A 57,671-nucleotide genomic window follows, 5' to 3' on the forward strand; every position below is an offset into this window, starting at 1 on the left:
TAATATTTGTAGTGGGTAAATCCCCTATGGATCTTATGGAGCCTATTTTTGTGTAGAAAAAAAGTCCCATATGACCTATAATGAAAAGCGATCAAACAACTCATTAGAAAGAATCCTATGGAACAATTACATTTTATCACAAAACTGCTCGATATCAAAGACCCTAATATCCAGATTCTAGACATCATCAATATGAATACCTACAAAGAAATCATCGCTAAACTGGACTACGACGCCCCATCTTGCCCTGATTGCGGAAGTCAAATGAAGAAATATGACTTTCAAAAACATTCTAAGATTCCTTACCTCGAAACGACTGGTATGCCTACCAGAATTCTTCTGAAAAAGCGTCGATTCAAGTGCTATCATTGCTCGAAAATGATGGTCGCCGAAACCTCTCTCGTCAAGAAGAATCATCAAATTCCTCGTATTATCAACCAAAAGATTGCTCAAAAGTTAATTGAAAAGACTTCTATGACTGATATTGCACATCAGCTATCCATTTCAACTTCAACTGTCATTCGTAAGCTCAATGACTTTCACTTTAAGCATGATTTTTCTTGTCTTCCAGAGATTATGTCTTGGGACGAGTATGCCTTTACCAAGGGAAAGATGAGTTTTATCGCACAAGATTTTGATCAGCTCAATATCATTACTGTTCTTGAGGGAAGAACACAAGCTATCATCCGCAATCACTTTCTTCGCTACGATAGAGCAGTCCGATGTCGAGTGAAAATCATTACTATGGATATGTTTAGTCCTTACTATGCCTTAGCTAAACAGCTTTTTCCATGTGCTAAAATCGTTCTAGATCGTTTTCACATTGTTCAACATCTTAGCCGAGCTATGAGTCGGGTTCGTGTCCAAATCATGAATCAATTTGATCGAAAATCTCATAAATACAAGGCCATCAAGCGCTATTGGAAACTCATCCAACAAGATAGTCGTAAACTCAGCGATAAACGATTTTATCGCCCTACTTTTCGCATGCACTTAACGAATAAAGAAATTCTAGACAAGCTTTTGAGCTATTCCGAAGACTTGAAACACCACTATAATCTCTATCAGCTCTTGCTTTTTCACTTTCAGAATAAAGAGCCTGACAAATTTTTCGGACTTATTGAGGAAAATCTAAAGCAGGTTCATCCTCTTTTTCAGACTGTCTTGAAAACCTTCCTCAAGGTTAAAGAAAAGATTGTCAACGCCCTTCAATTACCTTATTCCAACGCCAAATTGGAAGCAACCAATAATCTCATTAAACTCATCAAACGAAATGCTTTTGGTTTTAGGAACTTTGATAACTTTAAGAAACGAATTTTCATCGCTCTGAATATAAAAATGGAGAGGACAATCGTTGTCCTCTCCAGATGTTAGCTTTTTATTCAACCCACTACAGTTGACAAAGAGCCTGATTGTCTTCCCATTCGTGATAAGCAGCGTAGAGCTGGCTTTTGTTCCACTGATAAATCTTCGCAACTTCCTTAATGGCTTGATTTTTCTTGATTCCTTGTTGGATTCGTTCTTGGATTTCTAAGAACAAGTCCTCTTCATCCTTATCTTCTACTTCTTGACTAGCACCCTCCACAATGAAAAGGCATTCGCCTTTAAGAGGTGTTTCAGAAATACTTTCTAGTAGCTCTGAAATCTTTCCTCGTTGGTATTCTTCATAGATTTTAGTCAATTCCCTGACCAAAACCACCGAGCGATCACCGTAGACTTCTAGCATATTTTCTAGCGTATCCGCCACACGGTGAGGTGATTCATAGAAAATCTGGGTCTCTGGATAAGCTTTTTTCGCTTCGAAAAACTGCTTTTGCTGGCCCGATTTTCGTGGTAAGAAACCATAAAAAATGTGAGGTTGTGGTGCTAAGCCACTGGCAATCAAGGCAGAAATCCCTGCACTAGCTCCTGGAACTGTGACAACTGCGATGTCTTCTTCTATGGCAGCCTTGACCAAATCATGCCCCGGGTCAGAAATACTAGGCATCCCTGCATCAGATACTTGGGCAAGATTTTGACCTTGTTTCAACAAACCAATCAAATCAGGAATTTTTTCCTTGGCATTATGTTCGTGAAAACTGATTTGCTTGGTTGAAATCTCAAAATGCTTGAGCAAAAGTCCCGTATTACGAGTATCTTCTGCTGCGATCCCGTCAACCTCTTTCAAGGTCTGAATAGCGCGAAAAGTCATATCATCTAGATTACCGATTGGCGTTGCGACTAGATAAAGCTTGCCGTAGGGAGTTTGTCCCTTAAAACTCTTTTGAATCTGCATACTTACTCCCTAAATAACAACTCATCACAAAACATACATTCTGCATCTTGCTCCCGACGTTGGCCATAAAAGTCACGACAAACATGAAAACCATCCTCATAAATGCGACGGACATTTTCTCTTACATGTTTCGTTTTGGCTGGAGCTGTCTCCTCAACCTCTCCCAAACGTTCTCTCAGTTTATCATTTTCTAAACGAAGAGCTGTATTTTCCTCTACCAAACTCTTGAGATTTTTCTTGATAGCTTCGACGTCTGCCAAGGTTACCAACAATTGCTGTGAAAAGTCATCTAAAGCATCAAATAATTCTTTTTTATTCATTACAGCCCTTTCAATAATCTATCTTTACTTTAAATTTTTTTGTAAAACCAGGTATTCCAAAACGTTTTGAAAGCTAACATTGGCCCGCCACATTTTACGAGTTTGGACGAGATTTTGCAAAATGTTCCGAGCTGAAACATTGAGAATCTCCTGGCCAGCTAATACCTCTAAAATTCTGAGCACCTGATCTTGCTTTTCTTTATCATCAGCCAAACTCGTTAATTTTGCAACTTGCAAGTAGGATTCTTTTTTATGGGCTAAAAGCCAAGAAAAGAGGCGTTCACTTTCATCTACTAGTGTCCAAAATCCTGCTTGATGGACAAGCTTATCAGCCTCTGCCTGCGATTGACTAAACTGAGCCAATAGCTTAGCTTTATTTTTTACTAAACCAACCTCTTCAAGCTGTGACATTAAAGTAGAGACTTGTTTCTTAAATTGGAAAATCTGTGTCCGACTTCGAATCGTTGGTAACATCTGTTCCTCATCATCGGTCAAAAAGAAAATATAAATCTCACTTTGTGGCTCTTCAATAACCTTCAAGAGTGAATTTGCAGCATTCACATGCATTTTTTCCGCTTGCTCGATAATAAAGACCTGACGTTGATTTTCAATACCAGACTGGGAAAATTGACCAACTAATTCTCGAATACGCTCCGTCTTAATGACTTGATTCAGAGGTTTAATTATGGTCACATCAGGAAACTCTTCCTGCTCAATCAATTTACAATTCCGACATTTTTCACAAGGAAAAATACCAGTTTTCTCACTACAAAAGAGACTTTTAGACAAAAAAAGGGCCATCTCTAAACTTCCAAAATTACCTGAAAAGAGGTAGGCGTGATTGAGCTGCCCTTGCTCCAAGATATGGACAAACCGTTCAAATTGTAGAGGTTGACAAGCCCTTAATTGCTCTTGCTTCATCTCCTTAATCCCATCCTATCAAAAAGTAGCTGTTGCGTATTTTCAATCACTTGATCAAGTGGTAAGCTAGCATCGATTTTTTCGATGCGATTTCCTTCTCTTTCAATAAGAGAAAGGTAACCTTGACGAACTTTTCGGTGTAGATCCAGACCTTCCATGTCCAAACGATTGACTTCCCGATTACTGTTGGCAGCAATACGTGCCAGTCCCTCTTCGACCTCAATATCAAAATAAAGAGTCAAATCAGGTTTCAGTCCATCTGTTGCAAACTGATTAAGCCAATCAATGGCATCGATATCTAAACCACGCCCAAAGCCCTGATAAGCAACAGAACTATCGATAAAGCGATCCATGATAACCAGTTTTCCAGCTGCAAGTGCTGGTAAGACCTTTTCCACCAAGTGTTGTCGACGACTAGCAATATAGAGGAGAAGCTCCGTCTTAGGATCCATTTCAGTATGACTAGGATCTAGGATAACTTCGCGAATTTTTTCTCCAATTAAGACCCCACCTGGTTCGCGCGTTGTTAAAACTTCTACTCCCCTATCCTCTAATACAGGGATTAGGGCTTCAAGAACGCTTGTTTTTCCTGCTCCCTCTGGTCCCTCAAGAGAGACTAAAAATCCTTTTGACATGTCTGACTCATTTCTATTTTTCTATCTTCTATTCTATCAAAAAAATGGGGATTTGTGAAAAGCTTTTTTCATTTCCTTCTTTGTAAGAAAAAAAGAGTGTGAGTTTTAACGCTCACCTCTTATTTGCCTAATTCTTGAGTTTTTTTGTAGGCTTGATTGACAGCATCCATAACGGTTCCTCTAAAAGCATGTTCTTCTAGACTTGATACACCAGCAATGGTTGAACCACCTGGACTGCAAACTTGGTCTTTCAAGACTCCAGGATGTTGCTGACTTTCTAGGACCATTTGACCTGCACCAACTACTGTTTTAGCCGCCATTTTCAATGCCGTTTCTCTTGGCAATCCTGTTTGAACTCCTGCATCTGCCAAAGCTTCGATAAATAGATAGACAAAGGCTGGTCCACAGCCTGCAAGTCCTGTTGCTGCATCTATTAAACCATCACTTATTTCAACCAACTGGCCAGCCTTGGCTAATAGTTGACAAAAAAGTTCACTGTCTTCGGGATGACAATTTGCAGACAAGGCATAGCTAATCACTCCTTGCCCAATAGCAACAGGTGTATTAGGCATGATGCGAATAATCCTATGGTGACTTGGAAGAAGACTAGCGAGTTTTTCCAAGGTCAAACCAGCTGCCATGGAAATCAAAAGAATACTTTCTCGTTTCTCAAGGATTGACTGATATTGAGTAAGCAGTTCTGAGAATTGAGCTGGCTTCACTCCTAGAAAAATCACATCTGCTTCTGCAAAGATTTCGTCATTACTAGAAGCCAGACCACCATAATTGGCAATAAAAGCATCCACCTTAGCTTGACTACGATTAGCGAGGAGAATCTGATAACTCATTTTTGCCTGCAAGACAGCCTTAGCCAAGCTGGAACCCATATTTCCCAAACCGATAAATCCAATCCTCATCTCTTACTCCCTTATCTGTCCATCACCAGTAACTACATATTTGTAGCTGGTCAATTCCTTTAAGCCCATTGGACCACGCGCATGTAATTTCTGAGTAGAAATCCCCATTTCACAACCCAGACCAAATTGGCCACCATCTGTGAAACGAGTCGAAGCATTGACATAAACCGCTGCCGAGTCCACTTGATTTGTAAAGTAAGCTATAGCATCAGCATTTTCAGTCACAATCGCATCCGAATGATGGGTGCTGTGGGCTTCGATATGCTCTACAGCTTCCTCAAGACTAGAAACTACTTTAACAGCTAAGACATAGTCTAAAAACTCAGTGTCAAAGTCTTGAGCCACTGCTGCTTGTCCAGAAATATATTGACTAGCTTTCTCATCTAGACGCAATTGAATCGATTCCAGTCCAGCTTCTTTTCGATCGGCAACCAGAACTTGCTCCAAGCGAGGAAGGAAGCTTGCCGCCTTGTCTTGATGAACAAGCAGCACTTCCATGGCATTACAGACTGAAGGACGACTAGTTTTAGCGTTATTGATAATAGACAGTGCCTTGTCTTCATTCGCATCTTTGTCAACGTAGACATGAACAATCCCTGTACCTGTTTCGATAACTGGCACAATAGCATTCTCAACGACAGCATTGATCAAACCGACACCTCCGCGAGGAATGAGAAGATCTAGATAACCCTTAGCCTTCATCATGGCATAACTACTTTCACGACTGGTATCTTCTACTAATTGAATGACGTCTGGATGAATGGTGGTAGTCTCCAAACCCTTCTTCAAGGCTGTAACAATAGCATGAGCTGTTTGGTAGGCATCCTTACCGCTACGAAGAACAACCGCATTTCCACTCTTGAGAGCAAGGGCAGCTGCATCAGAAGTCACATTAGGACGACTTTCATAGATAATGCCAATAACACCCATAGCCACACGCTTCTTAGTAATGACCAAACCATTTTCAAGCTGACTTCTTTCTAGGACTTCACCGATTGGATCTGGTAAAGCAACCACATCACGAATGCCTGTTGCCATCGCTTGGATACGACTTGCATCCAAATAAAGACGATCGAGCATAACATCTGATATTTTACCCTTTGCTGCTTCCATATCAAGGACATTAGCCGCTAAAATCTCCTCAGTAGCTGTCAATAAGTGATCGGCCATAGCTAGCAAGGCTTGGTTTTTTACTGTTTCACTAGCTGTGTTAATCGACTTTTTAACAGCCTGTACCTGTTCAAATTGTTCTTGTGTACTTACCATAGTTTACCTCTAAAATTCTGTAAAGAGTAGTTGGATTTCAGGAGTGATAGAAATCCAGTCATCACGATGAATCAGGACTCCCTTGGCTTTTTGAGAACGAAGGACATCTTTGAGCCCCGATGCACCTAGTTGCACTCTACCTTTTCCGAGTGATTTTCCAGTTTCCTTATCAAATACCGTTACAATATCACCATAAGAAAAATTGCTCTCAACATCTACAACCCCTGATAAAAGGAGACTCTTTCCATGTTGAGAGAGGGCTTCTGCCGCCCCTTTATCAACCCAAATTGCTCCCTGACTTTTGGCATAAAAGGCTAGCCATTGTTTCTGGGTACGAAGTCCCTTTTCTTGTGCAACAAAGAAAGAACCATCCTTGGTCTTCTCTGCCGCCTCTATCATAGCATCAGCTTTCAAGGATGAACAGATATAAACCGGCACTCCTGACTCTGTCGCAATGGTCGCTGCCTTTATCTTAGTCAGCATGCCCCCAGTTCCATTTGATGATCCTGCCCCACCAGCCATATCGATAATTTCTCGATTGATGGTCTCAATTCTCTCTAACCGCTTCGCACTTGAATCCGAGTTAGGATTACCAGTATAAAGACCGTCTACATCTGTTAAGAGGACCAAAAGATCTGCCTGCACCATTGCTGCAACCTGGGCACTAAGTGTATCATTATCTCCGACCTTGAGCTCATCAATAACGACACTGTCATTTTCATTGATAATAGGAATCGCGCCACGATTGAGAAGGACAGATAAAGCTTGATGGGCATTTTTATAACGTCGCTTATCGACAAAATCATCCTGAGTTAGCAAGATTTGCGCTGAAACAATCTGTCTTAAGAGCAAATTTGTTGTATATTCTTCCAGAAGCAATCCTTGACCAACCGCCGCTGAAGCTTGCTTATCCGCAATCTTGGTCGGTCGTTTTTTAAATCCTAAGGCTCCAAAACCTGCTGCAACAGCCCCAGAAGACACCAAAATCAGCTCATGACCTGCTTCATGCAGCATTGCAAGCTGTTGTGTGATAGCTTTTACTTTACTGCGAGATAAACTTCCATCTTTATGTGTCAGCGATGAAGTTCCCACTTTAAATACGATACGCTTGTACTTCATATTTTTCTCCAAATTTAATATTTAACCATTTTACCATGATTTTATGAAATTGTAAAAAAGGAACTCTCTCACTTTTGATCGCAAAAAAAGAACCTTGCATAGCAAGATTCTTTTAGTGTCTGACTTAAATAATTGTTCTTCTGGGAACTAAATCGAATTAAGCTTCGATTTCTGTAACCATACCTGAACCAACAGTACGTCCACCCTCACGGATAGAGAATGTAGTACCTTGTTCTACGGCGATTGGGTGGATCAACTCAACGTCGATTGTCACGTTATCACCTGGCATTACCATTTCAGTACCTGCTGGAAGTTCGATTGAACCTGTAACGTCAGTAGTACGGAAGTAGAATTGTGGACGGTAGTTGTTGAAGAATGGAGTGTGACGTCCACCTTCTTCTTTAGTAAGGATGTAAACTTCACCTTTGAATTTAGTGTGTGGGTTGATTGAACCTGGTTTAGCGATAACTTGTCCACGTTCGATTTCGTCACGTTGAACACCACGAAGAAGGACACCTACGTTATCTCCTGCAAGACCTTCGTCAAGTTGTTTACGGAACATTTCAACACCAGTAACAACTGCTTTTTTAGTTTCTTCTTTGATACCAACGATTTCGATTTCGTCGTTGACACGAACAGTACCACGGTCGATACGTCCTGAAGCAACTGTACCACGTCCAGTGATTGAGAATACGTCTTCGACTGGAAGAAGCAATGGTTTGTCAGTGTCACGTTCTGGTTCTGGAATGTACTCATCAACAGTGTTCATCAATTCCATGATGATATCTTCGTATTTAGAGTCACCTTCAAGAGCTTTAAGAGCTGAACCTTGGATAACTGGAAGATCGTCACCTGGGAAGTCGTATTCTGAAAGAAGGTCACGGATTTCCATTTCAACCAATTCAAGCAATTCTTCGTCGTCAACCAAGTCGATCTTGTTCATGAAGACGATAAGGTGTTTAACACCAACCTGACGTGAAAGAAGGATGTGCTCACGAGTTTGTGGCATTGGTCCGTCAGTTGAAGCTACTACAAGGATAGCTCCGTCCATTTGAGCGGCACCAGTGATCATGTTTTTAACGTAGTCCGCGTGTCCTGGAGCGTCGATGTGAGCGTAGTGACGTTTTTCAGTTTCATACTCAACGTGCGCAGTGTTGATTGTGATACCGCGTTCGCGTTCTTCTGGAGCAGCATCGATAGACGCATAGTCTTTAGGTTGGTTAACTGCTGAAGGCAAGCGACGTGCCAAAACAGTTGTGATAGCTGCAGTTAGGGTAGTTTTACCGTGGTCAACGTGTCCGATAGTACCAATGTTAACGTGTGGTTTACTACGATCGTATTTTTCTTTTGCCATTTGAGTAAAAGCCTCCAATAAAATATATTTTATAGATAGACAGTAGGCAATACAGTCTAACTTTCCTTACTATTTTATCAAATTTCAGCTAAATTGCAAGTGTTTTACAAAGTTTTTGTGAATTATTCTTATTCTTGCTCTACTTCCTCTACCAATTTATTTAAAATATCTATAAATAGGCTTATTTTAGCAAAAGGCGATAGACCATAATTCGATAACCCAAGTCTGAATTTCCTATTTTCAGCCCCGAAAGACTTCAATCATTCAGTTGTTTGTAAAAATTATGTATAGAAAAATTAAAGTTTCATCATAAGAGATTAGAGAGTTTTAAAACCAAAAAAAGTTTGATCAACTACAGAGCCAAAGATACAATGATCAAAAAAAGGTCGGGATTTTTTATCCCGACATCTTTATTCTGATAGATGTTTCTCAACTTCTTGTGCTTCCTTATGATTTTCATACAGTCGCGCTAAGAATTTAGCAATCTCTTTTAAAATGGAATAGGTTGGAACAGCAACAATCATCCCAATCACACCATAAATATTACTTGATAATAAAAGCAAGACTAAAATAGTAATCGGATGAACCTTCATAACCCCACCCACAATACGTGGATATAAAATATTTCCATCAACTTGCTGAATAATCAACATATAAATGACAGCAATAATCATTTTATGAGGATCTGTGAAGAGATTTGAAATAATCATTGGAATCAAGCCAATGCTTGGTCCTACATACGGAATCAAATTAGCCAATCCAGAAAAAATGGCGAAGACCAAGGCATATCTTAGACCAATCACACTATAACCGATAAAAGCTAAACATCCAATAATAACTGCATCTATAGACACTCCACTAATGTAACGAGAAATAGTTGTATTTAGGTTTGTCAATAAACCAGATATGTTCAATTTATCTCGTTTTAATATAGTTCTTTCTAGCATGGGTAAAAATTTATGTCCATCAAGTAGGAAGTAAATCAAGAACACTGGTGTCATGATGATAATCAATACAGTGCTTACGAGTGCAGAGAGAACACTGCCAACACTATTTGTCACACTGTTCAAGATATTTTGCAAAATATCAACATATGACAGATTCAGTTGCTGAATAGTTTGTTGAATATCTAGATTTTGCAGGGCTGGATGTTTTGATAACTCAATGACTAAATCTTGAAGACGACCATAAATGTTTTGACTCGAGTAGATTAGGCTACTCAACTGATTAATCAAAATCGGTAGCAGATAGACAAAACTAAGTACGATTGCACAAATTAAGGCACAAAGGGTTAACAAAATCCCAATGATGCGATTGATTTTGCATTCCTTCTCTAAAAAGATAACAATTGGGTTGGTTAGGTAATACAAAAATCCTCCCAATAAAAAAGGAATCATGATTGTATTTGCAACACTGACAAAGGGTGTAATAATAGCACCCATTTCTCTCCATAAGTAGAAAATAAGGGTTATTAATAATATCTCAGTGGTCCAGAAGAATAATTTATTTCTCCGAAACATAAGCCACCTCCTCTTTTTCCTATTTTACCATATTTCAAAAAAGATTGATAACCTACATTATAAAAACAAGAATATTTTTTGTCTTTATGATAGAATACAATTACTATGAAGAAATTATTTTTAACACTATTAACACTTATTTCGTTTGGTTCCGCTACTACGGTTTTTGCCCAGGATTTTGATGTAGCAGCAAAACATGCCATTGCTGTTGAAGCTAATAGCGGTAAGATATTATACGAAAAGGATGCTACTCAACCTGTTGAAATTGCTTCTATTAGCAAATTGCTTACCGTATATCTCGTTTACGAAGCCTTGGAACAGGGGAAAATCTCTCTTTCTACTCCTGTAGAAATTTCTGATTACCCCTACCAGTTGACAACTAATTCTGCGGCTAGTAATGTTCCCATGGAAGCTAGAAATTACACTGTCGAAGAGTTGCTAGAAGCAACTTTGGTATCTAGCGCTAACAGTGCTGCTATCGCTTTAGCTGAAAAAATTGCCGGTTCTGAGAAGGACTTTGTAGATATGATGAAGGCCAAACTAGAAGAATGGGGAATTCAAGATGCTACACTCGTCAATACAACCGGGCTCAACAATGAAACTCTTGGAAATAATATCTATCCAGGATCTAAAAAAGATGATGAAAACAAATTGAGCGCTTATGATGTTGCTGTCGTTGCTCGCAATCTCATCCTCAAGTATCCTCAAGTCTTAGAAATCACAAAGAAACCTTCTTCTACTTTTGCAGGGATGACCATTCATTCTACCAACTATATGTTAGAGGGAATGCCTGCCTATCGTGGTGGTGTTGATGGACTTAAAACTGGTACGACTGATAAAGCTGGAGCATCCTTTGTAGGTACGACTGTAGAAAAAGGAATGCGTATTATCACAGTTGTCTTAAACGCTGACAACCAAGATACCAATCCATATGCACGCTTTACAGCTACTTCTTCTATTTTAGATTACATCTCATCAAACTTTGCTCTTCAGACAATCGTCAAACAAGGGGAAAGTTACGAAGATAGTAAATCGCCTGTATTAGATGGGAAGGAAGATACAGTTACAGCTGTCGCCAAAGAAGATATCAAAATCGTACAACGTCTTGGTAGTCGTACACAATCAACTATTACCTACACAGCGGATACTACTGAACACACTGCTCCACTAGAGGCAGGAACTGTCGTTGGACATTTGACTTATGAAGACAAGGATCTAGTTGGTCAAGGATACATTACAACTGACAAACCTAGTTTTGAGATGGTCGCAGAAAAAAATGTCGAAAAAGCCTTCTTCTTAAAAGTTTGGTGGAATCGCTTCGTTCGTTTTGTTAACGAGAAGTTATAAAAAATCGAAAAATCGCGAAATTCGCGATTTTTTTCTTTATTCATTTTCAGCTACAGTCGAATGGTTATATCCATAAACAAAGTAAATAATAACTCCTATTAATAAAGCTAGTCCAAATGCCATCCATGTTTCAAGGGTATATTGAAGCATAAATGAAAGGCAGATTAGAATAGACAAGATTGGTAAAAAAGGTACCAGGGGAGTTTTAAATTCTCCCTCTTTGGGCATACCCTTATCTTTTCTCAATTTGATAATCCCGTAGGCTAGGAGAATAAGATAGGCTAAGGTGCAGATATTGAGAAAGGCTGCGATACTTGCTAGAGGGAAGATCCCCGCTGCAATCGCTGAAACAACACCTGTTAAAATGGTCGCATTCTTAGGGACACGACTGGTCTTAGTCACTTGTTTGAAACTCTGAGGCATGAGCCCATCACGTGCCAAACTATAAATCATTCGAGACAAGGCGTAAGTCATGGAAATACATACCGTAATCAAAGTAAAAATAGCAACGAGTGAAACATAATTAGCTGCCCAACTAATACCAATACTTCTAAGAGCAAAAGCCACTGCATCATCAACATTGAGCTTGCTATAATGAACGATACCTGTCAATATCAAGGTAACCAAGGCATACAGAATGGTTACAATGGTTAAGGATAAAACAATCCCACGTGGGATATTCTTTTGTGGACTTTGAATTTCATCAACTGCCATAGAAATGGATTCAAAACCTAAGAATCCAAAAAACATTAGTGAAGCACCTGCCATAATTCCAGTGCTTCCACCATAAATTTGACCAAAACCAAATGGTGCAAAATCTGACCAATTTTCAGGTTTAATGTACCAAATTCCAACTAGGATAAATAAGGCAAGGGCAGAAAATTTTAAAACAACAAGAATAGAATTAAAACGAAGAGCTGCTTTCGAATTTAAAAGTACAACGCCTGTAACAAGTAGAATTACTAAAATTGGTAAAAGATCAATGTAAGTACCATGTTCAGGATTAAAAGTTCCATTCAAGGCTTGTGGCAAGGAAATTCCATAATGGCTAAGCAAACCCTTAAAATAGGCCGCCCAACCTGAAGCGACACCAGAAACAGCTGTCATAAATTCCATGATAGTCAGCCAACCTGCAATCCAGGCTGGAAATTCTCCTAAAATTGCATATAAATAACTATATGCTCCACCCGTTGCAGGAACACGAGAAGCAAATTCTGCAAAAAATAGTGCAGATAAGGACACGCAGATAGCAGAAATTACAATCGATACCACAAGGGCAGGTCCTGCTAATGTTGCTGCAGCAGTTCCTGTAATCGTAAAAATACCTGTTCCCACCATAGCACCAATGCCCAAGAGAATTAAGTCCCATAGTTTTAAATGGCGATGCATTTCTGTTTTACCTAGACTAACGTCTTTGGTTCTAAAAATATTCATCATTCATCTCCCAATTTATAAGATTGTATTATTTTATCATATATAAGGATTTTTGTGAATATTTATTAGCATCTTTCATCAAAAAAACTGAGAGTGGGACAGAAATCGGTAATTCGTTAGAATACGATTTCGTCGTCCCACCTCCGCACAGTTGAGTAGGGCTGTAAAAGCTGATGAAATCAGCGTAGTAGAGCCCACTCAACCACTGCGTCTTGCTCAACAATCCAAAGACAATTGAGAGGCTAGGACTTTTGTCCCAGCCTCAGTTTCTGTTCATAAAGTTTATCCGACTGATCCTTCCATCTCATAGCTAATCAAGCGGTTGAGCTCAACTGCGTATTCCATTGGAAGTTCTTTGGTGAAGGGCTCGACAAATCCCATGACAATCATTTCAGTTGCTTCAGATTCTGACAGACCACGACTCATGAGATAATAGAGTTGTTCTTCTGAAATCTTAGATACTTTGGCTTCGTGTTCCAAAGCTACTTGTGAGTTGTGGATTTCATTAAACGGAATGGTATCTGATGCTGACAAGTCATCCATGATAATAGTGTCACACTCGATGTGAGAGACAGATTTCTTAGAGTTCTTGTTGAAGGTCACTTGTCCACGGTAGTCAACCTTTCCTCCGCCTTTAGCGATGGATTTAGACACAATGGACGAGCTTGTATGTGGAGCATTGTGGATCATCTTAGCACCAGTGTCTTGGTGTTGTCCAGCATTGGCAAAGGCAATCGAAAGCATGGTCCCACGCGCCCCTTCTCCATCCAGGTAAACAGATGGGTATTTCATGGTTGTTTTGGCACCTAAGTTTCCATCAATCCACTCAACAGTCGCATCTTTCAAGGCTTTTGCACGTTTGGTTACCAAGTTATAGACGTTATCAGACCAGTTTTGGATGGTTGTATAACGCATGTAAGCTCCATCCAAAGCAAAGATTTCTACAATGGCAGCATGCAAACTGTTACTTGAATAAGTTGGCGCAGTACATCCTTCTACATAGTGGACACTTGCTCCCTCATCAACGATAATCAAGGTACGTTCAAACTGACCAGTATTTTCGTTGTTGATACGGAAGTAAGTTTGAAGTGGAATATCTACCTTGACACCTTTTGGTACGTAAATAAAGGTTCCACCTGACCATACTGCTGAGTTGAGGGCTGCCAACTTGTTATCAGTCGGTGGCACCAACTTAGCAAAGTATTGTTTAAACAAGTCTGGGTACTCTTTGAGGGCAGAATCTGTATCAGTAAAGATAATACCTAACTTCTCAAATTCTTCCTTCATGTTGTGGTAAACCACTTCTGACTCATACTGGGCAGAAGCTCCAGCAAGATAAGCACGCTCAGCTTCAGGAATCCCAATACGTTCAAAGGTTTCTTTGATTTTTTCAGGAACTTCATCCCAAGAACGGGCTGGTTTATCAGATGGTTTTTGGTAGTAAATCAAGTCATCAAAATCAATCTCTGACAAGTCTGCTCCCCAGGTTTGCATTGGCATTTTTTTGAAGGTTTCATAAGATTTCAAACGGAATTCTAACATCCACTCAGGCTCTCCCTTAGCAGCTGATAGTTCACGAATGACATCTTCATTCAATCCTTTTCCTGTCGATAGGACAGGCTCTACATCGTCATGGAAACCAAATTTATATTCACCAAGGTCAATTGGTTTTGGTTCTACTCTTTCTTCAGCCATAATATCCTTTCTTTCATTCTTTATTTCTATGATTTATAAGACAAAGAAAGCTTGTCTTATTTATTATCTTGATTTTCAATTGTTTTCTTAAGGGCGTTCCAAGCTAGGGTTGCGCATTTGATTCGTTGAGGAAATTTGGCAACTCCTGACAAGAAAGCTGCATCTCCAAGTTGATCTTGACGCTCATCATTTTGACCTTGCACCATTTCAGAAAAGATGGTTGCAAGCTCTAGGATTTCTTGCTTGGTCTTTCCTAAGACTGCATCTGTCATCATACTAGCAGAGGCAGTTGAAATGGTACAACCAGAGTTTAGAAAAGCGATATCTTCCAAACGATCATCTGCATCAAACTTAACAGAAAGATTAATCACATCACCACAAGTTGGATTGTTAAGACTGATTTGTTCAGCATCTTCTAGCTTCCCTTGGTGATGGGGATTTTTCGAATGGTCCGCTACCACTGCCATATAAAGGCTATCTAGTTTAGAAAGTGCCATTGAAAAACTCCTTTGTCTTTTGTAAAGCATCGACTAACTTGTCGCAATCTGCCTTGGTATTGTAAATATAAAAACTTGCACGAGCTGTTGCTGGAACATCCATATATTGAAGCAAAGGTTGAGCGCAATGGTGACCGGCACGAACTGCGACTCCTTCATAATCCAGAGCAGTCGCAAGGTCATGAGGATGAAGATCACCAAGATTAAAGGCAATGACACCTGAACGTTGAGCCAAGTCCTGCGAACCATAAATGGTCAATCCTTCAATTTCCTGCAATTTTGGAAAGACATATGCAATCAGTTCTTGTTCATGGGCTTCAATGGCATCCATGCCAATGTTTTCAAGATAATCCACGGCTGCTGCAAGTCCAATAGCACCTGCCATATTGGGAGTTCCTGCCTCGAATTTCCAAGGTAACTCCTTCCAGCTAGCAGATTGCTCATAGACGAAATCAATCATCTCGCCACCAAATTCAACTGGTGACATTTGCTCCAGATATTTTTCTTTACCGTAAAGAACACCAATACCAGTCGGACCAGCCATCTTGTGACCTGAAAAGGCAAATAAGTCCACATCCAAGTCCTGCACATCAATCTTAATATGAGGTGTAGACTGAGCACCATCCACCACCATGATGGCTCCAACTTCGTGAGCCATTTGTGTGATTTCTTTGATAGGATTAACCACTCCAAGAACGTTTGATGCGTGAGCTAGTGAAACAAATTTAACCTTATCAGTCAATTTAGAACGCAAGTCATCCATATCCAGAGCTCCATCTTTGAGATAGACATAAACAAGCTCTGCCCCAGTCTTTCGGCAAGCTTCCTGCCATGGAATAATATTGGAATGGTGTTCCATGACTGAAATCAAGACCTGGTCACCTTCAGTCAAGATTTCCTCAGCGAAACGTGCCACCCAGTTGAGACTAGTCGTAGTTCCTCTAGTGAAGAGAACTTCCTTTGTAGAGTCTGCATTGATAAACTTCCGAATGGTTTCACGAGCGGCTTCATAAGATGCTGTCGCCCTTTCAGCCAAGGTATGAACCCCACGGTGAACATTGGCATTGTCCTGCTCATAGTAGTGATTAATCGCTTCAAGAACAGCTAGTGGTTTTTGTGTCGTCGCAGCATTATCCAAATAAACCAGAGGTTCGTCATTGACAATCTGGTCTAAAATCGGAAAATCCTTGCGAATCGCTTCTACATCTAACATAGGCTTCCCCTTAGCGTTTTGACAATTTTTCTTCAATTGTCGCAATCATTTCATCACGAACTTCCTTGACTGGAATCTCAACGATAACAGATCCAAGGAAACCTCGAACAACTAAACGTTCTGCAGTTGCCTTATCCAAGCCACGGCTCATGAGGTAGTACATGTCTTCTGGATCAACTTGTCCGATAGAAGCCGCGTGACCCGCAGTAACATCATTCTCATCAATCAAGAGAATTGGGTTGGCATCTGAACGCGCTTGGTCAGAAAGCATGAGAACACGGCTCTCTTGTTGGGCATCTGCTCCCTTAGCTCCTTTGATGATGTGACCGATACCATTGAAGGTCAAAGTTGCTTTTTCAAGGATAACCCCATGTTGAAGAATATTACCGATTGAGTTGCAACCATAGTTAGTCACTCGTGTATCAATCCCTTGTACCTGACGACCACTTGATAGAGCAACGACCTTAAGATCTGCATGGCTACCATTACCAATCAAGTCACTATCAAAGTCTGCAACGACGTTTCCTTCGTTCATGACACCGATAGCCCAGTCAATATTTGCATCGTTGCCCAATTTACCACGGCGGCTAATATAGGCTGTAACATTTTCGCCTAGACGGTCAATCGCTGCAAACTTCACTTGCGCGCCAGAATGAGCGATGACTTCTACTGTGATATTGGCAGTTGCCTTAGCACTACCCTCACCACGTGACTCTAAGCGTTCAAGGTAGCTAATCTTACTATTCTTACCCGCGATAATGAGGATATGCTTGTTAAATGGCACATCGCTATCGCTGTCTTGGTAGAAAATACCTTCGATTGGCTCTGTAATCTCAACATTATCAGGGATATAGAGAACAGCACCACTGTTAAAATATGCTGTATGGTAGGCTGCCAACTTATCATCATCGTATTTCACTGATGACATGAAAAATTCTTCTACGAGTTCTGGAATTTCTTCTAGAGCTGAGTGGAAGTCTGTAAAGACCACTCCTTGTTCAGCCAACTCAACTGGTGTTTGTTCAAAAACAGTTTGGGTTCCTACTTGCACCAACTTTAAGTGATTATCTAGAGCTGTGAAGTCAGGAACATTTGCTGATGGCTCACTTTCTGTGATGGTACCATCACCTAGATTCCAACGGTGGAATTTCACACGCTCAATGACTGGCAATTCCAAACTTTCAATCTTGTCAAAAGCTTTTTGACGGAGGTCAGCCAACCAGCTTGGTTCAGCGTGCATTTCTGAAAAAAGTTTAATATTTTCTTTAGTCATTTACTTCTCCTAAAAGATACGAGGGAATTACAATTCTTCCTTGTAGTCGTAGCCAAGTTCTTCAGCTAGTTTTGCGTATCCTTCACGCTCCAAACGCGCAGCCAATTCTGGACCACCAGAAAGAACAACACGCCCTTCCATCATGACGTGTACCACATCAGGTGTGATGTAGTTCAAAAGACGTTGGTAGTGAGTGATAATCATAGCACCAAAGCCTTCACCACGCATAGCGTTCACACCTTTAGATACAACTTTAAGAGCATCAATATCAAGACCTGAGTCAATCTCATCCAAAAGGGCAAAAGTTGGTTCCAACATCAAAAGCTGAAGAATTTCATTACGTTTTTTCTCACCACCAGAGAAACCTTCATTGAGGTAACGCTCTGCCATCTCTTCTTTCATGTTGAGCAATTCCATTTTCTCGTCCAACTTAGTGATAAACTCACGAACTGAGATTTTCTCATCGTCTTCTTTACCAGCATTCATGGCTGCACGAAGAAATTCAGCATTGGTAATCCCAGGAATTTCTGATGGGTATTGCATAGCAAGGAAAAGTCCCATACGCGCACGCTCATCCACTTCCAACTCAAGGATATTTACACCGTCAAACAAGACTTCACCTTTGGTTACTTCATAGTTTGGGTTTCCCATAATAGCAGCTGAAAGAGTAGACTTACCGGTACCATTTGGGCCCATGATAGCTGCAATTTCTCCTGTTTTAAGAGTCAGATTAACCCCTTTTAAAATTTCTTTTCCTTCGATTTCAACGTGAAGATCTTTGATCTCTAATACTGACATGATAATTCCTTTCTTTTCAATCCGTTTTACCATTTTCGCCAGAAAATTGTCCTTAGTTTTCTAGTAAAAAACGATAAAATATCAATAAATATACTTTAATAGTATAACAAAAAAAAGCCTAAAAGGCTTTAATTTTGTCTAGAAGCTGAGGGTTACTTCTTTCCACGAAAATGATCATCTATAGCGTTGACAATTTTACCCATAATATAGCTGACTCTAAAATTTCTTAGGATTAAAATAGCCCAAAGCAAGGCTACGATATACCGTTGATCCATGATGGATTCATTAAAAAAATAAGTCTCGGCAGCAGTAAATAAGGCCATAATTATAAATTGTTGTCTGTTCATCGTATTATGTCACAAAATCCTTTTAATCTTCTGCAATGGTTACTTTATCCGCTAGAAACTCAAATCCTTGAGGAAGGACAGATTCCTCAACTTCTTCCTTAACGGGTTGACCTTGAGACGATTTAGCCTTCGCTGAGAAATCAGCTCTGACTTCTTTCCACTCTTCCATGGAAATAGCAAGAATCTCTGGTGAAAATCCCGCTGCTTGACTGAGTATATTACCAAACATGGTGTTGAGATTATCACGTTTCATGGTCTGACCAGCATTGAAGTTAGACTCAAATGCAAGAATGGCATGATGTTCATTAGCCGCAACAGGTTGAGAACCGACTAAAAGTGCCTTATCAGGACCTGACAAGCTTTCAATAACTTCTCCCCAAGCATTTTGAAGACGAATTAGATTGTGACGGGCTAAATCAGGATTTTCAACCGCTTCTTGAAGAATAGACTGAACCTTATTACGATCTACGCGATAAACTGACTTGCTGCTAACTGGGCGACTTGGCGTTGGTGTGGTCTGTTTGGGACTTGTGTTAACATTTGCCAGAGCCTGTTTCAATCGCGCAACTTCTTCTCTAAGAGAAGATAATTCCTCAGCCACATCACCTGAAAGTCCTAGTTGGGAATCAAGTTCTGTCAAACGAATGGTCATCATTTCAGCATAAATCTTAGGCTGTAAGCTAGCCTTGATATCAGCTAAACTACTTGTTGCAATTCCAATCATCTCAAACAAAATAGCCTGTGAAAGACCTAGGTTATCCTTGAAGAGATCACTATAGTGAGTATTCTCCCCTCCAGTTTGGACAATCAAAATATCTCGCAAGTATTGCAACAAATCCGTTACAAATCGTGTCATGCTTTTTCCGTTATCAAAAATCAAATTTAGATTTTCCAAAGCACGAGTCACATCTTTTTGTGCCAAGGCAGCCACATAATTATCCAAAGCACTTAGACTAATAGTCCCAGTAATTTCCTCAGAAACAGCTGTCGTTAATCTAGCATCTTGAGTCAAGCTCAATGCTTGGTCTAAAATGGACAAAGCATCCCGCATACCACCTTCGGCTCTACGAGCGATAATCTCGACAGCTTCAGACTCATAATCAATCCCTTCCTTCTCTAAAATATGGAAAATATGATCTCGAATATCCTGAGTTCTAATAGATTTGAACTCGAAGCGTTGAACACGAGACAAAATGGTTGCAGGAATCTTATGAAGCTCTGTTGTTGCTAGAATAAAAACAACATTAGGAGTTGGTTCTTCAAGAGTTTTCAAAAGGGCATTGAAGGCTCCTGTTGAAAGCATATGAACCTCATCAATGATATAGACCTTATACTGAGCTATACTTGGAGCATAGGTTGATTTATCACGGATATCACGAATTTCATCCACCCCATTGTTAGAGGCCGCGTCCATTTCGATAACGTCTTCCAAGCTACCGTCTGTTACAGCTTGACAGATATAACAGTTATTGCAAGGTTCTCCTCCCTCTTGATTAGGGCAGTTCATAGCCTTGGAAAAAATTTTGGCTACACTGGTTTTTCCAGTTCCACGAGGCCCTGAAAATAGATAGGCATGGCTAATCTTTTCCTGCTCTACGGCTTGTTTCAGAGTTTTTGCAACAATTTCCTGGCCTACTAACTGTGAAAATGTTTGACTTCTATATTTTCGATAAAGGGCCTGATACATTACGCTTTCTCCTCAAACATTGAAAAATTCCATTCGGTTTTCTCTAACAAAATAGAAACAAACTCTTCTAGATATTTCAGATCCAACTCATCATAATCATCAACAAGAGATGAATCTAAATCTAGAACGCCCAGAAGACGTCCCTCTTTAACCATCGGCACAACAATTTCACTACGAGCACTACTATCACAAGAAATATAGTTTGGATAGGTTTTAACATCACCAACAATCACTGTTTGACGACTAGCTGCAGACTCTCCACAAACACCTTTTCCAAGAGCGATTCGTACACATGAAACTCCACCTTGAAAGGGTCCCAAAATCAGTTCATTCCCATCAAATAGATAGAAACCTGCAAAAACAGTATTGGGAAAACTTGTTTTTAGCAGAGCACTGGCATTTGATAGATTAGCCAACACATTGCGCTCTCCTTCTAAAAGATAAGAGAGCTGTTCATTTATTGTTTGATAAAGTGATTCTTTTTCTGAATATAGCATAAAACCATTATATCAAAAAATGCTAGTAGAAAAAAGAAAAATCCCTTGTTTTAAAAACAAAGGATTTTATTCAAATTCGAATGGATTAAAGTTCGATGTCTCCGAACAAGTCAGCCATTGAGAATCCTGTTTGAGTTTCAGGAAGTTCAAAATCACGTTTTTCTTGACGTTTTGGACGACGTGGACGTGGAGCGCGTTTTTCTTCTTTTTGTCCTTCTTCTTGAGCTGGACGTTCTTCAAGAGCTTTGATAGAAAGAGATACACGTTCTGCATCAGCGTTAACTTCAAGAACTTTAACAGTAACTTCTTGACCAACTTTAAGAGCTTCTTTTGGATTTTCAATACGTTTGTGTGAAATTTGTGATACGTGAACAAGTCCATCGATACCTGGCAATACTTCAACAAATGCACCGAAGTCAGTCAAACGTTTAACTGTACCTTCTACAACATCACCTTTAGCCAATTTTTGCTCAACGCCATCCCATGGTCCAGGTGTTGTAGCTTTAAGTGAAAGTGATACGCGTCCTTCTTCTTCGTTAAGATCAAGGATTTTCACTTCAACTTCTTCACCAACAGTTACAACTGATTTTGGTGAAACGTTACGTTCGTGTGACAATTCAGTCAAGTGAACCAATCCGTCAACACCACCAAGGTCGATGAAAGCACCGAAGCTAGTGATACGTGCAACTTTACCAGTTACAACATCACCAACAGCCAATTTACCGAATACTTCAGCACGAGCTGCTGCAGTTGCTGCTTCTACAACTTCACGACGTGAAAGGATGAAGCGGTTTTCTTTAGGATCAACTTCTTTGATTTTAGCATCAAACTCTTGACCTACAAAACGCTCAGTGTTACGTACAAAACGAGTATCCAACATTGAAGCTGGGATAAATCCACGTACACCTTCAAATTCAACTGAAAGTCCACCCTTAACAGCGCGAGTTCCTTTAACTGTAACAACTTCTTCTTCGCGTCCTACAAGTTTGTCCCATGCTTTGCGAGCTTCAAGGCGTTTTTTAGATACAAGGTATGTTACTGTATCAGTATCTTTACCAACTACTTGACGAAGTACAAGAACATCCAATACTTCACCTACTTTTACAAAGTCATTGATATCTGCATCGCGATCGTTTGTCAATTCGCGAAGAGTCAAGACACCTTCAACACCAGTTCCAGAGATTGCAACGTTAGCTTGAGTAGCATCAACTGTCAATACTTCAGCACTAACAACATCACCTGGCTCAACTTGGCTAACGCTATTTAGCAAATCTTCAAATTCGTTCATCTAAAAAATCCTCCAACAATCAAGTTTTTCTTAAACTTGACATACTTATAATTTTTTCCTAAGCACCCGCAAAGACATGTTATATCGTTCACGTCCTTCAATTATAAAAATAAAATACCCTAAGATATTTTTCTTTTTATCCTTGAATTTATTACCTAAGAACTGGGGTAGCTGGATTCGAACCAACGCATGAGGGAGTCAAAGTCCCTTGCCTTACCGCTTGGCTATACCCCAAAAGTGAAATGGAGAGAGAGGGATTCGAACCCCCGAACCCGAAGGAGCGGATTTACAGTCCGCCGCGTTTAGCCTCTTCGCTATCTCTCCAATGTTCAACAAAAACTATTATATCATGAAAATTTACAAAAAACAAGCTTTATTTTGCTAAATTATAGTTTTCAATCAAAATTTCCACAGCTTTTTCAAGTTTTTTATAAAAACTATCGACATTTCCATTCTTTATGATCGCAAATTGATTATCTAGTTCAGCAATTTCACCAATAACCTTTTTACCAATCGTTAAAGTATACCCTTCATACTTTTCTTTACCAACTAAAACAGTTGCGTCTGTTAATTGAATTTCAATTTTTTTATCTTTTTTACTCATACGATACCTCTTTTCACTCTTCCTATTGTACAAGAAATTTAAAAAACTGGCAAGAAAAAACTCTTTATCAAGACAACCTTGATAAAGAGTTTTTGTGACAAAATCTAATTTTTTAATCTAGGGAAGACTCATTGTTAGTGGGTTGTCCCACCCACTAATTTTATGTCCTTATCTTTATAATCTACGATAGCACCAATCGCAGCTTCGATACCTCTGACGATATCAGTTAAATTCATAGATGCTGTATTAGGTTTATTGATCACCTGTTCTGTCATATAGGGAATATGCATAAAGCCTGCTCTCATATTTGGAAACTTTTTATCCGCTAAATAGAGAGCCTGGTACATCAAATGATTACAAACAAAGGTTCCTGCTGTATTGGACACTGTAGCTGGCAACCCTTCCTCTTTAATCGCATGAACCATTGCTTTAATAGGGAGTGTGCTAAAATAGGCTGCTTGACCGTCCAGGCGTATAGGTGTGTCTATCGGCTGATTTCCTTGGTTGTCTGGAATTCTAGCATCATCTTGATTGATAGCGACTCTCTCAGGAGTTAAACTCGCTCTTCCTCCTGCTTGTCCGATGCAAAGCACCGCATCTGGCTGAAAGCGGACAATTTCTGCTTCTAAAACCTCTGCTGATCGATAAAAGACCGTTGGGATTTCTACCCAATGAATTTCAGCTCCATGAATCTCAGATGGTAATGATTTAACAGCTTCCAGAGCTGGATTAACCGTTTCACCACCAAAAGGATCAAAACCTGTTACTAATATTTTCATTTTATTTCCTTTGCTAAAATGCCAAAAAGTACATCAAAAATACATGTAGGATAATCATGATAACAGCTACTCCTACTTGAGCTTTGATAACCCCATTTGGATCTTTCATATCCAGGAGAGCTGCTGGTAAAGCATTAAAGTTAGCAGCCATTGGAGTTAATAAGGTTCCACAGCAACCTGCTGTCATTGCTAGAGCAGCGGCTACGATTGGATCAGCTCCCAAGGCAAATACAAAGGGAACACCAATTCCAGCAGTAATAACAGTAAAGGCAGCAAAGGCGTTACCCATTATCATGGAGAATAAAACCATCCCAAGGACATAAGCTACCACACCCATAAAAGGACTACCCGAAGGCACTAGACCGCTTATCAAATGCGAAATCAAGTCTCCCACTCCTGCTACGGTAAATATTGCCCCTAAAGCACCTAAAAGCTGAGGAACAATGCCACTGGTTGAAACTTGCTGAACCATGCGATTATTTTCCGCTAACAAGCTTTTAGGAGAACTCTTAGTAATCAATAAGAGAGAAATGGTTGCGAAAAATGCAGCAAGGCTGATAGCAATCTTACTAAACTCAGGGATCATTTTTGCTAATACCAAAGCAATCAAAGCCATTAACATGACTGGAATAAAAATTTTATTCTTTAGTCGTTTAGCTTCAATGTTTGCCTTGACTTCATCCAGAGACAGTAAGGTTCCGATACGAACCTGTTTAAAGAGAGTTAGCAGGGCTAATAGCACTACGATAACTCCAATACAGACAGAAGGTAGATAGGAACCACCGATAAAACTGATGCCCAATAAAGCCCAAAACCCAGCCGTTCCAAAGCGAACTGGGTTTGTTTTATCTTTATAGCTACAATAAGCTGTATGAAGGAATTGACAACCAATCACAATATAGGTCAACTCTAATAACTGTCTTGCTAGATTGGTCATTCTTCTTTTCCTTTACTAACCTTATTTGCTAGCAGTTTTCTATCAAACAGGTAATTGTAAATCCCAACTATAAATAGGGCAATTCCTGCAACTATAAGCGAAGCTGAAGCAATTCCTGCATAATTACTTTCGTAACCTAATTGGTCCAGTGTGCCCCCTATCAAGAGGACACCACCTGCACCAACGAAAGTGTTTTGAGCAAAGAAATTTGCGAAATTATCATTTGCTGCTGCACGCGCTTTTAGCGCTTCGCTCTCCTGCTCCGTTAATTTTCTACCTAATTGTGACTCTGCTGCTGCTTGTCCCATGGGTTGAACCAAAGGCCTTACAAACTGCGGATGTCCTCCTAGACGAATGGCAAAGAAACCATCGAGTTCCCGAAAAAAGAAATACACTGTATAAAAACTTCCAACTGTTAGTCCCTTTATCTTTTGAATCAAGTCAATCGAACGTTGCTTGAGGCCAAAAGTTTCAGATAAACCAACTAGTGGCAAGGTTACCATAAAAATCGTCAGAACTCGTTGATTACTAAATTCTTTTCCCAAAATTTCCAAGAACTCAACAAGAGAAACGCCAGAAACTAGAGCGGTAACTAAACTAGCTAAGACTACCGTTGCAATGGTATCTAACTTATAGATAAAACCAATCACAATGATAACTATCCCTATTAGTTTAATCCATTCCATATAGGCCCCTTTATTCCAAAAGTACTAGTCTGTTTTATTTGACATGACTTTCTAATTCTTTTTGGTATTTATTGTTTGATTCCAATTTTTCTTTTTGCCATTTTTCAAGAGCTGCTTGGTATTCTTTAGCAGATACAATCTCTTTTTGCAATTTCATTCCCTTGAAGATGTATGGATCACCCTTAATACCAACTTGTGAGTATGGTTTAGAGAAAGGAACAATATTGCTGACAACTGGTGAACCACCTGATGAAGCTGTTGGCATCAAGAGAGAACTATCAGTGAGCCATGCTTGCGCTTTAGCATATTTTTCATATCTCTTATCTAAGTCATTTTTCTCAGAAACTGCATCATCCAAGAGTTTCTTATATTCGTCCAAACCTAGTTGAGCTACTACTTCCTTATCTTTTCCTTTAGTAATACCAAGGTGTTTCATAGCAGAACCGGTCTTAGGATCCATGATATTGAGATAACTTGCTGGGTCTTGATAGCTTGGAGCCCATCCAGTACTGTTCAAGTCATAGTCTTTTTGAGCAGGAACACGCGCTTGAGATGTAATGCTTTCTTTCTCGTTATCAGTCATCTGAAGGACATCGATCACGACATTTTCTGAACCAAGAGTTGACTCGATTGATTGTTTAAAGGAATTGCTTTGTTGAACGGCAATGGTATCTGTCTGTTCAACTGGGACATCTAAGTGAATTGGGAAGGTTACACCTTTTGCTTCCAACTCTTTCTTAGCTTTTTCAAATGAAGCTTTGGCTTTGTCAGGATTGTAGATGGTATCTTTTCCGTCAACGAGCTCAACACCTTTCCATTGGTCTCCATAGTTGACCAATTCTTTTTGAGCGATATCACCAAAGTTTTTACCACCAGATTGTACAAAGTTATCTGGTACTAAGCTGTTACGAATAATCTTGTCCGCACCATCTTCACCATTGAGTTGGGCAGCATAAGAATGACGGTTGAAGGCAAAGTTGATGGCTTGACGGAAGTCCTTGTTCAACATTGCTTCTTTTGTAGAAGTTTTCTGTTCTTCACTTGTTTTCGCTGTCTTATTGAAAGATTGACGGTTTACGTTAAAGGTAAAGTAGTAACTAGTTGAATCCTGTGGACTATATGTAATTTTATCCCCGTATTGTTCCAAAGTAGAAGCAAAGTTTGAGCTACTTGGGAAGAGGCGAGCTGTTGTGTAAACACCCGAAGAGAAGCTACGGATCAAGGATTCTTGGTCTGATCCATCATAGTAAGTTAATTTAACTTTCTCGATTTTAACCTTCTCTTTATCCCAATAATTTGGATTCTTTTCATATTCGATTAAAGATTTTGAAGTCAATGTCTTCAAGATATATGGACCGTTATAAAGAATACCAGCTGGGCTGACCGTTCCGTAATTCTTACCTGATGCTTTGAGGAATTCTTCATTTACAGGCAACATAGTTGCTGAAGTTACTTTTGAATTCCAGAAAGTTTCAGGTGCATTTAGAGTGTACTCAACAGTATAATCATCTACCGCCTTAACCCCAACTGTTGAGAAGTCGTTAGTCTCACCAGTCATATATTCATTCAAGCCCTTGATTGAGTTTTGAATAAGAGTGACACCGTCTGATTTGCCATCTGCTACGTGTTTCAACCCAGTAACAAAGTCATGTGCTGTTACCTCAGCGTATTCTTCACCTTCTGATGTGTACCATTTAACTCCTTTACGAAGTTTATAAGTATAAGTCAAACCATCTTGTGAGACACTCCAATCTTCAGCTAGTGAAGGAATCAAATTCCCATATTCATCGTTTTCCAACAAACCATCAACGACGTTACCGATGATATCAGTTGTTGAAGTACGAGTTGCGATACTGTAGTCCAAAGATGATGGGTCTACTCCATAGACATAAGAGAAAGTTGTAGGCGCATCTGCTTCCTTGTCAGCTTTCCCACAAGCTACAAGAAGAACTGCTGTACTCAGGACCACTCCTGCTGTTAACATCCACTTTTTCGTTTTCATAAAGAACTCCTTTAATAATTTTTAATCTACTTTTACAATCCAACCTTCTGGTGCTTCAATGTCACCAAATTGGATACCTGTCAATTCATCGTATAGTTTACGAGTCACTGGACCAACCTCTGTCTCACTGTAGAAAACGTGGAAGTCATCACCGTGTTGGATTCCCCCAATAGGTGAGATAACTGCCGCAGTACCGCAGGCACCTGCTTCTACAAATCGATCCAGACTATCAATTGGTACATCCCCCTCGACAGGTTTCAAGCCCAAACGATGCTCTGCCAAGTAAAGCAATGAGTACTTGGTAATTGATGGCAAGATTGATGGACTCAATGGGGTTACAAACTCATTATCAGCTGTAATTCCAAAGAAGTTTGCTGAACCGACTTCTTCAATCTTGGTGTGAGTTGATGGGTCAAGATAAATAACATCTGAGAAATGACGGGATTTAGCCATTTTTCCTGGCAAAAGACTAGCTGCATAGTTCCCACCGACCTTGGCAGCCCCTGTTCCATTTGGTGCAGCACGGTCATACTCATCTTGAATCAAGAAGTTTGTTGGAACCAATCCACCCTTAAAGTAATTTCCAACTGGCATCGCAAAGATGGTAAAAATATACTCCTCAGCTGGTTTTACCCCAATGATATCTCCAACACCAATCAAGAGTGGACGGAGGTAGAGGGTTCCACCAGTTCCATAAGGTGGTACGTATTCCTCATTAGCACGAACAACGGCTTTACAAGCCTCTACAAACATTTCTGTTGGAACTTGTGGCATCAAGAGACGATCACAGGTACGTTGCAGACGTTTAGCATTTTCATCTGGACGGAAGAGTTGAATACTGCCATCCTTTGTACGATAGGCTTTCAATCCTTCAAATGCTTGTTGTCCATAGTGAAGACTTGGAGATGATTCTGAGATATGCAAGGTTGCATCTTCTGTTAATTCTCCTTGAGTCCATTGTCCATCTTTAAAATAAGCGATATAACGATAAGGTAGTTTCATATAGGAAAAACCGAGATTTTCCCAATCGATCGTAACTGTCATGACAATCTCCTTTATTCTAATCAAGCTTTGTGTTCTATTCTACACTATTCTCCTAAAAATTCAAGTATTATTTGTAATTTTCTGAAAATTTTACTTATAAAAAATCAGTCACTAGGACCGATTTTTAATTTTCTTTGATTTCTTTAAAGATTTCTTTGAGATAAGCATCAAAAACTTCTTCATCAGAAATAGTATCTGAGATAAAGCTTCCATTGCTTGTACGTTCTGATAGATTCAAATCTTGTAGGATTGATTCGTAAATCGTTCCATTATTTGATTGAATCACAAGTGTTTGTTCTCCATCTTCTACTTCTGTACTAAAGAGATCTCCAACAAATCCTTGTTCTGAGACCGCTCCAGCCAAGAATACGCGATGGGGTTTACTCTTTAATTCTCTCAAAACTTGAAGGCCACGATTGGCACGACTGGTTGCTGGAATTTCCTCTGTTGAAACACGTTTCAAGCTTCCACGTTGCGTTAAAAGATAGAAAGAAGACGTATTGCAGATAAAGGCTGCTTGTATCACATCATCTGCTTTCAAGTTCATGGCTTTGACACCTGCAGCTTTGGCACCGATAACTGGCACTTCTTCGATGTTAAAGCGGAGGGCATAACCGTTTCGACTGATCAACAGAACATCATCCAATTTAATCGGAGCTACTGCTACAATCTGGTCAGTATCGTCTTTCAACTTAGCGTACTTGACAGATTTAGAACGATAGGTTCTCCATGGAGAAAATTCTTTGCGTTCGACACGTTTGATTTGACCAAGACGAGTCACTGCAAAGTAGGTCGTCGCATCATCAAACTGATCCACAACTTCTACATAGAGCACTTCTTCATTGGTTTCAAAGTTGGTAATCGTTTGACTCAAGTGCTCTCCGATATCCTTCCAACGAATATCTGCTAATTCATGGACTGGTCGGTAAATGACATTCCCAAGCGTTGTAAAGATTAAAAGATGCTGGGTAGTTTTCACATTTTGAACGAATAGCAATCGGTCATCATCCCGTTTACCAATTTCTTCTATGGTTGAAGCTGCAAATGAACGAGGGCTAGTACGCTTGATATAACCTGCCTTAGTCACGCTGACGTAAGTATCTTCTTCAGCGATAAGACTTGCTGTATCAATCTCAATGACTTTTGCTGTATCTTCTAAAGTACTCAAGCGCGGAGTTGCAAATTTCTTCTTGACCTCACGGAGTTCTTTCTTCATGAGATTATACAATGTTCGTTCGTCACCGATGATAGCTGCAAGCATAGCAATCTTTTCACGAAGTTCTGCTTCTTCTTCCTGCAAGACAACCACGTCTGTATTGGTCAAGCGGTAAAGTTGCAAGGTTACAATAGCCTCAGCCTGTTCTTCTGTAAAATCATAGCTGACCTTGAGGTTTTCCTTTGCATCAGCCTTGTTCTCAGAAGCACGGATAAGGGCAATAACTTCATCCAGGATAGAGATGACACGAATCAAACCTTCCACTATATGGAGACGTTTTTCAGCCTTTTCCTTGTCAAAGCGAGAACGCGCCAAGATCACTTCACGACGGTGGGCAATATAGCTAGACAATATAGGCACAATTCCAACCTGACGAGGGGTGAAATTGTCAATCGCAACCATGTTGAAGTTGTAATTGATTTGCAAGTCAGTGTACTTGAAAAGATAGTTTAGAACAAGTTCCGTGTTCGCATCTTTTTTGAGTTCTATAGCGATGCGAAGACCATCACGGTCAGACTCATCACGAACTTCAGCGATACCTGCCACCTTGTTATTGACACGGATTTCATCAATTTTCTTGACCAAGTTAGCCTTGTTGATTTCATAAGGAATCTCAGTGATAACGATTTGTTCCTTACCACCTTTAAGCTTCTCAATTTCCGTCTTAGAACGAACAACCACGCGCCCTTTACCAGTTTCATAGGCCTTTTTGATTTCGTCACGGCCTTGGATAATGGCACCTGTAGGGAAATCTGGCCCAGGCAAGAATTCCATCAGCTTTTCAACCTTAGCAGTTGGGTGATCAATCATGTAGACTGTAGCATCAATAACTTCAGCCAAATTATGTGGTGGAATATCTGTGGCATAACCAGCTGAAATCCCAGTTGAACCATTCACTAAAAGGTTTGGAAATGCTGCTGGCAAGACTGTTGGCTCTTTTTCGGTATCATCAAAGTTCCAAGCAAAAGGAACTGTCTTTTTCTCGATATCCTGAAGAAGGTAGCCAGCAATCTCAGACAAACGGGCCTCAGTATAACGCATAGCCGCAGGCGGATCTCCGTCCATAGAACCATTATTACCGTGCATTTCAACTAGAATCTCACGATTTTTCCAGTCCTGAGACATACGAACCATTGCATCATAGATGGAAGAATCCCCGTGTGGGTGGAAATTCCCCATGATGTTCCCGACAGACTTGGCCGACTTACGGTAGCTCTTGTCAAAGGTATTACCATCCTTATTCATCGAATAAAGAATACGGCGCTGAACCGGCTTCAATCCATCCCGAATATCTGGCAAAGCCCGGTCTTGAATGATGTACTTGGAGTAGCGACCAAAGCGCTCTCCCATGATGTCCTCTAAGGACATATTTTGGATATTACTCATATAGGATACAAAGCCCGTAAAATACAAAGTGAAAATAGGAAATTCTTACAGTGAGCGATGCTCACAAGAGAATTTATCTTTTTCACACAGCATTTAGGGCGTGTTCAACTCCTTTCAAAGAATGTAGAGTAGATTTTATAGAAAAGAATTTCAGTTACTTTATATAACTAAACTATCCTTTCTGTAGTTTAAAGTTTTGAATTGTGTTCTTTATTTTCTTAGTGATTTAGAAGGTTTTCCTCAGCATATCTCATCATCTTCTCAGCCACTTCCTTATCATAATCAAAGTCCATCTTTTGAGCAAGATATTGAGCTTCTTGATGGAAAAGTTGCATCGTAGCAAACAATGACTGAGTAAGTTTCTCTACACTTGAGAAATCAAGAAGAGCAGAGAATTCCTTCTCCTTCTCAATTGGCAAGTAGTTGAAGAGATACTTGTAATTTTTACCAATGTCGACAGCACCTCCATCACTTGCTACCTGCCAAGCTAAGATTTTCAAGAGTTCTTGCTGACAAATACCGTAGAGATGGTCCGTTGCATAAATGACTTGCTTACGACAAATTCCTTTGACAACGTAGGCTGACACCCACCAAAATTCATTGCAGACTTTTTCAAACTCTATCGCACTAGCTGGATGTATCCAGAAACGCTCTGGACTTGTAGTATAGGACTCAAACAAGCCCTTCTCGTCTACTAAAACTGTATAACCAGCTTCGCTATCTACCCATTCTTGGATGTGGTCTTTTGGGCAAAGGGTTAGATCAATCCTATTGCCATCTTCAAAAAGCATCAGATAAAGTCGACGGTTGCCTAGGACATTATGTTGCTCAATGATAGGTTTGCCAAAGGAGTCCAGCCAAGATAAATCTGTAATCAGCTCTTCCAAATTCTCTACAACATAGACTACGTCATAGTCTTGAAATTCATCTTTTGAGGCTTTTGTGTCAGTCCGTGAACCAGACATGGCGACAGCGTTGACTTGGAGCACTTTTGCGGTTTGAAAAATTAAATCAAGCATTTGAGGTTCAGTTCTCATGGGGATACCTGTTTTTCATTTGATAATCCTGTATATTAGCATACTATTTCTCAAGTTAAAATAGTTAATCAATTATAAAAGATTTAGCTATCCTTCTCTCAAAGTTTTTAATTTCGACAAAATTCTAGCTTCATCCAAGCCCAGAATAACAAACAAGGATGAAGTGTAGATATTATCGTACCATTGTTCTAGTTTCTCATTAGTCATATCAAGATGATATTGTTTAGCATTGTTATGTCTTAGCCCAAAATTATTATACATTTCAAAAAGCTTTTCAAACGCAATAATCTTTTGATTATTAACCTTGAACACCTCCTTTAATTCCTCAGAATTATTCAGTTCTTTTCTTAATGGCTCAAGGTAGTTCGCTAAAGAAATAAGTATTTCTTTCTTACGCTGAACATTTCCTTTATTTGCAAAATGATTATATTCTAAAACCTTTATCGCATCTTGAATACTCGTTTCAGATACAATCTGAGAAACTTCTGAGGCATAAACATTCTTTTCAACGATGATTTGACGACCACTTCCTAAAGTAAGAAACTCATGATTCGATAATTCTAGAACTCTGTTGATATTTTCTCTAACAGCATACACATCATTCCTTAAAAAGGGATGACTCGGGTTTATAATCGACAACATATCATTTAAAAGCTCAGCAAAAATAAAAAGTTTTTCTAATTCATTATCCGCTTGAGATAAGCAAAACTTTAAGAACTCATCAAAATCTATAAAAGTTCTACGATTTTGATAATTAAGAAATTTATGATTTAGTTCCTCTAACAATCCATTCGATAACAAAATACAGAGATTATCAAATTCCGTGCTCGGGTTAAAATTCATACCATCTAAGATTTCAAAATAATTTTTTCTAACCATCAGAAAACAGTACTCTCCTCCAGCGTAAACTTGACATTATCTTCAATCCACTTACGACGTGGTTCAACCTTGTCCCCCATGAGGACATTGACACGACGTTCTGCGCGTGCTAGGTCTTCGATTGTAACACGGATGAGGGTACGAGTTTCTGGATTCATAGTTGTTTCCCATAGTTGATCCGCATTCATCTCACCAAGTCCCTTGTAGCGTTGGAGGGTAGCACCTTTACCAAACTGCTTACGTAGTTCTTCTAGCTCACCATCCGTCCATGCGTAGGCCACTTCTTCTTTCTTGCCTTTCCCTTTTGACATCTTGTAAAGAGGTGGAAGGGCAATATAAACATGACCTGCCTCAACTAGTGGACGCATATAGCGGTAAAAGAAGGTTAAGAGAAGTGTTTGAATGTGGGCACCGTCGGTATCCGCATCGGTCATGATAATAATCTTGTCATAGTTAGCATCTTCAAGAGAAAAATCTGCCCCTACACCAGCACCTATGGTATAAATCATGGTGTTGATTTCTTCATTTTTGAGGATATCTGCCATCTTAGCCTTGGCTGTATTGATAACCTTACCACGAAGAGGCAAGATAGCTTGGAACTTACGGTCACGGCCTTGTTTAGCAGAACCACCGGCAGAATCTCCTTCGACTAGGTAAAGTTCATTCTTAGCTGGATTTTTAGACTGGGCTGGGGTTAATTTCCCAGAAAGCAAGCCCTTGTCTTTCTTATTCTTCTTGCCATTACGACTCTCGTCACGCGCCTTACGTGCTGCTTCACGGGCATCACGCGCCTTGATAGCCTTACGAATCAGATTAGAGGCTAGTTCTCCATTTTCCATGAGGAAGAAGGTCAACTTATCAGCTACAATTCCATCTACAACAGGACGAGCAAGCGGACTTCCAAGTTTATCCTTAGTCTGTCCCTCAAACTGCAAATGTTCTTCAGGAACGAGAATTGATAGAACTGCTGCTAATCCTTCACGGTAATCTGAACCTTCTAGGTTTTTATCTTTTTCTTTGAGAAGGCCAGTTTTTCGCGCATAGTCGTTCATAACTTTGGTAATGGCAGACTTGAGTCCTGTCTCATGCGTTCCACCATCCTTAGTGCGAACGTTATTGACAAAGGACAGGATGTTATCTGAAAATCCATCATTATATTGGAGGGCTACTTCTACTTGGAAACCATTATCTTCGCCTTCAAAGTAAAGGACTGGCGTCAAGGTTTCCTTGTCTTCATTGAGGTAAGAAACAAAGTCTTGTACCCCATTCTCATAATGAAATTCAATTGCTTCATCTGTCCGTTTGTCTGTTAATGACAAGGTTACATTTTTCAAGAGAAAGGCAGACTCATTGAGACGCTCTGAAATGGTATTGTACTTGAAGTCTGTCGTAGAAAAGATACTAGCATCCGGCATAAAGGTCACTTTGGTACCTGTTTTAGACTTAGGTGCAGTTCCAACCTTTTCAAGAGTTGTTACTGGTTTCCCACCATTTTCAAAGCGTTGTTTGTAAACAGCCCCATCACGTGTAATTTCTACTTCCAGCCAACTAGAGAGGGCATTGACGACAGAAGAACCAACTCCGTGAAGACCACCAGAAGTCTTGTAGCCACCTTGACCGAATTTTCCTCCAGCGTGGAGAATGGTAAAAATAACCTCAACCGTTGGAATTCCCATAGCGTGCATCCCAGTCGGCATCCCACGTCCGTGGTCTTGAACCGTTAAACTTCCGTCTTTATTAATGGTCACATCAATACGATCACCAAACCCAGACAGAGCTTCGTCAACCGCATTATCCACGATTTCCCAAACAAGGTGATGTAATCCAGCACCATCGGTCGATCCGATATACATCCCTGGACGTTTACGGACCGCATCCAACCCTTCTAGCACCTGAATGGCGTCATCATTATAATTGTTAATATTGATTTCCTTTTTTGACACAAGGAACCTCCTATTTGTTCATCTTTTCTATTTTACAGGTTTTCTAAGGATTTTGCAAAATTTTCAAGTTAAAAGCCTATTCACAAGTCCTATTTAGTAAAAAAATCACTCATTCCCGCCCTAAAAAAAGAAACCAAGACGAGAGTCTCAGTTTTCTTTTCCTTTAACTTGACTTGTTGCAATATCTTCACCAAACCATTTTTGGCTAATTTCTTGGAATTTTCCTTCTTGATAGAGTTCCACAAAAGCCTTATTCAAATTGGCTAATAAGGTCTTATCCGCTGGTCTTACTCCGACCGCAAATGACTCACTCTCAAAACCAGCTGGAAAAATCTCATATTGATCTAAAATTCCTTCCGTTTTAAGATAATAATTGGCATAAACACGGTCAATTAAAAGAGCATCAATCCGATCATTTTGCAAGTCAATCAAGGCTTCATTAAAACTCTGATACTGGTTTGCTTTTTGATCTTTTACGATATTTTTCAACAGGTCAGGTTGAGCTTCAAAATCTAGATAACCAGAAGAACCTGCTTGGGCCCCCAAAATCTTATCTTTCATATCCGAAACTGACTGGATATTTTGCGATTTTTTTGACACGAGAACCTGCTGATTCTCCATATACGGTATTGTAAAGGCTACTTTCTCACGGCGTTCATCAGTCGCCGAATATCCATTCCAGATTGCATCAATAGTCCCATTTTGAAGTTCTGTTTCCTTCATATCCCAATCAATGGGTTGAAACTGTACCTTGAACCCCAGTTTCTCAGAAACAGCTTGGGCTAAGTCAATATCAAATCCAACATATTGCCCATTCTTTTCTTCAAATCCCATAGGAACAAAGGTATTGTCAAATCCAATAGTAATGCTTCCTTGTTGTTGGTATTTTTCCCAATTATCTACTTTAGGATTGCTAGCTTTTTGCGTGCATCCTACCAGGAAAAAAGCCAGAAAGAATACCAAAACTAGGCTGATTTTCTTTCGATTCATAGACACCTCCTACTTAGGCTCTACTTTGAGAATCTGGTCAGCAATATTCTCTGCAAACTGGAGGTCGTGGGTCACGACAATCTGCGTCATGCCTAAGTCTCGATTTTGTAAAATCAGTTTTTCAACTTCGAGACGCAACTCTGGATCAAGAGCCGAAGTTGGTTCGTCATAACCAATCACCTCAGGATCTATCATCATTGCACGTGCTAAGGCAACCCGTTGCTTTTGACCACCAGATAATGAGTATGGATAGGCATCTGCATGAGCTTCGAGTCCCAGACGAGTTAATAAGTCGACTGCCTTCTTCTTTGCGTCTACTTCAGACATTCCCATTGTCTTAATAGGTGACAAAATCAAGTTCTCCATAACGGATAAGTGAGGAAAAAGCTGAAAATCTTGAAAAACAAATCCTAACAAGTGGCGCTTTTCAAGTTCATCCAGAGGCAACGATTCTCCGTTATAAAAGATCTCTCCTGAATCAATAGTTTCAAGTCCAGCTAACATTCTGAGCAAGGTAGTCTTCCCACCACCAGATGGACCAACAATAGCTAAAATCTGCTTTTCAGGAATTGTTAAACTGAAATTGGATAAAATTTCTTTTTTTCCATATTTTTTGCTGATATTTCTTAACTCTAACATGGATAACCTCCTATCTATAGTAGCTGAATTTTTTCTCAAGTTTCTTAGCTAAAATTGTAACGATACCAATCATAAGCAGATAAATAGCTCCTGCTAGAAACATTGGAATCAAGCTAGCATCACGATTGGCTGCAGTACGACTAGCTAGGATTAAATCTGAAATACCGAGCGCATAGACCAGAGAAGTATCCTTAACCAAACTCATAACCTCGTTAAATACACTTGGTAGGACAATCTTGGTCACCTGTGGCAAAATGATATAGCGAACGGTATCAATAGGATTAAATTTTAAAACCTTAGCTGCTTCGTATTGCCCCTGAGGAATCGTTGCAATTCCTCCACGGAAAATTTCAGCAAAATAGGCTGCATAATTAAGCGTGAAGGCAATAATCGCAGCAGGCACACGATCCAATCGAATCCCAATACTCGGTAGAACATAATAAATAAAAATCAACTGCAAGAGTAAGGGTGTCCCACGCATCACCCAGATATAGATATCAATCATGTAATGGAGGGGTTTCCAATGGACCTGTAAGCAAAAAGCAACCAAAATGCCTAAAGGGATTGAAAAGAGCAAGACCAGTGCAAAAACTTGTAAAGTCATTGTAGCACCGCTCAATAAACTTGGTAATATCTCGAATAAGTAAGACATATTCCACCTCCTAAAAATAATTGTTCCTATTATAGCATAAATAAACACAAAATCAAGGATTTTCAGAAATTTCCATGAATTTTTAAAACTTTAGCCTTAATTTCCGAACAATAGTGTTCCTAATAAAACTTTTCTACTTACATAAAGTATCAGATGTCACAAATTGAGAAAAGATTCCTTTCCGTTTCTCTCCTATTTCATGGTATAATAGAAGCATGATGACAATAGTATTATTAATTTTAGCTTATTTATTGGGTTCTATCCCTTCAGGACTGTGGATTGGGCAAATCTTCTTTAAGATCAATCTAAGAGAACATGGTTCTGGTAATACTGGAACGACCAATACCTTTCGAATCCTAGGTAAGAAAGCGGGTATGGCAACCTTCGTGATTGACTTTTTCAAAGGAACCATCGCAACCTTGCTTCCACTTATCTTTCATGTCCAAGGAGTTTCACCTCTAGTCTTTGGCCTTTTAGCTGTGATTGGGCATACCTTCCCAGTATTTGCAAGCTTTAAAGGAGGAAAAGCTGTCGCAACTAGTGCTGGAGTCATTTTCGGATTTGCTCCTCTATTTTGCCTCTATCTAGCAGTTGTTTTCTTCGGCACTCTTTATCTAGGCAGTATGATTTCTCTCTCTAGTGTTACTGCTGCCCTTGCTGCTGTACTTGGGGTGATCCTCTTTCCACTTATCGGTTTCCTACTGCCAAGTTACGATATATTATTTGTAGTGATTATCCTAGCCCTCGCAAGCTTAATTATCATTCGCCATAAGGATAACATCAATCGTATTCGTAATAAAACAGAAAATCTTGTTCCTTGGGGACTAAATCTTACCCATCAAAAACCTAAAAAATAAAGCGTCAGTTTCAAACCGACGCTTTTTTGTTTATTTAGATTTGATATAGTTGATACCATCTGCTTTCGGTGCAACAGCTTTACCAAAGAAGGCTGCTAGTACGACAATGGTCAAAAGATATGGTGCAATTTGCAAGTAAACGGCTGGAACTCCTTGCAAGAAAGGAAGTTGAGAACCGATTACTGCTAAACTTTGTGATAGTCCGAAGAAGAGACTTGAAAGCATAGCACCAACAGGATTCCATTTACCGAAGATCATAGCAGCAAGTGCGATAAATCCAGGCCCAACGATGGTTGTAACTGAGAAGTTAACGGAAATTGACTGAGCGTAGATAGCTCCACCGATTCCTCCAAGGAAACCTGAAATCACAACTCCAAGATATCTCATCTTGTAGACATTAATCCCCAAAGTATCTGCTGCTTGTGGATGTTCACCTACTGAACGGAGGCGAAGTCCAAAGCGAGTTTTAAAGAGGACAAACCATGCTAAGAATGAGAAGGCAATTGCTAGGTAACCAAGTAAACTTGTTGACTTGAAGAAGATATCTCCGATAACTGGGATATTAGCCAAAATAGGGAAATCAAAACGTCCAAATGTTTGCGTTAAGTTATCCGTTTGTCCCTTGTTATAAAGCACCTTCACCAAGAAGACTGCCAAGGCTGGAGCCATCAAGTTAAGTACGGTACCACTGACAACATGGTCAGCACGAAAATGAACTGTAGCTACTGCGTGAATCAGTGAAAAGATAGCTCCGACTAATCCACCAACTAGAAGAGCCAACCAAGGAGTTAATGCTCCCAAATCTTGTGCAAATTCAAGGTTAAAAACAACTCCAGAGAAGGCACCCATGACCATGATTCCTTCAAGTCCAACGTTAACAACTCCACCACGTTCAGAGAAAACGCCTCCGATACTTGTGAAAATAAGTGGTGCTGAGTAAATCAACATTGAAGAAACCATAAGGGTTAGCATTGTTGTAATCGACATCCTTATTTACCTCCTTTAAGTTGTTTTCTTGGTTTGACAAAGCGTTCGATGATGTAGTGAACGCTGACAAAGAAGATAATTGAGGCTGTAACGATACTTACAAGCTCAGATGGTACTTGAGCAGCATTCATACCAGGGGCTCCAACTTGAAGCACTCCGAACAAGAAGGCTGCAAAAAGAATTCCAATTGGTGAGTTTGCAGCAAGTAGACTGACCGCCATACCATTAAATCCTATTGCCAATGATGAACCTTGGACATAAACGTTCTGGAAGGTACCAAGACCTTCTACCGCTCCACCAAGTCCTGCAAGGGCACCAGAAATAATCATTGATAAAATAATGGTACGTTTCGCTGAAATACCAGCGTATTCAGAAGCATTTGGATTGAGACCAACTGCACGGATTTCAAAACCGAGAGTTGTCTTCTTAAGCAAGAACCAGATAACTGCAACTGCAATGATAGCAAAGAAAATCCCAATATTCATACGAGAGTTACCTGTTAACTCAGCAAGCCAAGGTGTTTGATAAGTTGCATTTGCACTTACTCGAATTGATGAGTCAGTACTTTGCATGATATCTTTAGGGAAAGAGTGGATAAAGGCATTACTTGTATAGAGAACAATGTAGTTCATCATGATGGTTACGATGACTTCAGATGTTCCCAGATAGGCTCTTAAAATACCAGGAATGGCTCCAACAATTCCTCCAGCCACCAGCGCAATGACTACTGTCGCAAGAATCAACAATGGACGTGGCAAATCTGGATTCGAAAGAGCGAACCAGCCACTCATAACCCAACCAGCGAGTGCTTGTCCTGGAAGCCCGACATTAAAGAAACCAGCACGACTTGCAACTGCAAATCCAAGAGCAATCAAGACTAATGGCCCCATTGCACGGAAGATTTCACCAATACCACGAACACTACCAAAGGCTGTGTAGAACAACTCTTCATAACCCCAAATAGCATCATAGCCAAAAATCCACATAACGATGGCTCCAAGTAAGATTCCAAGGATAACAGAAATCAAGGGAACCGAAATTTGTTGTAATTTTTTAGACATCACTCTTCTCCTTTTTCCAATTCACCACCAGCCATCAAGACACCAAGTTCTTGCTTGTTGGTTGTTTCTGGCGTTACAATCCCTTGAATCTTACCATCATGGATAACAGCGATTCTATCTGAGACATTTAGAATCTCATCTAGTTCAAAGCTGACTACAAGGACAGCTTTCCCATTATCACGTTCTTGAATCAAGCGTTTGTGAATGTATTCAATGGCACCGACGTCCAAACCACGAGTTGGTTGGCTGACGATGAGGAGATCCGGATTTCGATCAATCTCCCGAGCGATGATTGCTTTTTGTTGATTTCCTCCAGAAAGGGCCGAAGCTGGAACAATTTCACTGGCAGCACGAACATCAAACTCCTGCATTAATTTTTTCGCATAGTCAAGGATATTCGTATAATTTAAAATTCCCTTCTTGCTAAGAGGTTCTTTATAGTAGGTTTGAAGAGCGATATTTTCAGAAATCATCATTTCCAAGACCAAACCATCACGGTGACGGTCTTCCGGAACGTGACCAACGCTCAGTTCAGTAATTTGACGTGGATGCAATCCTACAATGGACTGGCCTTTCAATTCCACACTACCAGACTCAATCTTACGGAGTCCAGTGATAGCTTGGATCAATTCAGACTGACCATTTCCATCAATACCGGCAATTCCGACAATCTCACCAGCTCGAACATCGAGTGAAAGATTTTTAACAGCAGGAACGCCACGGTTTTCATGAACAAGCAAGTCTTTGATGGAAAGAACGACTTCTTTAGGTTGTGGTGCTTGCTTCTCAGTTTTGAAGGAAACAGAACGTCCCACCATCATTTCTGCCAAGTCAGCATTAGTTGCACCAGCAATTTCAACTGTTTCGATTGATTTACCACGACGGATAACTGTAACGCGGTCAGAAACCGCACGAATTTCATCCAACTTGTGGGTAATCAAGATAATTGATTTGCCTTCTTTGACCAAGTTCTTCATGATAGCCATCAACTCATCGATTTCCGATGGCGTTAAAACAGCAGTTGGTTCGTCAAAGATAAGAATATCGGCACCACGATAAAGTGTCTTCAAAATTTCAACACGTTGTTGAGCCCCAACAGAGATATCTGCTACTTTAGCAGAAGGGTCTACAGCTAGCCCATAACGCTCTGATAATTCAAGAATTTCTCGACTTGCTCGAGCAATATCTAGGACTCCATTTTTAGTCAATTCACTTCCTAAAATGATATTCTCAGCAACAGTGAAAGCCTCTACCAACATAAAGTGTTGGTGAACCATTCCAATCCCTAGGCTAGCGGCTTTTGATGGCGAGTCTAGTTTCACAACTTGACCGTTAACCACAATTTCACCACTAGTCGGTTCCAGAAGGCCTGCTAGCATGTTCATAAGAGTGGACTTACCAGCTCCATTTTCTCCTAAAAGTGCATGAATTTCGCCTTTACGAAGTTCTAGGTTAATTTTGTCGTTAGCGACAAATTCACCAAAAACTTTGGTAATTTCATGCATCTCAATGACATTTTCGTGTGCCATGTGCTCTTCCTTTCAGAGTTTTATTTTGTTTCAATAAAACCTGCTAAAGAAACTTAGCAAGCTCTATTGAGACAAAACACTTTGTCTCAATTCTTAAAGAAGCGGCCACAGGCCGCTCCCCTAAGAAATGACTTTCATCCATTATTTTTCAGGAACTTTTACACTTCCATCAAGGATTTTAGCTTTTGCATCTTCAACAGCTTTTTTACCTTCTTCAGAAAGGTTAGTTGTTACTAGATCAACCCCTTTATCCTTCAATGAGTAAACGATCACTTGACCGCCAGGGAATTCACCTTTTTCAGTTTTGTTTGCGATATCTTGAACTGTTGTTCCAACTTGTTTCAAAGTAGAAGCAAGTACGAAGTTTGATTCTTTACCATCTTTAGAAGTGTATTTACCTTCTTCAACTTGGTCACGGTCTACACCGATAACCCAAACTTTTTCGCCTTCGTTTTTGCTTTCATTCAAAGATTTAGCTTCTGAGAAGACACCTGCACCAGTACCACCAGCTGCTTGGTAGATTACGTCTGCACCTGCAGCGTATTGAGCTGCAGCGATTGTTTTACCTTTAGCGGCATCACCAAATGAACCAGCGTAGTCTACTTGTACTTTGATAGATGGGTCAACTGACTCAACACCAGCTTTGAAACCAGCTGCGAAACGAGAAATAACTTCAGATTCCATACCACCTACAAAACCAACTTGTTTTGTTTTAGTAGTTTTAGCTGCTGCTACACCTGCAAGGTAAGCTGCTTCATTATCAGCAAATGTTACACTTGCTACGTTCTTTTGATCTTTAATCACATCATCAATCAAAACATAGTTCAAGTCTGCATGTTCTTTCGCTGCTTCTTCAACCGCATTGTGAAGAGCAAAACCAACACCATAAATCAAGTTGTAGCTTCCTGCTGCTTGGTTCAAGTTGTTAGCGTAGTCAGCTTCACTTGTTGATTGGAAGTATGTGTAGCCTTTATCTTTTGCAAGATTGTGCTCTTTACCCCAAGCTTGAAGACCTTCCCAAGCTGATTGGTTGAATGATTTATCATCAACACCACCAGTATCTGTAACGATAGCTGCTTTAGTCTTCAAATCAGAAGATGAAGAAGCTGCGTTACGAGAAGAGCGATTACCACATGCAGCAAGTCCAAATGCTGCTACTGCAACTAGACCAAGGCCTAGCCATTGTTTCTTGTTCATTACTGAACCTCCTAAATAAGATGCGCAACGAAGTTGCAAGTATGGATTGATTGGTCACAAGGACCCTTGTCACTCAGAGAGTGACACAGACTATTGCAAGTCTGTAAATGAGTATGGAAGTAATTCCCCGACCGTCATCTCGACCGTCGTTTTATCTTTGGCGACTAGAGTCACCTTTAGATCTGGTTTAAAAAATTCGACCATAACCTGTCGGCAAGCACCGCAAGGCGAAATAGGTTTCTCAGTTTCCCCATAAACAATCAATTCTGAAAACTCTCGTTGTCCTTCAGAAACTGCCTTAAAGATAGCTGTCCTTTCGCCACAGTTAGTCAAGGGATAGCTAGCATTTTCAATGTTAACCCCTGTATAGATACTTCCGTCCTTGGCTACCAAAACAGCGCCAATCGGAAAATGTGAGTAGGGAACGTAAGCTTTTTTACTAGTTTCAATCGCTAAATCAATCAACTCAGTAGTCGCCATCTGCTAACTCTCCTTTTAAGATTGCTACACCAGAAGATGTTCCAATACGAGTAGCTCCAGCTTCAACAAAGGCAACAGCATCTGCATAAGAACGAGCACCACCAGCAGCTTTAACCCCCATATCAGGTCCAACTGTTTGGCGCATTAATTTAACATCCGGTAGGGTTGCACCACCTGTTGAGAAGCCTGTTGACGTCTTGACAAAGTCTGCTCCTGCTTTCTGGGCTAGCTGGCAAGCCTGAACTTTTTCTTCATCAGTTAACAAACAAGCCTCAATAATAACCTTAACCAGTTTGTCTCCACTTGCTTCAACAACTGCTCGAATATCTGACTCAACTAAATCAGCATTCCCAGACTTGAGTGCTCCAACATTGATGACCATATCAATCTCATCAGCACCATTTTGGATAGCTTCTTTAGTTTCGAAGGCTTTAACAGCAGATGTTGTGGCTCCAAGAGGAAAGCCTACAACCGTACAAATCTTGACATCAGTAGTTTCTAGACCCGATTTGGCATGAGCAACCCAGCAAGGATTGACACAAACACTGGCAAAATCATAGTCTTTGGCTTCAGATAACAAACGATTAATTTGTTCCACTGTTGCATCTTGCTTTAAAAGCGTATGATCAATGTATTTATTTAATTTCATTTCGGTTTTTCCTTAAATTAGGAGATGATTTCGATAATTTCACGCGATTTTATCACTTCATCACTTATTTTAATTTTAACATATTTTTGGAAATCTGTAACTAGTTCCGGAGAAATTTTGCCATTTGTATATACTTTTGCAACAATTTCACCCTTTCTGACAAAGTCTCCAACTTTCTTCTCAAAAACAATCCCTGTCTCATAGTCAAGGGCGTCTGTTTTCACTGCACGACCAGCACCCAATCTCATGGCAAAAAGACCAAACTCCATGGCTGGAAGTTCTGCGATAATACCATCCTCCTGAGCAGGAATATCAACTATATGGTCAACTTTTACTGGACGATAGAGGTCTTCTAAATCTCCACCCTGAGCTACAACCATTTCTTCGAATTTCTGGAGTGCCTTACCATTTTCAAGATGTTGCCTTACTTCCTCGACTGTTTTTTCAACATTTGCTAAAGATAGCATAATCTGGGCTAACTCGCAGATAAAATGACTAATATCTTCACGTCCCTTTCCTTGAAGAATTTCTAGTGCTTCTAGGATTTCCAAGCGGTTTCCAATGGCACGTCCCAAGGGTTGACTCATGTCCGTAATGACTGCTACCGTCTTGCGACCTACAGCCTTACCAAGGTTTACCATGGTTTGAGCCAATTCACGGGCCTCGTCCACTGTTTTCATGAAGGCACCTTCACCCACAGTTACATCAAGTAAGATAGCATCAGCTCCAGCAGCAATCTTTTTACTCATGACCGAACTAGCAATCAAGGGAATAGTGTCAACCGTTGCCGTCACATCACGGAGGGCGTATAGAAGTTTGTCAGCCTTAACCAATTGATCGGACTGGCCAATGACTGAGACACCAATATCCTGAACTTGTTTGATAAATTCATCCTGATTTCGTTCAATCTGAAAACCTTTGATGGATTCTAATTTATCGATTGTTCCGCCAGTATGCCCTAGACCTCTACCACTCATCTTAGCAACTGGAACACCAAAACTAGCTACCAAAGGTGCTAGGATTAAAGTTACCTTATCACCTACGCCACCAGTAGAGTGTTTATCCACCTTAATGCCTTCAATTGGAGATAAATCAAATTCCTGACCTGTCTTAACCATGTTCATAGTCAAGTCAGAAATCTCATCGATAGTCATCCCCTGAAAATATACTGCCATAGCAAAAGCGGCCATCTGGTAGTCAGGGACGATTCCAGATACATAACCTTCAATCAACCATTGAATCTCACTGGAGCTTAGTTCTTGGCCGTCTCTTTTTTTCTGGATTAGATCTACTGCTCTCATTCTTTCACACTTCTAAGGATATAGTATCCCTTATCTTTCTTTACAACCTCGCAATTACCAAAGACTTCTTCCATCTTACTTTTGGCACTAGGAGCTCCTTGTTTTTTCTGGATGACAATCGTCAAATCTCCACCATCTACTAAAAAGTCTATACTTTTCTCGATGATTTCGTGGACTACTTGCTTGCCAGCGCGAATAGGAGGATTCGAAATGACATGGTCAAATTGTCCTTCTACCTGCTCATAAATATTAGACTGGAAGATAGTCGCTTGAACCTTGTTTTTTACTGAATTTTGTTGCGCCAAATCCAGAGCACGATTATTTATGTCAACCATGGTCGCCTGGGCACCATAAGCCTTGACTAAAGACAAGCCAATTGGCCCATAACCGCAACCAACATCAAGAATTTTTTCACCTTTTTCAATATTTAGACATCTTAACAACAACTGACTTCCAAAGTCAATCATTTTTTTACTAAAGACACCAGCATCTGTCAAAAAGGTCATCTTTTGCCCAAGTAGCTCAACTCTAAGCTCATGAACATCATGGGCTGCATCTGGATTTTCTGCATAATACATTTTACTCATGATACTATTTTACCATAATTTGACTTAAATTGTAAATCGTTTACAAAGGTAGCAAGCCCTTAAATCACATTGTATTTTCTCAAAAATAATATAAATTCGGATTAACATTAGGGACCTAGTAAAAAGCTCCCTACTGCCATGGTAATCGGAAAAGCAAAAATGCAAGCAAGACCAAAAAAGAAGAGCCAGCACTTTCTTTTAAAGAAAGCTAGCACAAGGTAGCCAAGACCTATGAGGGGTAATAAGATAAACAAAACAAAAGTGGTCCAGTTATAGCTCTGAGTTCCTATCTTAAAGGAGAAATTCACCCAGTTTGGTGATAACCATAAAACAACTACAAATAGGCTGAACAAACCCAGAGCCTTTTCTCTTAATCTAGCTTTCATCTTAGCACCTCCTTTATAGGTTTTCCCCCTTATATTTTAACAAAGAAAGCGCTTTTTCTCAATTGGTCAGATGGTTATTCTTTCTAAAATATGGTATACTAAGATATCAAACGAGGATATAGTATGACCAACGAATTTTTACATTTTGAAAAGATAAACCGCGAAACTTGGCAATCCTTGCATCGCAAAACAACTCCTCCCTTGACCGAGGAAGAGTTAGATTCTATTAAGAGTTTCAATGATCAGATTAGCCTACAAGATGTTACAGATATCTATCTGCCACTGGCACATTTGATTCAGATTTATAAGCGTTCCAAAGAAGACCTTGCCTTTTCAAAAGGTATTTTCCTTCAAAGAGAGAGCAAAAAACAGCCCTTTATTATCGGAGTTTCTGGGAGTGTTGCTGTCGGTAAATCAACCACTAGTCGACTCTTGCAAATTTTGCTGTCTCGTATCGTTCCTGGAGCAAGTGTTGAACTAGTGACTACAGATGGTTTTTTATACCCAAATAGTGTCTTAATTGAGCAAGACATTCTCAACCGCAAGGGTTTTCCTGAGAGCTACGATATGGAAGCTTTGCTCAATTTTCTAGACCAACTCAAAAATGGTCAGGATGTTGATATACCTGTTTATTCCCATGAAATTTATGATATAGTGCCGGGTCAAAAACAACGAGTAGAAGCTGCTGATTTTGTCATTGTTGAGGGAATCAATGTGTTCCAAAACCCTCATAATGCCCGTCTCTATATTACTGATTTCTTTGACTTTTCAATCTATGTCGATGCCGCTGTCGAAGATATTGAAAGTTGGTATTTGGATCGTTTCTTAAAACTTCTTAGCTTTGCTCAAGATGATCCAGGCAACTATTACTACCGTTTCACTCAACTTCCTCTTAGTGAAGTGAAGGATTTTGCTCACCAAGTTTGGACCAGTATCAACCTCACCAATCTCCAAAATTACATTGAACCGACACGAAATCGTGCCGAGGTCATTCTCCATAAATCTAAAAATCACGAAATTGATGAAATTTACTTAAAAAAATAATTTTCCCTTGTCAAAACGTAAGTTTTCAGATATAATGGTATAGTTAGTAAAAATGGAGGTAAGAACATTGGCAAACATTAAATCAGCTATCAAACGCGCTGAATTGAACGTTAAACAAAACGAAAAGAACTCAGCTCAAAAATCAGCTATGCGTACTGCTATCAAAGCTTTTGAAGCAAACCCATCTGAAGAACTTTACCGTGCTGCCAGCTCAGCTATCGATAAAGCAGAAACTAAAGGTTTGATCCACAAAAACAAAGCTAGCCGTGATAAAGCACGTCTTGCAGCTAAACTTGGTTAATCTTTAACTGCATACAAAATGAGCTCCTCGGAGCTTTTTTTGTGCACATTTTCTGGAGGTTATTATGAAAATAGCTATCATCGGATATTCAGGATCAGGCAAATCTACTCTTGCAGAAAAACTGGCCAAGCACTACTCCATCCCAAAACTTCATATGGATACTCTCCAATTTCAACCTGGTTGGCAGGACAGTGACCGTGACTGGATGCTTAAGGAAATGAAGGATTTTTTATCCAAAAACAAAAATTGGGTCATTGATGGCAACTACTCTTGGTGTTGCTATGAGGAAAGAATGGAGCAAGCTGACCAGATTATCTTTTTAAATTTCTCGGCTTGGACTTGTTTGCTAAGAGCCTTTAAGCGCTATTTAAAATATAGAGGCAAAGTCAGAGAAAGTATGGCAGCAGGATGCCCCGAGCAATTCAACTTGGAATTTATCCGTTGGATTCTCTGGGATGGACGAACAAAAAATGCTAAGGATAGATACCAATACTTAAACAATACTTACCCAGAAAAGATGCGTATTCTCCATTCTCAAGCAGAGATTGATTGTTTTTTACGATCTTTAAAAAAGTAAACAATATAGTAGCATTTCATTAAAATCAGCATGTACTGATTGACTAAAAAAGGAAGATTTTCATCCAGAAAATCTTCCTTTTTTCCTTTTATTCAACAATTAAAAATAACTCGAGCAATTTATAAATCAACAATAATATTCCCCTAGAAATGAAGAGAATCTTGTTCATAGTTTCTGAGGCGTGATACAAAAAAACTGAAAGAAGTATAGTCCTACTTCTTTCAGTTTTTTATTGTCTCAATTTAGAAAAAACTTCTCCGATCTTACCTTCGATAACTAAATCAGCTTGGCTGTCTTGAGGAGTGCTGGACTTGTTGATAACGACAAGATTTGACCCTGAAAAATAATTGATTAGGCTAGCTGCAGGATAAACGACTAAGGAAGTTCCTCCAATAATCAATAAATCTGCTTGCTGAATGACTTGGGCTGCTCGACTAAAAACATCCATATCCAGAGGTTCCTCATAAAGGGTTACGTCAGGTTTGACCACCTTACCACAATCTAAGCAGTAAGGAACTGGACCTTCAAGTGCCAAAAATGCATTCAAATCATAAAAGCGATGACAGCCCAAACAGTAATTACGATCTGCACTACCATGCAGTTTCAAAACATTTTCAGAACCCGCCATTTCATGAAGGCTATCGATATTTTGCGTCACAATCGCTTTTAATTTACCTGTTTTTTCTAACGACGCTAGATAAATATGTGCTAAATTTGGCTTAGCATCCGGATAGACGAGATACTTTTTGTAGAAATCAAAAAAATCCTCTGGATAGCGTTCAAACATGGTGCGTGAAACCAGTTGCTCGGCAGTAAAATGGCGCCCCAACTTAAGACTATAAACACCATCAGAACTTCGAAAATCTGGAATATTAGACTCTGTAGAAACCCCTGCACCACCGAAAAAGACAATTCTTTGACTTTGATCTATCAGTTCCTGTAATTGTTCAATCTTATCCATTTTACCCCTCCTTAAGTTTTTTGTTCTAAAAAAGTTGAAAACCTTTAGCTTCTGTCAACCAGGCTTTCAACTTTATTTGATTATGATTTAGATATTAAACTGACTAGTCTCGGTTCTTTGACATAATTTGACTTTCTTCAAAGTTCTTATTCTCATCTATTTATAGGATTGAAGCAATGAACATGCTTATCATTTTGAGAACAAGAGTAATCACATGAATGGAATCTGACTTTAGTCTGCAATCAAGGTTTCTAGACCAACTTTCATCATATCTGTGAAAGTATTTTGGCGCTCTTCTGCAGTTGTATCTTCATCTGGATTAACCAAACTATCTGAAATAGTCATGATAGCAAGAGCATCAACATGGTGTTGAGCAGCAAGATAATAAAGGGCTGCCGCTTCCATTTCCACAGCCTTAACTCCCCACTTACCAAGTTCGATATTTTTTTCAAAGTAGTTTGAGTAAAAGACATCTGATGACAAAACATTTCCGACGTGAGTAGTCATGCCGAGGTCTTTGGCAATATGATAGGCTTTATCTAGCAAATCAAAGCTAGCGATTTGTGGAAAATCATATTGAGGCCAGTCATTGCGGATGATGTTTGAGTTGGTTGCAGCTGCTTGCGCCAAGACCAATTCACGGACGTGAACATCCTCATTCAAAGAACCAGCAGTTCCGACACGGATCAATTTTTTCACACCGTAATCGACAATCAATTCACGCGCATAGATGGAGATTGATGGCATTCCCATCCCTGTTCCCATGACAGATACACGATGGCCCTTGTAAGTCCCAGTGTAACCAAACATGTTACGGACTTCGTTAAAGCAAACAGCATCTTCAAGGAAATTCTCAGCGATAAATTTCGCACGAAGAGGATCCCCAGGAAGAAGAATTTTATCAGCAATTTCACCCTGCTTAGCAGCAATATGGATAGACATAGTTTATGATACAAAGAGCGACCAGAAAGCGACTGAAAATTAGGAATCTGACGAGAAATCCTGATTTCACAGTCAGATTATCTATTTTCCGAGCTTTCCACTCGTGTTCAAATCTGAACACATGCTCTACCTTTCTGTTATTTTTAATTTGTTAATGAATCCAAAAATGCATAGAGTTTTGCATTCATTTCTTGATAATCATATGCACGAATGACTTCAGGCTTTTGAACATAAGTCAATTTTTTGCTTTGTTCTTCCAAAACTTCTTCACCATCCGCAGCAATCAAGAGATTAACTGCTTCTGGGTCAAATTCCAAATGAGCTTGGAAGGCATAGTGTTTAGGACTAAAGCGAATAATCTGACGTGGACAGCCTTGACTGGTCGCAAGGACGACAGCATCCTCTGTTAATCCCGGCATATCTCCATGCCAGTGGCCGGTATTTAAAGTTTGTCCAAAAACTTTGACATGATTGTCTTTTAATCCAGCTTCAGTTAGCGTTATTGGAAAAACACCAATCTCACGCTCTGGACTATGTTCATACTCTGCGCCATAAGCAACAGACAAGAGTTGAGCACCAAGACAGACACCAACAATATAACGATCTGCCTTCATAGCCTTTTGAATCAGCTCAATCTCTGCCTGAGGATCGTAGTATGGAAAAGTTTCCCGATCTTCATCTGGCGATTGAGGTCCTCCCATTACGATCAAAAAGTCGATCTCATCCACTGTCTCTGGTAAGGCTTCATTCTCATAGACTTTGGTCGTGGTCACTTGATGGCCACGCTCCTGCGCCCATTTTAGATAAGCGCCCGGCACTTCAAATGTTTCATGCAGTACAAAATGTACCTTCATCGTTTCTTCTCCCATCTCTTTCGAATCACGTAAGACAGACTAGCTGCAAGTACAAGCGGAATTGTCAAACTCCAAGTTTGGCCTGTAAATCCAAGGCTCAGGGCAATAGCTGTCAGAGGAGCTTTTAAGGTCGTCCCTAAAAAGACGGTCGCTCCTAGTAACATCCCTAGAGCAGGATCCAGATGAATCCCAACTGCTGTCAAAAGCAAGGTCACTAGGTATCCAGAGCCAATCCCTAAGGCAAATGATGGTGTCAAAGTTCCTCCATAAGCACCATTGCGCAAGAGGAGATAAACCAGAAGCCCCTTCACTGCAAGAGCCAGTGGAAGATAAGGAATCGACTGGCTAGACAAGAGGGCTTGCGCTAGTACCTGGCCATTTCCCATAAAGATAGGGAAAAAGGCTACTAGGCTCCCCAGCACTAGAAAGGCTAGCGGAAGAGCCCAAAGAATCGTCCCATCCTTCCGCCGTTTGTGACTAGCCCGCTTGGCGAGGAAAGCAAAGACCAGAGCCAAGGGAGTAACCAAGAAAGCAATCACAATAGCCTGAAAGAAACTGCTAGCCGACCATGAGACTGCGGACAGGTGATAAATAGCCTCTTGACCAATGATGGACTGAGCGACCCAGGTGGCCAGATAAGTACTGGTCAAAACCAGTAGAAAGTTCTGCCAACTGAAGGCGAGCCCTAAGGTCTCAAAGACAAACAAGCTACTGGCAAAGGGAACCTGATATACCGCAGCTAAACCAGCTCCAGCACCGCAGGCAATCAAGACTTTTCGCTCTTTGACAGCTAGAGAAAAACCTTTCGCCAAGCGACCAGCTAGAAGAGCCCCGACCTCACGTGGTGCTCCTTCTTTTCCGACCGATGCACCTGCTCCGACAATCGCAACCTGCATACCTGCATGAAGGAGGTGGGCTAAGGGCGCTGGTTCCCTGTCTCCAGCTAAGTCAATTTGCTGGCGAATAGACAGAATCTTATAACGCTTTTGCAGGACATACCAGAAGCCAGCTGACAAACACCCAGTCACACATAAGACCAAAAATCTACGGAGACCTCCAGCTTCTTGAAATTGCTGGAGTAAATCCGACTTATCTTGGCCAAAGGCCAGCCCTTGCACCCCTTCTAGTAGATAATGACAGGCAATTCCGACCAGACCCGTCCCTATTCCTAATGATAAAGTGGCTAGAAGCACTCTCAGTCCATAGGGAATACTTTGGAGTCGTACTCTCATAGTCTTACAATTCAGCAAGAATCGCTTTCAGCAAGCCTTTAAAGTCGCCTTTGACACGTTCGGTCACTTCTACCACTTCTTCGTGGTTGAGTTCTTCTTGGAAACCTGCAGCAAAGTTAGTAATACATGAAATACCAAGAACTTTCAAGCCAGAGTGAGCTGCCACGATAACTTCAGGAACAGTGGACATACCAACCGCATCTGCACCAAGTGTCTTATATGCACGGATTTCAGCTGGAGTTTCATACGTTGGACCAGTTACACCGATATAAACACCATCATCAAGTTTAACACCAAGTTTTTCAGCAACTGCATGAGCTGTAGCACGATATTCTGGAGTGTAGGCTTTTGACATGTCTGGGAATCGTGGACCGAAGTCATCCAAGTTTTCACCGATTAGAGGGTTTTGGCCTGTCATATTGATGTGGTCAGTGATAGCCATCAAAGTACCAGGACCAAAGCCGATACCTCCAGCAGCATTGGTAACAATCACACCTTCACAGCCTAAAACTTTCATAACACGAACTGGAAAAGTCACAACTTCAAGAGGATTTCCTTCGTAGAAGTGGAAGCGTCCTTGAAGGGCTAAGACTTTACGTCCTGCAAGCTCACCGTAAACTAATTTTCCAGCGTGTCCAACAACAGTTGAACGTCCCCAGTTTGGAATTTCAGCGTAGTCTACAACAACTGGATTTTCGATTTCTTCAGCAAGTTCTCCCAGTCCTGATCCAAGAATCAAACCGAACTCTGGTGCTTCTACTCCCTTTTCTTTTAAGAAAGCAGCTGTTTCATTGATTTTTGCTAATAATGTCATTGTCTGTCTCCTTCATAATCTTTTAAAAATTGACCGATTTTGTCAAAAGTTTTAGCATTTCGAATAGTAATATTACGATAGAAAGGCATCTTTAGCAGGTACTTGTGATAGGCTGTTTTGCTATAGGTTTCTTCTGAGAATTTGCCCCAGAAGATTCCCAGTTTCCCGAAATGAAGCACTTCATCTACCAGTTCCATACTTTCGACTTTCTCGATGACTTGCTTGGTATCCAGTCCCTCAGTATAAAAGAGAACATCCTTTCGAGCCATTTCTTGGAACCACCATTCCGGAAGAGTTCTAAGCTCCTCTTCGTAATCTTCTTGACTTAACAAGGAAAAATGTTGAATAAATGGATAATGTTCTTTAAAGAAATCCTGTAGCCTCTCAACCAACTGAGTTCTAGGTATGCTAGTATCAAAGAAAATATTGCCACTATTGATGAAGGTTTCAACAGTTTCTAATCCCAACTCTGTCAACTCTTGACGAAGCTGGGCCATGACCACCTTATGTTTTCCACCGACATTGATCCCTCTAACCAGTAATGCCAAGCGAGTCATCTTAAACCAATTTATCTAAGAAGCTTTCACCAATCATAGCCTTATCTACGCCAAAGTTATCAGCGATTGTTGCCGAAATATCAGCAAAATGACCGATTGGTAAGTGTCCATTTCCTTTTAGTGATGGGCTATAGACCAAAAGTGGAATGTATTCACGAGTATGGTCTGTACCTGCATAAGTAGGGTCATTACCATGATCGGCAGTAATCATGAGTAGATCATCTTCTCTCATAGCAGCGATAAGCTCAGGCAAACGTTCATCAAACTCATGCAAGCAATCGCGGTAACCATGTGGATCACGGCGGTGACCGTAAAGTGCATCAAAGTCGACCAAGTTAGTGAATGAGAATCCTTTTTCAAACTCAGTAAGGCCCATTGTTGTCAAAAGTGTGTCAATTCCATGGCTATTTGACTTATTGTGGCCCATATCATGGTTCACCCCAGCACCATTAAAGATATCGCTAATCTTACCTACTGAGTAAGTATCAATACCTGCTTCGTTGAGTTTATCCAAAACTGTTGGAGCAAATGGTGATACAGCCAAGTCACGACGATTTGCAGTACGTGTGAAGTTTCCAGGCTCACCAACATAAGGACGAGCAATGATACGTCCTAGAAGAGCTGGGCGTTCCAATGTAATCGAACGAGCGTACTCACAAATACGGTAAAGTTCATCCAAAGGAATAATGTCTTCGTGGGCAGCGATTTGAAGAACTGGGTCAGCAGATGTGTAGATAATCAACTCGCCTGTTTCCATTTGACGTGGTCCAAAGTCATCGATAACAGCAGTACCTGAGTAAGGTTTATTTGCTTCACGGATTACTTTACGACCTGAGAATTCTTCAATCTTTGTAAGGATTTCTTCTGGGAATCCATTCCAGAAAGTATCGAAAGGTTCAGTGATATTGAGGCCCATGATTTCCCAGTGACCTGTCATGGTGTCTTTACCTAATGATACTTCCTCAAGTTTAGTGTAGTAACCACTAGGATTTGCTTCTGCGGGAACCGTTTTAAGGGCTGTCTCACGCTCGATGTTCCCAAGACCAATCTTAGCCATGTTAGGAACATTCAAACCAACAGATTTTGAAATATGCCCAAGTGTATCAGATGCTCCATCTGGAACCCCTGCATTGACGAAGTTATTAGCATCTGGTGCTGCACCGATTCCTACAGAATCTAGTACCACCAAGTGAATACGATTAAATTTTGGCATAGTGTGTCTCCTTTTTTGATTATTTTGATTATTTTGATTATTTCCCTTTTGTTGAAGTTAAAACCTGAACGCCAGCTTGCCCTGCAACAATCACTTTATCAACCATTTGATTAAATAAACCGTGCTCAACAATACCGACCTGAAGATCCAGTTGATGACCAAAAGCAATCGGGTCTTCAATAACACCTAAATCAAGATCAATGATGAAATTTTTCATATCCGTCACAAAACGTTGGCCATCTTTTTCACGAAAACTTGGCTTATAACCAGCTTTTTCAAAACGACGGAAAACCTGTTCTGCTCCGTATTGGACAACTTCGACAGGTAGTTTGAAAGCGCCAAGTTTCTCAACCATCTTGCTCTCATCTACCACCCAGATATACTGTTTGGTTGGTGTCGCAACTACTTTTTCCATTAGAAGCGCCCCACCGCCTCCTTTGATACCATTAAACTGGCGATCTACCTCATCAGCTCCATCAACAGTCACATCAACCTCATCCACCTCGTCAATCGACTTAAGTGGGATATTTAATCCTTGTGCCTGTTTTGTCGTTACACTCGAGGTCGTTACGGCTGTAATTTGAAGTCCTTCTTCTTTAATTCTACGTCCGATTTCCTCTACGAAATAATAGGCAGTCGAGCCTGTTCCAAGTCCTACAACCATTCCGTCGGTTACGAACTCAGCAGCCTTGATGCCTGCTATTTTTTTCAGATTTTCCACTTAAACACCTCCAAACAAAAAGCTACTTTTATTATAACATGAATACGCTTTAAATTCATCCTTGCACTAGAAAAACCCGAACATTTTATTTCGGGTTTCTGATTCTTATTTAACCATGTCAGGATCGTAGTCATAAAATCCTGTGTCAAGGAAACGATTTTTTGGATGGAGTTTACGGACTTGCTCATCCAACAAGAAGGCTTGGTCATGCGTAAAGCTTCCCTCTTGAATCAAGCTACGGGCTTGGATGAAGAGTTTTGCAATCTCAACAAAATCTTGGCCTGGAGTATAAAGTCCTTCTAGCTTCCAATGAGTGAAACCATGCTCCACCAACTCTGGCAATTTGGTCATCAAATCAAGGTCGTTGTTGGCAAAAATGTGAGTTCCATGATTATCTTCAAAAATAGAGTAATGGCTATCTGGATCACTAGGCTCTGCTAAGAAGAGGTCACGTTGACGTGTTTTTTCATCATCAATCTGAGTAAAATTATAGTAATTCTGCAAGAGTGGACGCTTAGAGTGGTGGATAACGCTTGCACCATAGACCAAAATTTCAGCAGGAATTTCCAAAATTTCAGGCATTTTAAAGAGTTCAGCTGATGGAATTTCACGAGCCAATACTGCCTCAGAAGCGCCAGCCTTTTGTCCCCAGAAATTGATCTGACGGCTACTAGTTACCATGGTTGACGCATCATAGATAGTTTTAAAGCTATAACCATCACGATTGACAACATAAAAAACACCCGCATCTCCAACAGTAATGTAGTCTGTTTTAATTTCTTCTAAGAAATCAAGGAAGGGCTTGATGTGATCCATCATATCCTGATGCATAAGAGCATTGACTGCTACGATCAATTCCTTACCTGCATCATGAACCAGACCAGCGATGGTTCTCAGTTCATCATAAGAAAAAGTCTTTGGTAGGCGAAGTCCAAAATCTTTCTCACCGACATAGATGCGGTCAACTCCCGCCTCTAGTAATTCTTTTAATTGTTCAATGCTTTCAGCAGTTGCTGTAATAATAATCTTTTCCATAAGAAAAATTATACCACATTTCTGGAAAATCAGCTATTCCCTAAAATGATAAATTTACTTATTCTTTTTGTAACCTTACTGTAATAATTTTTTTCTTGAAAAATGGTAAAATGAAAGAGTACTGTTAAGGAGAGAATCATGTCCGTAAGAAAATATCAACCGTATGAGTTTGAAGAAGAGGAAACTCAAACAACGCCATACCAAGACTATGTCCCGGAAACAACTTCCATTGCTAGTTTGAAGGAAGTTCTTTTCTTTGTAAACATTGCTTGTTTTTGCGTCTTTTTAGCCTTGTTTAGCTTTATCTTTTTAGCCCTCAAGTTCAACACAGTTCTGGCTTTCAGCCTAGCAATTGCCTTGAGTTTAGTGGCATCAAATGTTCAACGTTCGATAATTAAGAAGAAATTTTAGTAGATTCAAAAGGTCGGGATTTTTGTCCTGACCTATTTTTTATACGATAGCTAAAATGCTGCTACAAGAAAAGCGATACTTGGTCTACCGCTTTCTAATTCACAGCCTTTTCTCATTTATTTTTACGCTTGGATGATGTTGAGATTGCGATCTTGACTTCAAGATTGTCTAATACTCTTCGAAAATCTCTTCAAACCACGTCAACGTCGCCTTGCCGTACTCAAGTAAAGCCTGCGGCTAGTTTCCTAGTTTGCTTTTTGATTTTCATTGAGTATATGTTTTACGAAAATCCTTTAACTACTAAAAAGACATCCAGCTAGCTAGATGTCTCCGTCAGAGTCATTTCAGTTTTTCAACCAGTGGTAACAGCTCTTCGATTTTCTCAACAATCCGCTTTTGTTCCGCGAGAGGGGGGAGGGGGATGATGGTGTTTGATATATCCCTCATAACCCAATTTTTATTTCCAACTCCTCTCGTATTTTCTTTCGCTTGTATTTGCACCAATGGGGAGTTAATTAAATACTTTAAGAAAATATTACTTATTTTTTTTTGATTAAACTTAAGTAGAGCTACGCTTACAAATAGAGAAAATTCCTTATCAGTATCGACTATAACGGGTATACCAGTAGTACCAACTTTCGTAAGCAAAATATCTCCATATTCTGGATTGCACCTATTGTATAGAACTTTATGCTCTTCCTTTGTAATAAATCTGCATGAAGTGAAATCTAAATTCCCAGAACTTAAATCTTTAACGGAAATAAAAGGAATTCCGTAG

The 57,671-nt window shown here is 40.1% G+C and carries 58 protein-coding genes and 2 tRNA genes (1 of these 60 running past the window's edge); 7 read left to right on the forward strand and 53 right to left on the reverse strand.

Annotated elements, in window-relative coordinates; translation table 11 throughout:
- The first annotated feature begins 117 nt into the window (after positions 1-117).
- A complete protein-coding gene (locus TZ96_RS08525) occupies positions 118-1,374 on the forward strand; it encodes an ISL3 family transposase (protein WP_045763715.1) in 1,257 nt (418 codons plus the stop codon).
- Positions 1,375-1,390: 16 nt separating this feature from the next.
- Here the strand turns inward: TZ96_RS08525 and rsmI are convergent, their stop codons facing one another.
- The 9 genes from rsmI to TZ96_RS08570 form a co-directional block, all read right to left on the reverse strand.
- A complete protein-coding gene (rsmI, locus tag TZ96_RS08530; RefSeq protein WP_045763716.1) occupies positions 1,391-2,275 on the reverse strand; it encodes a 16S rRNA (cytidine(1402)-2'-O)-methyltransferase in 885 nt (294 codons plus the stop codon).
- Positions 2,276-2,277: 2 nt separating this feature from the next.
- Entirely contained in the window at positions 2,278-2,595 is a 318-nt protein-coding gene (gene yabA / locus TZ96_RS08535; protein ID WP_001034369.1) for a DNA replication initiation control protein YabA, read from the reverse strand.
- Between the two features lie 24 nt (positions 2,596-2,619).
- Positions 2,620-3,516 (reverse strand): DNA polymerase III subunit delta', encoded by an 897-nt coding sequence (locus TZ96_RS08540; RefSeq protein ID WP_045763717.1) that lies wholly within the window; start codon positions 3,514-3,516, stop codon positions 2,620-2,622.
- Positions 3,513-4,151 carry a dTMP kinase gene (gene tmk, locus TZ96_RS08545; RefSeq protein ID WP_045763718.1) on the reverse strand — a complete coding sequence of 213 codons (639 nt, stop codon included), beginning with the start codon at positions 4,149-4,151 and terminating at the stop codon, positions 3,513-3,515. Before tmk ends, TZ96_RS08540 begins: the two co-directional genes overlap by 4 nt.
- A gap of 119 nt (positions 4,152-4,270) precedes the next feature.
- Complete coding sequence (gene proC / locus TZ96_RS08550) at positions 4,271-5,068, reverse strand: pyrroline-5-carboxylate reductase (protein WP_045763719.1); 798 nt, start codon at positions 5,066-5,068, stop codon at positions 4,271-4,273.
- A gap of 3 nt (positions 5,069-5,071) precedes the next feature.
- Positions 5,072-6,334 (reverse strand): glutamate-5-semialdehyde dehydrogenase, encoded by a 1,263-nt coding sequence (locus TZ96_RS08555; RefSeq protein ID WP_045763720.1) that lies wholly within the window; start codon positions 6,332-6,334, stop codon positions 5,072-5,074.
- Positions 6,335-6,343: 9 nt separating this feature from the next.
- A complete protein-coding gene (gene proB, locus TZ96_RS08560) occupies positions 6,344-7,453 on the reverse strand; it encodes a glutamate 5-kinase (protein WP_045763721.1) in 1,110 nt (369 codons plus the stop codon).
- A gap of 157 nt (positions 7,454-7,610) precedes the next feature.
- A complete protein-coding gene (gene tuf / locus TZ96_RS08565; protein ID WP_001040718.1) occupies positions 7,611-8,807 on the reverse strand; it encodes an elongation factor Tu in 1,197 nt (398 codons plus the stop codon).
- 410 nt (positions 8,808-9,217) lie between these two features.
- The gene (locus tag TZ96_RS08570; protein ID WP_000489835.1) at positions 9,218-10,327 is read right to left on the reverse strand and encodes an AI-2E family transporter; all 1,110 of its coding nucleotides are present in this window, start codon (positions 10,325-10,327) and stop codon (positions 9,218-9,220) included.
- 105 nt (positions 10,328-10,432) lie between these two features.
- Here TZ96_RS08570 and pbp3 point away from each other — a divergent pair, with 105 nt between their 5' ends.
- Positions 10,433-11,674, forward strand: a complete 1,242-nt coding sequence (gene pbp3, locus TZ96_RS08575) for a D-alanyl-D-alanine carboxypeptidase PBP3 (RefSeq protein ID WP_045763722.1) — start codon at positions 10,433-10,435, stop codon at positions 11,672-11,674.
- 36 nt (positions 11,675-11,710) lie between these two features.
- Here the strand turns inward: pbp3 and TZ96_RS08580 are convergent, their stop codons facing one another.
- From TZ96_RS08580 to TZ96_RS08700, 25 genes are all read right to left on the reverse strand, one after another.
- On the reverse strand, positions 11,711-13,108 hold the full coding sequence (locus TZ96_RS08580) for an APC family permease (RefSeq protein WP_045763723.1): 1,398 nt from the start codon (positions 13,106-13,108) through the stop codon (positions 11,711-11,713).
- A 282-nt stretch (positions 13,109-13,390) separates the two neighbouring features.
- Positions 13,391-14,803 (reverse strand): Fe-S cluster assembly protein SufB, encoded by a 1,413-nt coding sequence (sufB, locus tag TZ96_RS08585; RefSeq protein ID WP_006151262.1) that lies wholly within the window; start codon positions 14,801-14,803, stop codon positions 13,391-13,393.
- 56 nt (positions 14,804-14,859) lie between these two features.
- Complete coding sequence (gene sufU / locus TZ96_RS08590) at positions 14,860-15,300, reverse strand: Fe-S cluster assembly sulfur transfer protein SufU (RefSeq protein WP_045763724.1); 441 nt, start codon at positions 15,298-15,300, stop codon at positions 14,860-14,862.
- Positions 15,287-16,513 carry a cysteine desulfurase gene (locus tag TZ96_RS08595; RefSeq protein ID WP_045763725.1) on the reverse strand — a complete coding sequence of 409 codons (1,227 nt, stop codon included), beginning with the start codon at positions 16,511-16,513 and terminating at the stop codon, positions 15,287-15,289. Before TZ96_RS08595 ends, sufU begins: the two co-directional genes overlap by 14 nt.
- A 10-nt stretch (positions 16,514-16,523) precedes the next feature.
- Positions 16,524-17,786, reverse strand: a complete 1,263-nt coding sequence (gene sufD, locus TZ96_RS08600; protein ID WP_045763726.1) for a Fe-S cluster assembly protein SufD — start codon at positions 17,784-17,786, stop codon at positions 16,524-16,526.
- A 27-nt stretch (positions 17,787-17,813) separates the two neighbouring features.
- Positions 17,814-18,584 (reverse strand): Fe-S cluster assembly ATPase SufC, encoded by a 771-nt coding sequence (gene sufC / locus TZ96_RS08605; RefSeq protein WP_000114489.1) that lies wholly within the window; start codon positions 18,582-18,584, stop codon positions 17,814-17,816.
- A 152-nt stretch (positions 18,585-18,736) separates the two neighbouring features.
- The gene (locus tag TZ96_RS08610; protein ID WP_045763727.1) at positions 18,737-18,931 is read right to left on the reverse strand and encodes a DUF3272 family protein; all 195 of its coding nucleotides are present in this window, start codon (positions 18,929-18,931) and stop codon (positions 18,737-18,739) included.
- 22 nt (positions 18,932-18,953) lie between these two features.
- A complete protein-coding gene (dnaX, locus tag TZ96_RS08615) occupies positions 18,954-20,618 on the reverse strand; it encodes a DNA polymerase III subunit gamma/tau (protein ID WP_045763728.1) in 1,665 nt (554 codons plus the stop codon).
- On the reverse strand, positions 20,618-21,115 hold the full coding sequence (locus TZ96_RS08620) for a GAF domain-containing protein (RefSeq protein WP_045763729.1): 498 nt from the start codon (positions 21,113-21,115) through the stop codon (positions 20,618-20,620). Before TZ96_RS08620 ends, dnaX begins: the two co-directional genes overlap by 1 nt.
- A gap of 85 nt (positions 21,116-21,200) precedes the next feature.
- Positions 21,201-22,403 (reverse strand): 30S ribosomal protein S1, encoded by a 1,203-nt coding sequence (gene rpsA, locus TZ96_RS08625; protein ID WP_001001618.1) that lies wholly within the window; start codon positions 22,401-22,403, stop codon positions 21,201-21,203.
- 162 nt (positions 22,404-22,565) lie between these two features.
- Positions 22,566-22,637 (reverse strand) — tRNA-Gln (locus tag TZ96_RS08630).
- 9 nt (positions 22,638-22,646) lie between these two features.
- Positions 22,647-22,727: transfer RNA gene (locus TZ96_RS08635), tRNA-Tyr, on the reverse strand.
- Positions 22,728-22,776: 49 nt separating this feature from the next.
- Positions 22,777-23,007, reverse strand: coding sequence for a DUF2969 domain-containing protein (locus TZ96_RS08640; RefSeq protein ID WP_000037108.1), 231 nt, complete (start codon positions 23,005-23,007; stop codon positions 22,777-22,779).
- Positions 23,008-23,141: 134 nt separating this feature from the next.
- A complete protein-coding gene (gene pcp, locus TZ96_RS08645; RefSeq protein ID WP_045763730.1) occupies positions 23,142-23,786 on the reverse strand; it encodes a pyroglutamyl-peptidase I in 645 nt (214 codons plus the stop codon).
- 13 nt (positions 23,787-23,799) lie between these two features.
- Positions 23,800-24,723: a DUF979 domain-containing protein gene (locus TZ96_RS08650; RefSeq protein ID WP_045763731.1), complete on the reverse strand. Its 924-nt coding sequence runs from the start codon at positions 24,721-24,723 to the stop codon at positions 23,800-23,802.
- Entirely contained in the window at positions 24,720-25,409 is a 690-nt protein-coding gene (locus TZ96_RS08655) for a DUF969 domain-containing protein (protein WP_045763732.1), read from the reverse strand. Before TZ96_RS08655 ends, TZ96_RS08650 begins: the two co-directional genes overlap by 4 nt.
- A 34-nt stretch (positions 25,410-25,443) precedes the next feature.
- Entirely contained in the window at positions 25,444-27,411 is a 1,968-nt protein-coding gene (locus TZ96_RS08660) for a peptide ABC transporter substrate-binding protein (protein ID WP_045763733.1), read from the reverse strand.
- A 21-nt stretch (positions 27,412-27,432) separates the two neighbouring features.
- Positions 27,433-28,455 (reverse strand): branched-chain amino acid aminotransferase, encoded by a 1,023-nt coding sequence (locus TZ96_RS08665; protein WP_000219011.1) that lies wholly within the window; start codon positions 28,453-28,455, stop codon positions 27,433-27,435.
- A gap of 124 nt (positions 28,456-28,579) precedes the next feature.
- Entirely contained in the window at positions 28,580-31,057 is a 2,478-nt protein-coding gene (parC, locus tag TZ96_RS08670) for a DNA topoisomerase IV subunit A (protein ID WP_075230481.1), read from the reverse strand.
- Positions 31,058-31,275: 218 nt separating this feature from the next.
- A complete protein-coding gene (locus tag TZ96_RS08675) occupies positions 31,276-32,094 on the reverse strand; it encodes an aminoglycoside 6-adenylyltransferase (RefSeq protein ID WP_045763735.1) in 819 nt (272 codons plus the stop codon).
- A gap of 87 nt (positions 32,095-32,181) precedes the next feature.
- Entirely contained in the window at positions 32,182-32,973 is a 792-nt protein-coding gene (locus TZ96_RS08680) for a hypothetical protein (RefSeq protein ID WP_045763736.1), read from the reverse strand.
- Positions 32,973-34,916, reverse strand: coding sequence for a DNA topoisomerase IV subunit B (parE, locus tag TZ96_RS08685; protein ID WP_045763737.1), 1,944 nt, complete (start codon positions 34,914-34,916; stop codon positions 32,973-32,975). The genes TZ96_RS08680 and parE overlap by 1 nt, the downstream gene beginning before the upstream one ends.
- A gap of 147 nt (positions 34,917-35,063) precedes the next feature.
- Positions 35,064-35,906 (reverse strand): amino acid ABC transporter substrate-binding protein, encoded by an 843-nt coding sequence (locus TZ96_RS08690; RefSeq protein WP_045763738.1) that lies wholly within the window; start codon positions 35,904-35,906, stop codon positions 35,064-35,066.
- A 9-nt stretch (positions 35,907-35,915) separates the two neighbouring features.
- Positions 35,916-36,545 carry an amino acid ABC transporter ATP-binding protein gene (locus tag TZ96_RS08695; RefSeq protein WP_045763739.1) on the reverse strand — a complete coding sequence of 210 codons (630 nt, stop codon included), beginning with the start codon at positions 36,543-36,545 and terminating at the stop codon, positions 35,916-35,918.
- Positions 36,546-36,555: 10 nt separating this feature from the next.
- Positions 36,556-37,197, reverse strand: a complete 642-nt coding sequence (locus TZ96_RS08700; protein WP_006153198.1) for an amino acid ABC transporter permease — start codon at positions 37,195-37,197, stop codon at positions 36,556-36,558.
- A 215-nt stretch (positions 37,198-37,412) separates the two neighbouring features.
- Here TZ96_RS08700 and plsY point away from each other — a divergent pair, with 215 nt between their 5' ends.
- Positions 37,413-38,054 carry a glycerol-3-phosphate 1-O-acyltransferase PlsY gene (gene plsY, locus TZ96_RS08705; protein ID WP_045763740.1) on the forward strand — a complete coding sequence of 214 codons (642 nt, stop codon included), beginning with the start codon at positions 37,413-37,415 and terminating at the stop codon, positions 38,052-38,054.
- A gap of 30 nt (positions 38,055-38,084) precedes the next feature.
- On the opposite strand, the gene TZ96_RS08710 is transcribed toward plsY, so the two are convergent.
- From TZ96_RS08710 to TZ96_RS08750, 9 genes are all read right to left on the reverse strand, one after another.
- Positions 38,085-39,041 (reverse strand): ABC transporter permease, encoded by a 957-nt coding sequence (locus tag TZ96_RS08710; RefSeq protein ID WP_045763741.1) that lies wholly within the window; start codon positions 39,039-39,041, stop codon positions 38,085-38,087.
- Positions 39,042-39,043: 2 nt separating this feature from the next.
- Complete coding sequence (locus TZ96_RS08715) at positions 39,044-40,102, reverse strand: ABC transporter permease (RefSeq protein ID WP_000038693.1); 1,059 nt, start codon at positions 40,100-40,102, stop codon at positions 39,044-39,046.
- Positions 40,102-41,631, reverse strand: coding sequence for an ABC transporter ATP-binding protein (locus TZ96_RS08720; RefSeq protein WP_045763742.1), 1,530 nt, complete (start codon positions 41,629-41,631; stop codon positions 40,102-40,104). Before TZ96_RS08720 ends, TZ96_RS08715 begins: the two co-directional genes overlap by 1 nt.
- Before the next feature lie 141 nt (positions 41,632-41,772).
- The gene (locus TZ96_RS08725; protein ID WP_045763743.1) at positions 41,773-42,828 is read right to left on the reverse strand and encodes a BMP family lipoprotein; all 1,056 of its coding nucleotides are present in this window, start codon (positions 42,826-42,828) and stop codon (positions 41,773-41,775) included.
- 90 nt (positions 42,829-42,918) lie between these two features.
- The gene (locus TZ96_RS08730; protein ID WP_000246078.1) at positions 42,919-43,308 is read right to left on the reverse strand and encodes a cytidine deaminase; all 390 of its coding nucleotides are present in this window, start codon (positions 43,306-43,308) and stop codon (positions 42,919-42,921) included.
- Positions 43,295-43,957 (reverse strand): deoxyribose-phosphate aldolase, encoded by a 663-nt coding sequence (gene deoC, locus TZ96_RS08735; protein ID WP_045763744.1) that lies wholly within the window; start codon positions 43,955-43,957, stop codon positions 43,295-43,297. The genes TZ96_RS08730 and deoC overlap by 14 nt, the downstream gene beginning before the upstream one ends.
- A 17-nt stretch (positions 43,958-43,974) precedes the next feature.
- Positions 43,975-45,258, reverse strand: coding sequence for a pyrimidine-nucleoside phosphorylase (locus TZ96_RS08740; protein WP_045763745.1), 1,284 nt, complete (start codon positions 45,256-45,258; stop codon positions 43,975-43,977).
- Positions 45,255-45,845 (reverse strand): class I SAM-dependent methyltransferase, encoded by a 591-nt coding sequence (locus tag TZ96_RS08745; protein WP_142322045.1) that lies wholly within the window; start codon positions 45,843-45,845, stop codon positions 45,255-45,257. The genes TZ96_RS08740 and TZ96_RS08745 overlap by 4 nt, the downstream gene beginning before the upstream one ends.
- 107 nt (positions 45,846-45,952) lie before the next feature.
- The gene (locus TZ96_RS08750; RefSeq protein ID WP_045763747.1) at positions 45,953-46,231 is read right to left on the reverse strand and encodes a hypothetical protein; all 279 of its coding nucleotides are present in this window, start codon (positions 46,229-46,231) and stop codon (positions 45,953-45,955) included.
- A gap of 123 nt (positions 46,232-46,354) precedes the next feature.
- Here TZ96_RS08750 and coaA point away from each other — a divergent pair, with 123 nt between their 5' ends.
- From coaA to TZ96_RS08765, 3 genes are all read left to right on the forward strand, one after another.
- Entirely contained in the window at positions 46,355-47,275 is a 921-nt protein-coding gene (coaA, locus tag TZ96_RS08755) for a type I pantothenate kinase (RefSeq protein ID WP_045763748.1), read from the forward strand.
- Between the two features lie 52 nt (positions 47,276-47,327).
- On the forward strand, positions 47,328-47,576 hold the full coding sequence (gene rpsT / locus TZ96_RS08760) for a 30S ribosomal protein S20 (protein ID WP_029689628.1): 249 nt from the start codon (positions 47,328-47,330) through the stop codon (positions 47,574-47,576).
- Positions 47,577-47,640: 64 nt separating this feature from the next.
- Positions 47,641-48,153 (forward strand): DNA topology modulation protein, encoded by a 513-nt coding sequence (locus tag TZ96_RS08765; protein WP_045763749.1) that lies wholly within the window; start codon positions 47,641-47,643, stop codon positions 48,151-48,153.
- Between the two features lie 229 nt (positions 48,154-48,382).
- On the opposite strand, the gene TZ96_RS08770 is transcribed toward TZ96_RS08765, so the two are convergent.
- The 9 genes from TZ96_RS08770 to TZ96_RS08810 form a co-directional block, all read right to left on the reverse strand.
- Positions 48,383-49,114 carry an NAD-dependent protein deacylase gene (locus TZ96_RS08770; RefSeq protein WP_045763750.1) on the reverse strand — a complete coding sequence of 244 codons (732 nt, stop codon included), beginning with the start codon at positions 49,112-49,114 and terminating at the stop codon, positions 48,383-48,385.
- 231 nt (positions 49,115-49,345) lie between these two features.
- Positions 49,346-50,056 (reverse strand): purine-nucleoside phosphorylase, encoded by a 711-nt coding sequence (gene deoD, locus TZ96_RS08775; protein WP_045763751.1) that lies wholly within the window; start codon positions 50,054-50,056, stop codon positions 49,346-49,348.
- Positions 50,057-50,199: 143 nt separating this feature from the next.
- Positions 50,200-50,910 carry a type 1 glutamine amidotransferase gene (locus TZ96_RS08780; RefSeq protein WP_045763865.1) on the reverse strand — a complete coding sequence of 237 codons (711 nt, stop codon included), beginning with the start codon at positions 50,908-50,910 and terminating at the stop codon, positions 50,200-50,202.
- The gene (locus TZ96_RS08785) at positions 50,907-52,142 is read right to left on the reverse strand and encodes a chloride channel protein (protein ID WP_198921497.1); all 1,236 of its coding nucleotides are present in this window, start codon (positions 52,140-52,142) and stop codon (positions 50,907-50,909) included. The genes TZ96_RS08780 and TZ96_RS08785 overlap by 4 nt, the downstream gene beginning before the upstream one ends.
- Positions 52,143-52,146: 4 nt before the next feature.
- The gene (locus TZ96_RS08790) at positions 52,147-52,956 is read right to left on the reverse strand and encodes a purine-nucleoside phosphorylase (RefSeq protein WP_000173180.1); all 810 of its coding nucleotides are present in this window, start codon (positions 52,954-52,956) and stop codon (positions 52,147-52,149) included.
- Entirely contained in the window at positions 52,953-53,513 is a 561-nt protein-coding gene (locus TZ96_RS08795) for a DUF1697 domain-containing protein (protein ID WP_045763753.1), read from the reverse strand. Before TZ96_RS08795 ends, TZ96_RS08790 begins: the two co-directional genes overlap by 4 nt.
- A gap of 1 nt (position 53,514) precedes the next feature.
- Positions 53,515-54,726, reverse strand: a complete 1,212-nt coding sequence (locus tag TZ96_RS08800; protein ID WP_045763754.1) for a phosphopentomutase — start codon at positions 54,724-54,726, stop codon at positions 53,515-53,517.
- A gap of 37 nt (positions 54,727-54,763) precedes the next feature.
- The gene (gene rpiA / locus TZ96_RS08805; RefSeq protein WP_045763755.1) at positions 54,764-55,447 is read right to left on the reverse strand and encodes a ribose-5-phosphate isomerase RpiA; all 684 of its coding nucleotides are present in this window, start codon (positions 55,445-55,447) and stop codon (positions 54,764-54,766) included.
- A 105-nt stretch (positions 55,448-55,552) separates the two neighbouring features.
- Entirely contained in the window at positions 55,553-56,482 is a 930-nt protein-coding gene (locus tag TZ96_RS08810) for a peptidase U32 family protein (protein ID WP_045763756.1), read from the reverse strand.
- A 138-nt stretch (positions 56,483-56,620) separates the two neighbouring features.
- Between TZ96_RS08810 and TZ96_RS08815 the strand changes: the two genes are divergently transcribed.
- The gene (locus tag TZ96_RS08815) at positions 56,621-56,893 is read left to right on the forward strand and encodes a DUF3270 family protein (protein WP_045763757.1); all 273 of its coding nucleotides are present in this window, start codon (positions 56,621-56,623) and stop codon (positions 56,891-56,893) included.
- Between the two features lie 339 nt (positions 56,894-57,232).
- On the opposite strand, the gene TZ96_RS08820 is transcribed toward TZ96_RS08815, so the two are convergent.
- Positions 57,233-57,671: the final stretch of a restriction endonuclease subunit S gene (locus TZ96_RS08820; protein WP_045763758.1), read on the reverse strand. The gene runs 1,025 nt beyond the window's last position; the window shows 439 of its 1,464 coding nt (coding positions 1,026-1,464); its start codon lies off the right edge, out of view; its stop codon occupies positions 57,233-57,235.

The sequence above is a fragment of the Streptococcus infantis genome, assembly GCF_000963255.1.
Classification (GTDB): Bacteria; Bacillota; Bacilli; order Lactobacillales; family Streptococcaceae; genus Streptococcus; species Streptococcus nidrosiense.

Excerpts from the sequence above, each read along its gene's own strand:
- TZ96_RS08525 (WP_045763715.1), top strand. The coding sequence starts at position 118 with ATGGAACAATTACATTTTATCACAAAACTGCTCGATATCAAAGACCCT.
- rsmI (WP_045763716.1), bottom strand. The coding sequence starts at position 2,275 with ATGCAGATTCAAAAGAGTTTTAAGGGACAAACTCCCTACGGCAAGCTT.
- yabA (WP_001034369.1), bottom strand. The coding sequence starts at position 2,595 with ATGAATAAAAAAGAATTATTTGATGCTTTAGATGACTTTTCACAGCAA.
- TZ96_RS08540 (WP_045763717.1), bottom strand. The coding sequence starts at position 3,516 with ATGAAGCAAGAGCAATTAAGGGCTTGTCAACCTCTACAATTTGAACGG.
- tmk (WP_045763718.1), bottom strand. The coding sequence starts at position 4,151 with ATGTCAAAAGGATTTTTAGTCTCTCTTGAGGGACCAGAGGGAGCAGGA.
- proC (WP_045763719.1), bottom strand. The coding sequence starts at position 5,068 with ATGAGGATTGGATTTATCGGTTTGGGAAATATGGGTTCCAGCTTGGCT.
- TZ96_RS08555 (WP_045763720.1), bottom strand. The coding sequence starts at position 6,334 with ATGGTAAGTACACAAGAACAATTTGAACAGGTACAGGCTGTTAAAAAG.
- proB (WP_045763721.1), bottom strand. The coding sequence starts at position 7,453 with ATGAAGTACAAGCGTATCGTATTTAAAGTGGGAACTTCATCGCTGACA.
- tuf (WP_001040718.1), bottom strand. The coding sequence starts at position 8,807 with ATGGCAAAAGAAAAATACGATCGTAGTAAACCACACGTTAACATTGGT.
- TZ96_RS08570 (WP_000489835.1), bottom strand. The coding sequence starts at position 10,327 with ATGTTTCGGAGAAATAAATTATTCTTCTGGACCACTGAGATATTATTA.
- pbp3 (WP_045763722.1), top strand. The coding sequence starts at position 10,433 with ATGAAGAAATTATTTTTAACACTATTAACACTTATTTCGTTTGGTTCC.
- TZ96_RS08580 (WP_045763723.1), bottom strand. The coding sequence starts at position 13,108 with ATGAATATTTTTAGAACCAAAGACGTTAGTCTAGGTAAAACAGAAATG.
- sufB (WP_006151262.1), bottom strand. The coding sequence starts at position 14,803 with ATGGCTGAAGAAAGAGTAGAACCAAAACCAATTGACCTTGGTGAATAT.
- sufU (WP_045763724.1), bottom strand. The coding sequence starts at position 15,300 with ATGGCACTTTCTAAACTAGATAGCCTTTATATGGCAGTGGTAGCGGAC.
- TZ96_RS08595 (WP_045763725.1), bottom strand. The coding sequence starts at position 16,513 with ATGTTAGATGTAGAAGCGATTCGCAAGGATTTTCCGATTTTAGACCAG.
- sufD (WP_045763726.1), bottom strand. The coding sequence starts at position 17,786 with ATGACTAAAGAAAATATTAAACTTTTTTCAGAAATGCACGCTGAACCA.
- sufC (WP_000114489.1), bottom strand. The coding sequence starts at position 18,584 with ATGTCAGTATTAGAGATCAAAGATCTTCACGTTGAAATCGAAGGAAAA.
- TZ96_RS08610 (WP_045763727.1), bottom strand. The coding sequence starts at position 18,931 with ATGAACAGACAACAATTTATAATTATGGCCTTATTTACTGCTGCCGAG.
- dnaX (WP_045763728.1), bottom strand. The coding sequence starts at position 20,618 with ATGTATCAGGCCCTTTATCGAAAATATAGAAGTCAAACATTTTCACAG.
- TZ96_RS08620 (WP_045763729.1), bottom strand. The coding sequence starts at position 21,115 with ATGCTATATTCAGAAAAAGAATCACTTTATCAAACAATAAATGAACAG.
- rpsA (WP_001001618.1), bottom strand. The coding sequence starts at position 22,403 with ATGAACGAATTTGAAGATTTGCTAAATAGCGTTAGCCAAGTTGAGCCA.
- TZ96_RS08640 (WP_000037108.1), bottom strand. The coding sequence starts at position 23,007 with ATGAGTAAAAAAGATAAAAAAATTGAAATTCAATTAACAGACGCAACT.
- pcp (WP_045763730.1), bottom strand. The coding sequence starts at position 23,786 with ATGAAAATATTAGTAACAGGTTTTGATCCTTTTGGTGGTGAAACGGTT.
- TZ96_RS08650 (WP_045763731.1), bottom strand. The coding sequence starts at position 24,723 with ATGACCAATCTAGCAAGACAGTTATTAGAGTTGACCTATATTGTGATT.
- TZ96_RS08655 (WP_045763732.1), bottom strand. The coding sequence starts at position 25,409 with ATGGAATGGATTAAACTAATAGGGATAGTTATCATTGTGATTGGTTTT.
- TZ96_RS08660 (WP_045763733.1), bottom strand. The coding sequence starts at position 27,411 with ATGAAAACGAAAAAGTGGATGTTAACAGCAGGAGTGGTCCTGAGTACA.
- TZ96_RS08665 (WP_000219011.1), bottom strand. The coding sequence starts at position 28,455 with ATGACAGTTACGATCGATTGGGAAAATCTCGGTTTTTCCTATATGAAA.
- parC (WP_075230481.1), bottom strand. The coding sequence starts at position 31,057 with ATGAGTAATATCCAAAATATGTCCTTAGAGGACATCATGGGAGAGCGC.
- TZ96_RS08675 (WP_045763735.1), bottom strand. The coding sequence starts at position 32,094 with ATGAGAACTGAACCTCAAATGCTTGATTTAATTTTTCAAACCGCAAAA.
- TZ96_RS08680 (WP_045763736.1), bottom strand. The coding sequence starts at position 32,973 with ATGGTTAGAAAAAATTATTTTGAAATCTTAGATGGTATGAATTTTAAC.
- TZ96_RS08690 (WP_045763738.1), bottom strand. The coding sequence starts at position 35,906 with ATGAATCGAAAGAAAATCAGCCTAGTTTTGGTATTCTTTCTGGCTTTT.
- TZ96_RS08695 (WP_045763739.1), bottom strand. The coding sequence starts at position 36,545 with ATGTTAGAGTTAAGAAATATCAGCAAAAAATATGGAAAAAAAGAAATT.
- TZ96_RS08700 (WP_006153198.1), bottom strand. The coding sequence starts at position 37,197 with ATGTCTTACTTATTCGAGATATTACCAAGTTTATTGAGCGGTGCTACA.
- plsY (WP_045763740.1), top strand. The coding sequence starts at position 37,413 with ATGATGACAATAGTATTATTAATTTTAGCTTATTTATTGGGTTCTATC.
- TZ96_RS08710 (WP_045763741.1), bottom strand. The coding sequence starts at position 39,041 with ATGTCGATTACAACAATGCTAACCCTTATGGTTTCTTCAATGTTGATT.
- TZ96_RS08715 (WP_000038693.1), bottom strand. The coding sequence starts at position 40,102 with ATGTCTAAAAAATTACAACAAATTTCGGTTCCCTTGATTTCTGTTATC.
- TZ96_RS08720 (WP_045763742.1), bottom strand. The coding sequence starts at position 41,631 with ATGGCACACGAAAATGTCATTGAGATGCATGAAATTACCAAAGTTTTT.
- TZ96_RS08725 (WP_045763743.1), bottom strand. The coding sequence starts at position 42,828 with ATGAACAAGAAACAATGGCTAGGCCTTGGTCTAGTTGCAGTAGCAGCA.
- TZ96_RS08730 (WP_000246078.1), bottom strand. The coding sequence starts at position 43,308 with ATGGCGACTACTGAGTTGATTGATTTAGCGATTGAAACTAGTAAAAAA.
- deoC (WP_045763744.1), bottom strand. The coding sequence starts at position 43,957 with ATGAAATTAAATAAATACATTGATCATACGCTTTTAAAGCAAGATGCA.
- TZ96_RS08740 (WP_045763745.1), bottom strand. The coding sequence starts at position 45,258 with ATGAGAGCAGTAGATCTAATCCAGAAAAAAAGAGACGGCCAAGAACTA.
- TZ96_RS08745 (WP_142322045.1), bottom strand. The coding sequence starts at position 45,845 with ATGAGTAAAATGTATTATGCAGAAAATCCAGATGCAGCCCATGATGTT.
- TZ96_RS08750 (WP_045763747.1), bottom strand. The coding sequence starts at position 46,231 with ATGAAAGCTAGATTAAGAGAAAAGGCTCTGGGTTTGTTCAGCCTATTT.
- coaA (WP_045763748.1), top strand. The coding sequence starts at position 46,355 with ATGACCAACGAATTTTTACATTTTGAAAAGATAAACCGCGAAACTTGG.
- rpsT (WP_029689628.1), top strand. The coding sequence starts at position 47,328 with ATGGAGGTAAGAACATTGGCAAACATTAAATCAGCTATCAAACGCGCT.
- TZ96_RS08765 (WP_045763749.1), top strand. The coding sequence starts at position 47,641 with ATGAAAATAGCTATCATCGGATATTCAGGATCAGGCAAATCTACTCTT.
- TZ96_RS08770 (WP_045763750.1), bottom strand. The coding sequence starts at position 49,114 with ATGGATAAGATTGAACAATTACAGGAACTGATAGATCAAAGTCAAAGA.
- deoD (WP_045763751.1), bottom strand. The coding sequence starts at position 50,056 with ATGTCTATCCATATTGCTGCTAAGCAGGGTGAAATTGCTGATAAAATT.
- TZ96_RS08780 (WP_045763865.1), bottom strand. The coding sequence starts at position 50,910 with ATGAAGGTACATTTTGTACTGCATGAAACATTTGAAGTGCCGGGCGCT.
- TZ96_RS08785 (WP_198921497.1), bottom strand. The coding sequence starts at position 52,142 with ATGAGAGTACGACTCCAAAGTATTCCCTATGGACTGAGAGTGCTTCTA.
- TZ96_RS08790 (WP_000173180.1), bottom strand. The coding sequence starts at position 52,956 with ATGACATTATTAGCAAAAATCAATGAAACAGCTGCTTTCTTAAAAGAA.
- TZ96_RS08795 (WP_045763753.1), bottom strand. The coding sequence starts at position 53,513 with ATGACTCGCTTGGCATTACTGGTTAGAGGGATCAATGTCGGTGGAAAA.
- TZ96_RS08800 (WP_045763754.1), bottom strand. The coding sequence starts at position 54,726 with ATGCCAAAATTTAATCGTATTCACTTGGTGGTACTAGATTCTGTAGGA.
- TZ96_RS08810 (WP_045763756.1), bottom strand. The coding sequence starts at position 56,482 with ATGGAAAAGATTATTATTACAGCAACTGCTGAAAGCATTGAACAATTA.
- TZ96_RS08815 (WP_045763757.1), top strand. The coding sequence starts at position 56,621 with ATGTCCGTAAGAAAATATCAACCGTATGAGTTTGAAGAAGAGGAAACT.